Source organism: Plantactinospora sp. GCM10030261 (genome assembly GCF_042666615.1).
Lineage (GTDB): Bacteria > Actinomycetota > Actinomycetes > Mycobacteriales > Micromonosporaceae > KBS50.
Genome location: NZ_JBHTDD010000014.1, coordinates 113,081 through 170,342, shown reverse-complemented (window position 1 = coordinate 170,342; position 57,262 = coordinate 113,081). Strand labels below are relative to the sequence as shown.

Here is a 57,262-nt window from a genome sequence, read left to right as displayed (position 1 = left end):
CTCTGGGGCGCCGGCCTCGCGGTGCTGGCCGGCCTTGGTCTGGCCGCCCCGCTCCGGGACGGTGACGAACCGGCCCCCGCGAAGCTGGCCACCAAGCTGATCATCGGCCTGATGATCTTTGTGATGGTGTTCTTCTCCCGAAAGCGCGAGACGGTCAACCGTGGGCACTTCCTGGCGATCATCGGGTTGACGCTTGTCAACGTCGCGGTGGCGGTGTTCTGGCGCTGACCCGATCCCGACCGGCCCCGGTTTCTCGGTGACTCCCAAAACGGACGTTCAGGAGCGCAGGTCGCAGGCCACCGAACCGGAACGTGACATCCCCCACCCGGGGTGTCACATGAGGGTAACGGGCGTCCAACAGTCCTGCACGATTGTCGCCGGTCGGACGGCGCGCGCGTACGCTCCCGTCCGTAACGTGAGCGCCGGTCGCCGCCGTGGGCGGCCGGTCCAGGGCTGCCACCGCGCGGCGGTGTGCATTGGGAAGGAGACCGTCTTGCGCACTGCGCGTGGGATGCGGGTCGTATCGGTGATCGCGGTTGGCGCGCTGGCGTTGACCGCCGCCGCCTGTGGCGAGGCGCCGCAGGACGACCAGGCCGGCGGCGATGCCGCCGCCAAGGAGTACAACGCCTGCATGGTGACCGACGTCGGCGGCATCGACGACAAGTCGTTCAATGCCTCTGCCTGGGCGGGCCTCAAGGCCGCCGAGGAGGAGAACAAGAACATCAAGGCCAAGTACGTCGCGTCGAAGGCCGAGGCGGACTACGAGCCGAACCTCACCCAGTACGTCAACCAGAAGTGCGACTTCATCCTGTCGGTGGGTGGCCTGATGGGCCCGGCCACCTCCAAGATTGCTAAGGCGAACCCGGATCAGCAGTTCGGCATCGTCGACTCCACCGTGCCGGAGCAGAACGTCTTCCCGATGGAGTTCGACACCGCGCAGGCCGCGTTCCTGGCCGGCTACCTGGCCGCGGGCATGTCCAAGACCAAGCAGGTCGGCACGTACGGCGGCATGAAGATCCCGCCGGTGACCATCTTCATGGACGGTTTCGTCGACGGCGTCGCGCACTACAACCAGGCCAAGGGCACCAAGGTGCAGGCGCTGGGCTGGGACAAGGCCGCACAGAACGGCTCCTTCACCAACGACTTCGTGAAGCAGGACGAGGGCAAGAAGATCAGCGACTCGCTGGTCGCCCAGGGTGCCGACATCATCATGCCGGTCGCTGGTGGCGCTGGCCTCGGCACCACCGCCGCCGCCCAGGCGTCCAACGGCAAGTACAGCGCCATCTGGGTGGACGCCGACGGGTGCGAGAGCACGCCGAACTGCCCTGCCTTGATCACCACAGTGGTGAAGAACATCAAGGACGCTGTCAAGGAGGCCGTGATCAAGGCGGCCAACGACGGCAAGCTCGCCCAGAGCGACGGCCTGATCGGCACGCTGGAGAACAACGGCGTGTCCCTGGCGCCGTTCCACGAGTTCGACAGCAAGGTTCCGGCCGAGTTGAAGGCCGAGATCGAGGCCCTCAAGGCGGACATCGTGTCGGGGAAGGTCACCGTCACCTCCCCGGCCCAACCAAAGAAGTAAGCTCCAGGCGCTAGCCGGCCACCCGCGATGAGACCATCGCGGGTGGCCGGCGGTCCATCCGAGGACTGGCGCTGGCGGAGAACTCATCCGTGGCGTACGGCCGCCGGACCGTACCTCGCTAAGCCGCACCGTCGCCCGTGGCCGGCAGCCGGTGGCCCGTACCTCAGGAGGTTGCGCTGAGACTCGAACTGCGCGGCATCACCAAGCGCTTCGGTGACCTGGTCGCCAACGACCAGATCGACCTGACGGTGGAGCCGGGGGAGATCCACGCGCTGCTCGGCGAGAACGGCGCCGGCAAGTCGACCCTGATGAACGTCCTGTACGGGCTGCTGCAACCCGACGAGGGCGAGATCCTGGTGGACGGCCAACCGTTGCGGATCAAGGGACCGGGCGACGCGATCGCCGCCGGGATCGGGATGGTGCACCAGCACTTCATGCTCGTCCCGGTGTTCACCGTGACCGAGAACGTGATGCTCGGAGCGGAGAAGACCCGTACCCCGCTGCTCGGCGTCCTGGACAAGCGACGGGCCCGTCGGGAGGTGGCGGAGGTCTCGGCCCGCTACAACCTGCGGGTGGACCCGGACGCCGTGATCGAGGACCTGCCGGTCGGCGTGCAGCAGCGGGTCGAGATCGTCAAGGCGCTCACCCGCGACGTGGACCTGCTCATCCTGGACGAGCCGACCGCCGTGCTCACACCGCAGGAGACCCAGGAACTGCTCGCGGTCATGCGGTCGCTCAAGGCGGCCGGAAAGTCGATCGTCTTCATCACGCACAAGCTCAAGGAGGTCAAGGCGATCGCGGACCGGATCACCGTGATCCGGCGCGGTCGTACGGTGGCCACCGCCCAACCGACCGACAGCGAGGACGAACTGGCGGCGCTGATGGTGGGCCGGTCGGTTCTCCTGCGGGTGGACAAGGAGCCGGCCACCCCCGGCGAGCCGGTGCTGACCGTCGAGGGTCTGGTGGCCGACGACGACCGCGGCCACCGGGCGGTCGACGGTGTCGACCTGACCGTCCGGGCCGGTGAGGTGCTGGGCATCGCGGGCGTGCAGGGCAACGGGCAGACCGAACTGGTCGAGGCCATCATGGGCTTGCGCCCCATGCTCGCCGGCACGGTCACCCTCGCCGGGGAGCGGATCGACGGCTGGCCGACCAAGCGGGTGCTGCGCGCCGGGGTCGGCTACGTCCCCGAGGACCGCAGCGTCGACGGCGTGGTGAAGGAGTTCAGCGTCGCCGAGAACCTGGTCCTCGACATGTACGACCAGCCGCCGTTCGGCGTCGGCCTGGCGCTGCGTCCGGCGGAGATCAACCGGTCGGCCCGGGAGCGGATCGAGCAGTTCGACATCCGCACCCGGTCGGCCGAGGCGCCGGTGAGCACCCTGTCCGGCGGCAACCAGCAAAAGGTGATCGTGGCGCGGGAACTGTCCCGGCCGCTCAAACTGTTCGTCGCCGCGCAGCCCACGCGGGGCGTGGACGTCGGGTCGATCGAGTTCATCCACCGCCGGATCATCCACGAGCGGGAGGTGGGGACGGCCGTCCTGGTGGTCTCCAGCGAACTGGACGAGGTGATCGGCCTGGCCGACCGGCTGGCGGTGATGTATCGCGGCCGGATCCTGGCGATCGTCGATCCGGACACGCCGCGGGAGGAGATCGGGCTGCTGATGGCCGGCGTCGTCCCCGAGTCGCTCGCCGACCGGACCACGGCGGGCGTGGTCGGTGCCACCGGAACCGACGCTTCCACCGCTGAGTCCACCCCGGCCCCCGGCGAACCGGCTGCCGACGCGCCCGACGATTCGGCTGCGGTCGTCCCCACCGACGAGTCCGCCGCCGCCCCCGACGAGTCCGCTGCCGACGCCGCCGGCCGCACCGATCGGCCGGCCGCCGACACGTCAGTAACCGAGGAAGAGTCATGACCGAGCCCAGCTCTTCGTCCCCGGACAAGGAGCCAGCGACCGAACCGGAGACCGCGAAGGCCGCCGCGCACGCCACATCGGCCGCCGACGCGGATACGGCGGGAGAGCCGTCCTTCACCCACCGGTTCCTGCAGCACCTGTGGGCGGCAAACACGGTGATGGTGACCGTGTTCGCCCTGGTACTGGCGACGCTGATCGGCGCCGTGCTGATCGTCATCTCGGACCCCGAGGTGCTGGCCACGTACGGGTACCTGACGGCTCGCCCGTCGGACGCCGCGAACGCGACCTGGTCGGTCGTCAGCGACGCCTACGCCAACCTGTTCAAGGGCGCGATCTTCGACCCGGCGTCGGTGTCCGGCTGGCTGGCCGGCGAGACCGGCTGGCGAACGGTCTTCCAGCCGATCTCGGAGACGCTCACCTACGCCACTCCGTTGATCCTCACCGGCCTCGCCGTGGCGCTCGCCTTCCGCGGCGGTCTGTTCAACATCGGCGCGCAGGGTCAGGCCATCATCGGCGTGGTGCTCGCCGGGCTGGTGGGTTTCCTGCTGCCGCTGCCGCCGGTGCTGCACCTCCTCGTGGCCGTGCTGGCCGGTGCGCTCGGCGGTGCCGCCTGGGGCTTCCTGCCCGGCTTCCTCAAGGCCCGCACGGGGGCCCACGAGGTGATCAACACGATCATGCTGAACTACGTCGCGACCTACTTCCTCGCCTGGATCATCGTGCAGGGTGGCGTCCAGGACCCCAACCGCAGCGACGCGATCAGCAAGCCGGTCCTGGAGACCGCCCAACTCCCGAGGCTGCTCGGCGGTGACCTGCGGGTGCACGTCGGCATCCTGCTCGCGGTGCTGGCCACCTGGGGGGTGGCCTGGCTGCTCGACCGCTCCACCTTCGGCTTCGAGCTGCGTGCCGTGGGCGCCAATCCGGACGCGGCCCGGACCGCCGGCATCAGCGTCACCCGCACGTACGTGCTGCTGATGGTGATTTCGGGTGGGCTGGCCGGGCTGGGCGGCGCCAACATGGTGGTCGGCACCACGGCGAGCGCGCTGACCCCGCTGGTGATCGCGCAGATCGGCTTCGACGGGATCCTGGTGGCCCTGCTCGGGCGGGTCAAGCCCTGGGGGGTCGCCCTGGCCGGGCTGCTGTTCGGGGCGCTGCAGGCGGGTGGCAACCGGATGCAGTCGTACGCCGGTATCTCGCTGGAGCTGGTCACGGTGCTGCAGGCGGTGATCGTCATCTTCATCGCGGCCCCGGCGCTGGTGAAGGCGGTCTTCCGGCTGCGTGCGGCCCGGGCTGCGCGGTTGCAGACCAGTCTCGCGAAGGGCTGGTGAGTCGGATGACGCGAAGCGGTCAGCTCCGGCAGGCGTCCCGCGCGGTCTCGAATGGAGAGTGCTAAATGTCCACGGTGGCTGTGGAGGACGTCGCGGTAGCGCCGGTCGACCAGGGTTACTGGACGCGGTGCCGCAAGGCGGGCGCCGGTCTCACCGCGGCCGGTGTGCTGGCGGCGGCGGTCTTCGGCCCGTTGGCGACCGACGAACGGGCCCGGTTCACGCTCAGCGAGGATGCCGGTGGCGCCGCCCTGTCGATCAACGGCACGCTCGGCGCGGTGCTGTTCGGCGTGCTCGCGGTCGCGGCGGGCGTCGCGTTGTTCCTGGTCGGCACCCGGCGCTGGCTCGTCCCACTGCTCGTCCTCGGCATCGGCATGGTGGTGCTGTCCTTCCTGTGCTGGCAGGTGTCGGCCGCGCCGGCCGGGCAGAACTTCATGCCGATGGTGAACATCGTGCGCGGTACCTTCATCCTGGCCCTGCCGTTGATCTTCGGGGCGCTGGCCGGATTGCTCTGCGAGCGGTCCGGCGTGGTGAACGTGGCCATCGAGGGCCAACTGCTGATGGGCGCCTTCTCCGCGGCGCTGTTCGGCAGCATCAGCCAGAACATGTGGGTGGGCCTGCTGGCCGGTGCCGTCGGCGGCTCCCTCATCTCGGTGCTGCTCGCCGTCTTCGCCATCCGTTACCTGGTCGACCAGGTGGTGATCGGCGTGGTTCTCAACCTGCTGGCGCTCGGCCTCACCGGCTTCCTGTACGAGCGGCTGATGCAGACCGAGGCGCAGCGGTACAACAGCGCCCCGCACTTCCCGGCCTGGGAGATCCCGCTGCTGTCCGACATCCCGGTGATCGGGCCCGCGCTGTTCCGCGGCAATATCTTCCTCTACGTCGGGCTGCTGCTGGTCCTGGTGATCCACCTGGCGTTGTTCCGCACCCGGTGGGGGTTGCGCACCCGGTCGGTCGGCGAGCATCCGACGGCAGCGGACACCCTCGGCGTGAAGGTGCTGGCGTTGCGCTACCGCAATGTCACCCTCGCCGGGATGGTGGCCGGGATCGGCGGGGCGTCGTACACCCTGGCGGCCTTCACGTTCAGCAAGAACATGATCGGCGGCAAGGGCTTCATCGCGCTGGCCGCCCTGATCTTCGGCCGGTGGAGCCCGACCGGCGCGCTGCTGGCGGCGCTGTTCTTCGGCTTCGCCGATCAGCTCAGCACCTACCTGAGCCTGATCAACAGCGTGATACCGAGCCAGTTCCTGGCCATGCTGCCGTACCTCGCGACGATCCTGGCGGTGGCCGGACTGGTCGGCAGGGTGCGCGCGCCGGCTGCCGACGGCAAGCCCTACATCAAGGGCTGACCAGCGGCGATGCAGGATGGAACAGTGAACGACCACGACATCGACTGGGACCGGCTGCGGGCGGCGGCCACCGAGGCCATGCGGCACGCGTACGTCCCGTACTCGAAATTCCCGGTGGGCGCCGCCGGCCTGGTCGACGACGGCCGGGTGGTGGTCGGCTGCAACGTGGAGAATGCGGCGTACGGCGTGGTGCTCTGCGCCGAATGCGGCGTGGTGTCCTCGCTGCACGTCACCGGCGGTGGTCGGCTGCGCGCGCTGTCCTGCGTCGACGCCACCGGCGAGCCGCTGATGCCGTGCGGCCGGTGCCGGCAGTTGCTGTGGGAGAACGGCGGCCCGGACTGCCTGGTGGAGGGCAAGACGGGCCCGCTGACCATGCGGGAGTTGTTGCCGCACGCGTTCGACAACGAGGACCTCACCGCGATCACGGGAGAGACCGAGGTCCCGGAGGTGCCGCGGCGGCTGGCGGCCTGGCGCGGGCGTGGCACGGTCTTCGTGCATCCGGACGTCGCGTCCGGCCGACAGGTGTGGACCGGCTACTGGGACAAGTCCGCCGGCACCGGTGCCGACGCGGAGACCGGGGTGCTGGAGGAGGGGCCCACCTGGGACGGCGCGGAGGTGGCGGTGGACTGGGGTCTGGCGCGTACCCCCCGGGTGGTCGTGGTGGACGCCGGAGGAGCCATGTTCTGGGCCGGTGAGGGCGACCCGCCGGCCGAGATCCCGAACCGCTGGGAGAGTGAGGATCAGTGACCGGGTTCGCCGCGGTGGACGTCATTCGCGCCAAGCGGGACGGCGGGGTGCTCAGCGACGCCCAGATCGACTGGGTGGTCTCGGCGTACACCCGGGGCGACGTGGCCGACGAGCAGATGGCGGCGCTGGCCATGGCGATCCTGCTGCGCGGCATGACCGGGCCGGAGATCGCCCGGTGGACCGCCGCCATGATCGCTAGTGGGGAGCGCCTCGACCTGTCCGCGGTGCCCCGCCCGACCGTCGACAAGCACTCCACCGGCGGGGTGGGGGACAAGATCACCTTGCCGTTGACCCCCCTGGTCGCGGCCTGCGGCGCGGCCGTACCGCAGCTCTCCGGGCGCGGCCTCGGGCACACCGGCGGCACGCTGGACAAGCTGGAGGCCATTCCGGGCTGGCGGGCGACGCTCAGCAACCGGGAGTTCCTCACCCAGTTGGCTGAGGTCGGCGCGGTGGTCTGCGCCGCGGGCGCCGAACTGGCCCCGGCCGACCGCAAGTTGTACGCGCTGCGGGACGTCACGGGGACGGTCGAGGCGATCCCGTTGATCGCCAGCTCGATCATGAGCAAGAAGATCGCGGAGGGTACCGGGGCACTGGTGCTGGACGTCAAGGTCGGTTCGGGCGCCTTCATGAAGTCCGCCGACGATGCCCGGGAACTGGCCCGCACCATGGTGGAGTTGGGCGGCGCGCACGGCGTCCGGACCGTCGCCCTGCTCACCGACATGTCCACCCCGCTCGGACTTGCGGTGGGCAACGCCGTCGAGGTGGCCGAGTCGGTCGAGGTGCTGGCCGGCGGGGGCCCGGCGGACGTGGTGGAGCTGACGCTGGCGCTCGCCCGGGAGATGCTCGGCGCGGTCGGGCTGGGCGACGTCGACCCGGCCGAGGCGCTCAAGGACGGCCGGGCCATGGACAGCTGGCGGGCCATGGTACGGGCGCAGGGCGGCGATCCCGAGGCGTCCCTGCCGGCCGCCGCCGAGACCGAGGTGGTGCGGGCCGAATCGGACGGCTACGTGACAGGCGTCGACGCGTACGGCGTCGGCCTCGCCGCCTGGCGGCTCGGCGCCGGCCGGGCACGCAAGGAGGACCCGGTCAGCGCAGCCGCCGGGGTGGTGCTGCACCGCAGGCCGGGTGACCCGGTCCGGGCCGGAGATGTGCTGTACGAGCTGCGCGCCGACGACGCGGCCCGGATTCCGGCCGCCGCGGCGGACGCGGCCGGTGCGGTGACGGTCGCGGCGACGCCGCCGGCGGCCACACCGCTGGTCCTTGAGCGCATCGGCTGACGGCCGGCGGAAGTGTTAAGAAGGTGCCCTTCCTCTACGGTATGGGATATCAAGGGCCCCTTCCTCCGAGGAGAATCCGGTGGCCGTACGCACGCCCGACCCGCAGGCCGTCCGAGACGCCAGCCTCGACGAGATGAGCCGGCTCGGGCTGCCCCTGCCGCCGCCGTCGTACCCGCTGGTGTGGGAACCGGGTGACGAGGTGGAGTTGCGGCCCCTCGTCGAGATCGAGGCGCGGGCCGCTATCCTCCAGCTCATCCTGGCCCGGTGCTTCGGCATGCCGCCGCAGGCCGGGATGAGCTGGCTGCTCAGCTCCCACCTGGTCGACTCGCTCACCCCGCCCGAGTGGCACTTCGTCACCGGCGGCGAGGGGGACCACCGATCGTTCGTCCTGCACCACGACGCCCTCTTCGCGCTCTGCTGGCTGCTCGGGCTCACCAAACACCTGGACCCGACCGAGCCGGTGGACGAGCGGTTGATCGAGGCGCTGCCGAACATCGCGGCCGGCGAGACGTTCGACCGGTGGCGGTCCCGCACGCTTGTGGCGCCGCAGGACGCGGTCGACGCCGCCATGCTGCTGGACTTCTACTACTGCCTGGACTGGAGCTACCTGGAGGCCGAGAAGCTGGGCCGCCCGCTGCCCGGGGTGGTGGACGCCAACGCGATCGGCCAGCGACGCTGGGCCCTGGAGTGGGCGGTGGTCTTCTCCGGCCCGTACCACGATCCGCCCGGCGGCTGGGAGGAAGTGGATCTGTCCACCTAGGATCTAGGTGGCGCGCGGCCGGAACTCGGACAGCGTCACCGAGACGGTGGCCGGCACCGGTTCCGGCAGCCGGTCGACGTCGACGGCGAGCCGGTCCGGGTCGGTGTGCCAGGCGCTCGGGCCCATTCCGACGACGGTCCGCACCGCCCGCCGGTCCAATCGCAGCGGGTAGCGCAGCGGGGTCTGCCGCACCAGGTCGAAATCGCCGGCCAGGCTGGCGATGACCCGGTCCGTCTTGGCCGGGTCCACCCGGAGCAGCCGCAGCCGTTCGACCAGCTCCGCCAGGTGGTCGTCGGCCGGGGCGAGCACCAGCAGCGCGCCGTCCGGGCGCAGGATCCGGCGGAACTCGGGGCCGTTGCGGGGCGCGAAGACGTTCAGCACCAGGGCGACCGCGGCGTCCGCCACCGGCAGCGGCCGCCAGGTGTCGGCCAGCGCCGCGGCGGCGCGGGGATGCACCCGGGCCGCGCGGCGCAGCGCCGGCTTGGCGACGTCCAGCGCCAGACCCACCGTCCCGGGCAGCGCGTCGAGCACCGCGGCGAGGTACCTGCCGGTGCCGGCCCCGGCGTCCACCACCAGATCGGGGTACGCCCCAGGCGCGCCGTCGCCGGCGGCCGGCACCGTCGTCGCTTCGCCGCCGCCGGTTCGCGTCTCCCGTGCCGACAGCGTCTCCCGTGCCGACAGCGTCTCCCGTGCCGACAGCGCCTCCCGCGCCGCCCCGGCGAGCAGGTCGGCAACCGGTGCGTAGTGGCCGGCGGCGAGAAACTCCTCCCGCGCGGCGACCATGTCGGCGGTGTCGCCGACGTGCGACGCCCGGCCGGCGAGCAGGTTGACGTAGCCCTGCCGGGCCCGGTCGAAGCTGTGCCGGCCCGGGCAGCGCAGCGGGTCCGTGGGGCCGGGGCCGACGGGCGCCAGGGCCCGGCCACAGACCGGGCAGCGCAGCCGGCGGACGACGTCGGGATGCATCGGCGCATTCTCCCGTACCGCCTGCCACAGCCACTAGGTCACCGCTTCCGGCTGACCTCCGGCCGGCCGAATGCGTCCATCGCACCCCACCGGCCCGGGATGTCCAGCAACTCCACCCGGCCGATCTCGTCGGGCAGCGCCGGATCGATGAACAGCCGGTCCCCGACGGGTTCCAGCCCCAACACGGCGCGGAGCAGGAGCATCGGGGTGGCGGCGGACCACGCCTGCGGGCTGCACGCCGTCGGGTACTGGACCGGGTGTACGGTCACGCTGCGGTCGTACCCGGCGAACGCCTCGGGGAGCCGGTGCTCGAAGAACGGTGCGGCGGCGATGATGCTGGACGCGATAAGTCCGGCTTCCCGCCGGAAGCCGTAGCGCCACATCCCCCAGGCGATGAGTGAGTTGTCGAACGGCCAGACCGTGCCGACGTGGTATCCGACCGGGTTGTACCGGCCCTGGTCGGACGCCAACGTACGCACCCCCCAGCCGGAGTACAGTCGCGGACCGACCAGGTGTTCCACGACCCGGGCGGCCCGATCCGGTGCGACGATGCCGGACCACAGCAGGTGTCCCATGTTCGACGAGAGCGCGTCGACCTGCCCGCCGTCGCGATCCAGCGCCAACGCGTAGTACTCCCCGCGCTCCACCCAGTAGTCCCGGTTGAACCGCTCCTTCAGGGCGGCCGCCTCGGCCTCCAACCGCTGGGCGAACGCTGGATCGTTCCAGCAGGTCCGGGCCAGCCGGGCGGTACGGATCTTCGCGTCGTACGCGTAGCCCTGGATCTCGCAGGTCGCCCGGGGCAAGCCGGGTATCCGCCCGTCCCGGTAGGAGATGGCGTCGGGGGAGTCCTTCCAGCACTGGTTGACAAGCCCGGTCTCGGTGTTGCGCGGCTGGTACCAGACGTACCCGTCGCCGAGCAGGTTGCCGTACCCGTCGATCCAGGCCAGCGCCCGCCGGGCATCGTGCTCCAGTTCGCGTACCAGGTCAGCGTCTCCCGACCACCGCTCGTACTCGTCGAGCAGGATGAGGAACAGCGGGGTGCTGTCCGCGGCCCCGAAGTAGGCGGTGTGGGGCTGTTCCTCGAACGCCGCGGTCTCGCCGTACCTGACCTCGTGAATGATCTTGCCGGGCTCCTCATCGCGGAAGTCGTCGAGCTTGCCGCCCTGGGCGAGAGCGAGCGCGCGCAGGGTGGTGGCCGCCATGCCGGGAAGGAACGGCAGAGACTGTAGGCAGGTGATGATGCTGTCCCGCCCGAACATGGTCATGAACCACGGAAGCCCGGCGGCCGGCAGGCTCTGGCCGGCGGTGATGAGCGGGATGTACTGCAGCGCCGCGAGGTCGACAAGCCCGCGTTCGTACGCCCCGCGCAGCGACGCGTTCTCACAGACCAGCCGTGGTGCCGCGGCGAGCCAGTCCTGCAGTTCCTGCTGTTTCCGGGCCCGGGTCTGCCGCGCGTGCCGTTGGATGGAGACCTCGGTCGGATACCCTGGAGCCGCTTGCACCACTGTCTCCACCCGCAGGTCGGTCACCCACTGGTCCCGCGGGTCGAGGCGGAACTTCCAGGCCAGCCCTGACTCGTCGATCTCGGTCGGCGGAACGCTTGTGGATATTACCGCCATCCGGCGGAAGCGGTCCCGCTGGTAGATCATGCGAAGTTCGTTGTCGGCTATCTCGGTGGTAATCCTGCCCCGCTTGTCCAACTCGCTGTTCTTGATCTCGAATAGGTCGGCGAAGTCGCCGGCGATGTCCAGCCGGACCAGGATGTCCATGGCCCGGCCGTCGTGGTTGAACACGGTCAGCCGCTCGTCGAAGCTGCCGCCGATCGAGCGATGACGGATGACCGAGAGCTTCGCGTCGACGTAATGCGTCGGTTCGCCGGGGACCAGGAAGAACCGGGCCTCGTAATACTGGACGTCGTCGGTTGACAGGGGATTCAGCCGTTCCCCGTTGACGCTCAGGATCCAGGCCGAGATGAACCGGGTGTCGAACGAGAACACCCCGGTGGGAAAGCGGACGGACGGGACGATGTCCCCGTTGCGGTCGCTGACCACGAACGAGTTGCCGTCCAGGATGCTGACCAGGTCGCTCATCCCGGTCCTCGGACCAGTTCCCGCGGATCCCGGGCATCGGGCGGCCCCGGCAGCACCTGCCGGAGCAACGCGAAGACGCGCATGTCCCCGGACACGGACAGATCATTCCGGAACAGCGCGGCGAGGAGGCTGCCGCCCCGCCGCAGGCCGTCGAAGACGGCGGCGTCACCCTGGATCACACAGTCCGCAGGCTGGACAGATCGGGAGACCCGCACCTCACCCCGCCGCATCCGCACGTACCAGTGGTCGGTCTGGCCCTCGTGCATGCTGACGTCGAACCGGATCGTCGCACTCACATTCTCCGGCAGCACGTCGTGCCGACGCGGTAACCGCTCGAAGAACGCCGCCACCATCTCTGTCATCATCCAGATGACATCCCGGATCGGGGTGAGGCCACCTCGTCTCCATCGGGTGAGTCGCAGTCGGCTGGACATACACGACTACCGCCGGCCTGCCGGCACCGGTGCCCGCTGGCTGACTAATGTCTTGGCATGGTCGCGATCTCATTCGAAGACATCGTCCGGGCTCCGAAGGCTCTGCTGCATGATCACCTTGATGGTGGCCTGCGGCCCGGTACGGTCATCGACCTGGCCGCCGAGATCGGGCACGGACTGCCCACCACCGACCCGGAGGAACTCGGCCGATGGTTCGTCGCGGCCGCCGGCTCCGGTTCGCTGGAGCGTTACCTGGAGACATTCGAACACACGGTCGCCGTGATGCAGACACCGGAGGCACTGCATCGGGTGGCCGCCGAATGCGCCATGGACCTCGCGGCCGACGGTGTGGTGTACGCGGAGGTGCGGTTCGCGCCGGAACAACACCTGGAACGGGATCTGAGCCTCGACGAGGTGGTCGAGGCGGTGCTCGCCGGCTTCGCCGCCGGCACCGAGACCGCCGCCCGGGAGGGTCGGCAGATCCGGATCGGCACGCTACTCACCGCCATGCGGCACGCGGCCCGCTCCCAGGAGATCGCCGAGTTGGCGGTGCGGCACCGGGACAGCGGGGTGGTGGGATTCGACATCGCCGGCGCCGAGGCGGGCTTCCCACCCACCCGGCACCTGGACGCCTTCGAATATCTCCAGCGGGAGAACGCCCACTTCACCATCCACGCCGGGGAGGCGTTCGGGCTGCCGTCGATCTGGCAGGCGATCCAGTGGTGCGGCGCCGACCGGCTCGGTCACGGGGTGCGGATCGTGGACGACATCACACCGGTGGCGGCAGGCGGGAAGCCGGTGCTCGGCCGGTTGGCCGCATACGTTCGGGACAAGCGGATCCCCCTTGAGCTGTGCCCCTCGTCGAACGTGCAGACCGGCGCCGCTCCGTCGATCGCGCAGCATCCCATCGGACTCCTGCGTGACCTGCGGTTCCGGGTGACGGTGAACACCGACAACCGGCTGATGAGCGGCACCAGCATGTCGCGGGAGATGGCCCTGCTGGTGGAGGAGTTCGGCTATGGGTGGGCGGAACTCCGGTGGTTCACCATCAACGCGATGAAGAGCGCCTTCATCCCGTTCGACGAGCGCCTGGCCATCATCGACGAGGTCATCAAACCGGCGTACGGGAGGCTGCTGGGTTGACCTGGGTGGTGCCCGGCGACGGGGTGACGTCCGATGCCGGTTCCGCCGGTACCGGCCGTTGGCGTCGTTGCCCCGGCGTCGGACGGTCCTGGAACTGGGCCACCCGGCGCAACACCGAACGCCCGCTCGCCGGCCGGCAGCCGAGACCGGCCTGCCGCGCCAACACGGTCGGTTCTGCCCGCAGCAACGCCACGCCGCGCCGCACCAGCAGGCCGGGTGCCTTGCGGCGTTCGGTCAGGTCACGCAGGAGGCGCCGGACGAAGGTCAGCCAGCGGGACCGGCGGAGCGCGTACGCTTCCGCGAGCAGACCGAGGGACCGGCAGGCGGGCGCGATCTCTGCGGCGAATATCCCTTCGGCAACAAAAATTGGCGATCCGGTCAGGTCAAGAAGCCGCGTATCGACTCGCCGGTCCGCGCCGATCGCGTAAACCGGCACTTCGGCCTTGCCCTCCCGGACAAGTCGGGCGATGGTCTGTACCGCCGCCTCAGCGTCCCATGCCTGGGGTGACTCCCAGTTGACCCGACCGTCAAGCCGAGGCAGGCTTGGATCGTCGCCATTCTTGTAGAAGTCGTCCAAGCAGAGAACGGGAAGTCCGGTGCGACCCGCTATGTACGACTTTCCTGACCCCGAGGGGCCGGCCAGCAGGATGACGCCGACAGGACGCGTAATCACTGTTAGTGACTCCAGGAAAACGGTTTGCAATCAAATTCCATTAATATCCCACCACACTTCCACCGAGTGACAACCTGGGCTTTCCTCTTGCCGAGCGGCGTGATGGAATCTCGGGGGTCCGACCCGGCCGGGTCGGTCGCTGAGCGGTGCCCGCCTCTCCCTCGGGGGCGCCGAAGTGGGAGGGCGGTGACGTGAGCGAGCGGCCAAAGGCGGCGACCTCTGTCCAGTCGCGGACCCGTCGGCCCTTCGTCGGCCGGCTTCGTGACATGCCGATCTGGTCAAAACTCGGCCTCATCATGATCATGCCGACAATTGCCACGATCGTGGTCGGCACCACGGGTCTCATCGACAGCCTGCAGACACTCAGCAACGCGAACCGGGCACACAGCCTGGCGCAGGTCTCCGAGGCGTCCGCAGCGATGATCGACCAGTTGCAGGCCGAGCGCACCCTGGCAGTCCGCATGCTCAGCGAACGGAACGCGGAAGCCCGGGCGAGCTTCCGCGAGCCGTACCTCCAGGCCAACGGCAAGTCGGACGAGGCGCGTGAGCCGTACTCCGAACGGCGTCAGGACCTGTCCGGCCTGCCGCAGAGCAGCCAGCAGTTGCTCACCGAGATCGACCGGGACCTCGCCAATCTGCCCGGGCTGCGCAGTCAGGTGGCCAACGGCAAGATCCGAGCGACCGACGCGGCCCTCGACTACGACCAGTTGATCGCCGAACTGCTCGACATGCGCGACGCGGCGGCCCAGCTTGCCGCCGACCCGGGCCTCAGTGAACGACTGCGGGCCGCGGCCACCATCGCCAGGGCCAAGGAGTTCCTGTCCCAGCAGCGGCTGCTCGTCCACCAGGCACTCGTCCAGGGTGGAATGACGCCGTCACTGTTCACCGACTACATCGGTGCCCGCGAGGGTCAGGCGCAGGCACTGCAAAGCTTCAAGTCGGTCGCCTCCACCAACGAGAGCGGGCTGCTGGATCAGACGGTGGCCGGTCCGGACCAGCGCGTGGTCCTGACCTACACCGGCTCGATCGTCGAGAAGGCCGGCCAGAACGTCGGGCAGGGCCTGTTCAGCGCCGACCAGTGGGACAGCGCGCTGCGGGACAGCAACGACCAGTTCCGCACGGTGGAGTCGGAACTCGACCGGCGCGCGGTCAGCCGGGCCGACGGGCTGCGTTCCGACACGCAGCGCGAGGTGTTCCTGCAGACCGGTCTGCTCCTCGGCATTCTGCTGCTGTCCATCCTGTTCGCCTGGATGGTCGCGCGGTCGATGGCGCGATCGCTGCGCGAACTGCGGCACGGCGCCCTCACCATCGCCCAGTACGGACTGCCCCAGGCGGTGTCGCGGTTGCGTGACCCGCAGGTGACGGGGCAGGCCAGCCCCGCCCAGGTGGCCAAGCAGGTCGCCGAACCACTGCCGGTGCGCAGCAAGGACGAATTCGGGCAGGTGACCGAGGCGTTCAACGCGGTCCACCTGGAAGCGGTCCGCACCGCGGCCGAACAGGCCGCCCTCCGGGCGTCCGTCGCCACCATGTTCGTCAACCTCGCCCGACGCTCGCAGATCCTGGTGGACCGGTTGATCGGTCATCTGGACCGGTTGGAGCGTGGCGAGGAGGACCCGGACCGGTTGGCCGAGCTGTTCCAGCTCGATCACCTGGCCACCCGCATGCGCCGCAACGACGAGAACCTGCTGGTGCTCGCCGGCGCCGACTCCACCCGCGTGCAGCGTGAGCCGGCAGCCCTGATCGACGTGCTGCGCGCCGCGCAGTCCGAGGTCGAGCACTACACCCGGATCGAATTCGGGATCATCGACCGGGACATCGAGGTGGCGGCGCATGCCGTCAACGACCTCGTCCACCTCGTCGCCGAGCTGTTCGACAACGCCACCTCCTTCTCGCCGCCCGACTCCCAGGTGATGGTCGAGGCCCGGCGGATCGGAGACCGTGCCGCCCTCCACGTCGAGGACCGGGGGATCGGCATCACCCAGGACCAGATCCGGGACCTCAACGAACGGCTCGCCACGCCGCCACAGGTCGACGTGGCAGTCTCCCGGATGATGGGCCTGGTCGTGGTCGCCCGGCTGGCGGCCCGGCACGGCGTCACTGTCGAGCTGCGGCCCGGCACCGATCGGGGGACCGTAGCCGAGGTCACCCTGCCCAGCCCTGTGCTGGTGCCACGAGCCCTCGCCGGTCGGGGACAACAGCCCGCCGCACTCACCGGCGCGCCGGCCAGCCCCTACGGCGCCCCGCTGGCACTAGAAGGCGGTCCGGCTCAGCGGACGGCCAACGGCCAGCCCGCCGTTCCGGTCAACGGATCCGGCAGGTACGACGGACCGGGCACCAACGGTGGTTCGCCGCGCACCAACCAAAGCCACGGCATGCCGGCCTGGTCTGATCTCACGGGAGCTTCGGCCGCCAACGGAGCGGGCGGATTCGCCCGTCCCGGGGGCGACGTGGATCCGCTTCCGCAGCGCCGCTCCGACCAGTGGACGGTCGAGGCCGAGGGCGGCAATGGGTCCGCTCAGCAGGCTGCCCCGCAGATGCCGGCCATTCCCGAGCAGCGGTCGGCCGGTCAGGACCGCACTGGCCGCGGGGCGCCGTCCCAGGTGCCGCCGGTTGCCTCGGCTCCGCCGGCCGCGTCCGCCCCACCGGCCTCCTCGTCGGGCTGGGTGGTCGCCATGCCGGACGAGGCCGCCGCATCGCCGAGCACCGGCCCCATCCCCGTCAGCGCACAGCCGATGCAGCAGCCGGCCTCGCCCTACCAGCCGGCCACCCAGCCGGTGAGTGGCCAGCCGGCGGCTCCGTACCAGCCGGTGAGTGGCCAGCCGGCGAGTGGCCAGCCGGCGGCTCCGTACCAGCCGGTGAGTGCTCAGCCCGTGAGTGCCCAGCCCGTGAGTGCCCAGCCGGTCAGCGCCCAGCCGGTCAGCGGCCAGCGTCCGGCGGAGTCGGGCGCGCCGGACCGGAGCCAGCCGACGGGTGCGCCGCCGGTGTGGCCGCCGATACCACAGCCCGAGCGGGACGCCGGCGCGCCGCCGGTGCCCGAACGCCTCTCCGCGGCACTGGACATGACCGCTGAGATGCCGCGGGTGATGCGCCGGGAGGACCGGCCCGCGCCCGCTCCGCAGCCCACGTCCGAATCGACGGTCGCGCCGGCCTCGGCCCCACCGTCGCCGTACGCCCCGGCCCGGCCGCAGCCGGTGCCGGCGCAGTCCGCCGCTGGCGCGACGGAGTCCCGGCAGCGGTTCGCGGACGAAACGATGGAACTCCCGATTTTCCGGGAGTTGGAGTCGGCCTGGTTCCGCACCCGACGCCCGGCCGGCGAGGAGGGCTCTGCCTCGACCGCCAAGCCGGCGCCTCGGACACCGACCGCGCCGCCCACGGCGCCGGTGGCCCCGATCACGCCGGCCGCGCAGACCGCACCCGCCGCACCGACCGCACCCGCCGCACCGGCCGCGCCCGCCGCATCGGCCGCGCAGGGGGCACTGGCGGCGCAGCGCGCTTCGGCCACGCAGAACGCGTCGACGCAGCAGTTCGCCGCCGTACGTGACGAAGCGGGGCCGGACCAGCCCACTGGCACGGCAGGTGACATGAGCATGGCCAACGCGTCCCGATCCTCGGGCCCGGTCCCGCCGGTTCGCCTGGAGACCCGGCGCGGTGGGGGCGCTGCCGGCTTCGGGGCCGGGGCGGCCGCTCGCCGCAGCGAGACACCGTCCGAGAGTTGGCGTACCGCGGCGGATGATGGATGGCGCGCGGCCACCGCCGCGAGTGAGGTGCCCGTCAACGAGACCACCTCAACAGGCCTTCCGAAGCGGAGGCCGATGGCGCAGCTCGTACCCGGTGGGGTGGAGAAGCCGAGCACCTCGGTGCAGCGCCGCACCCCGGAGGCCGTGCGTGGGCTGCTCTCCGCGTACCACCGCGGCGTTCAGCGCGGTCGTTCGAACCCGACGGACGACAACACGACCCAGCCGGAGACGTCTTCGGTGGGGCGGCAATCCTCGCAAGCTGGCTTGGGCCCGATGGCCGGAAGCGGGCAGAAGGAGCATGAAGGATGACAACGACGCAGGATCTCGGTTGGCTTCTCGCCAACTTCGCCGATCGCGTACCGGGAGTCGCCCACGCCGTCGCGGTCTCCGCGGACGGTCTGCTCCTCGCGGGATCGAGGGACCTCCCGCGAGATCGAGCAGACCAACTGGCGGCCATCGCGTCCGGGCTGGTCAGCCTCACACAGGGGGCGGCGCGTTGTTTCGAGGGCGGAGCTGTCCTCCAGACGGTGGTAGAAATGGACAACGGCTTCCTGTTCTTGATGTCCATTTCGGACGGGTCGTCGTTCGCCGTGCTCGCGGCTCGTAGTTGTGATGTTGGACAGGTCGGGTATGAAATGGCGCTGCTCGTGGATCGGGTCGGCGAAGCGCTGACACCGTCCCCGCGGGCCGCGGCGGGGATGTTGGGCTGACCGGGTCATGGCCGGCAACCAGTCGGCCTGATCCATGATGGACGTAGGTACGGTTCCACAGGTGGAGCCGGCGGTGCGGGGAGAAGGGGGTGAGCGGCGATGATGCCAGAGCGCGACGAGCCGACCGGCTCGCTGGTGAGGCCATACGCCGTCACCCGCGGGCGAACCCGGCCCCGGCTCGACATCGCTCTCGAAGCGCTCGTCGAAACGACGGTACGTGGTCGGACCGCCGGAAACGGCAAGGGCGGCCACGGTCGGGAGCATCAATACATCGCCGCGCTCTGCGACGGTCGATTGCAGTCGCTCGCGGAGATCGCGGCGCGGATGCAGTTGCCATTGGGAGTGGCTAGGGTGCTCATCGCTGACATGGCTGCCGACGGCATGGTGGCCGTGCACGAACCCACTTCCCTTGACGATTCGAACGACGCGGTGGGCACTGAACTGCTGGAGAGGGTGCTGAGTGGACTTCGCAGGCTCTGACATGTCGCACCGCCAGATGGCGGGGCGCGTGACATCGGCGAAGATTGTCATCGCCGGTGGGTTCGGCGTTGGCAAGACGACGCTGGTCGGCTCGGTCTCGGAGATCACGCCGCTGACCACCGAAGCCATCATGACATCGGCGGGCGTGGGCGTTGACGACACGCGACAGGTGCCGGGTAAGACGACGACTACGGTCGCCATGGACTTCGGTCGGATCTCGATCGATCGAGATCTGATCCTCTACCTCTTCGGTACCCCGGGCCAGACGCGTTTCTGGTTCATGTGGGACGAACTGGTGCGTGGGGCGATCGGAGCCGTGGTCCTGGTCGACACCCGTCGGCTCGCGGACTGCTTCGCCGCGATCGACTTCTTCGAACATCGACGGCTTCCGTACCTGGTGGCCATCAACTGCTTCGACGGGATGCAGTACCACGACCCGCAGGACGTCCGCGAGGCGTTGGCGATTTCCAACGAGGTGCCGGTCGTCGCGTGTGACGCCCGGAACCGGGAGTCGACCAAGCACGTGTTGATCTCGCTGGTCGAGTACGTCCTGACGATGCGGCGTTCGAGGGCGGTCGCACCGGCCTGATCGGCTGGACATTGTGGACCGGACGATGCCGTCCGGTCCACAATGGGCGCGTCTGCGGCTCGTGTGCTCCTGCGCCGCGGTGTTTCGCGCGGCGTTGCTGACGTGTGCCCTCCGGCGCCACCATGTGGCAAACGTGGGCGCCGGGACTCCCTCTCCGACCCGCTCCCGCAACAACCAGGCCGGGACACCCAACTACTTGGGTGTCCCGGCCTGGTTGTTGCGATCTGGTCAGGACCGGTAGCCGGCCGACCGGAACTCGTAGTCGCGCTGGGAGTCGTCCTGCTCGCGGCTGAAGTCCCAGCCGCCGGCGGACTCCCGACCCGGCCGTCCACCGACCGCGTAACCACCGATCTCCTGGCCGCGCCGCCAGCCCCGGAAGTAGCCGGTGGTGTTCTCGGCCAAGCTGGCCGCGTTCCGCACGATCCGGAGCGGACGTTCGTCCCGCAGGGGTGAACCCGGCACAAGGTTGGCCTGCGGCACCCGCTTCGGCAGACCGGCGCCGGTTTCCGTGCCGATGGACGGCCGGGCCGCCTGTTCGGCCGCGTGCCACCCGGTGTCTGCCGTCGAGGACCAGTCCAGTTCGGATGGCTCGTCGGTATGCCCGGTGAACCACGCCGACCGGGTGGCCGCGAAGATGAGGAGATCACCGTCGCCCTCGTCGGAGACGGGAAGGTCCGCCGGACCGTTGCGGTGGCCGTTCGACGAATCGAGCGCCGCGGCCGGTTCCGGCGAAGCACCCCGGGAGCCGTTGGTCCGTTCCCGCCGGGCCGGCAGCTCGGCTCCGCCGAATCGGGCGCCGTTCGTCAGGTCGCCACGGGTCGGCAGGTCCGATTCGGTCCCTACGAGACGCAGCGGCGGCGTATCGTCGGCTGGCTCGGCGCGCCGGCCGAAGTCGTCCCGCAACGCGCGATCGGCCAACGGCGGCGGCTCGACGAGCCGGAGCACAGGTGGCTCCGGGGGCAGATCGTCGGCCAGCCACGGCGGCGTCACCCGCTGCTCGCCGGTGGTGGATGGCGTGTTCGCGGGACGGCCCCCATGGGGTTGCGCGTCGGCGTGCTCGTCGGATCCGTTCACCAGGGGCCAGTTGGCGCGTGAACCCGGTGGCGCCGGCGGTTCCGGGCGCGGTGCCGGGACAGGCAGGCTGAGATCGGTGGCGCTGAACCCGTTGCTCGGCGGGGCGGGTCGCTCCGGACGGGCGCTGGGCGGAAGGGATGTCGCGCGCTGCCGTTCGGCGCGGGCACTGTTGATGGCCGCAGTGGTCAGGGTGGGCCGGAACGGCTCCCCGGCCTCGGCGGGCGGCCGGGGTCCGCGCTGTCCCGGATTGATCGGTGTGATGCCCGGTGGCGGTGGCGGTGGCGCCGAGACCGGTCGGCTGGCCGGCGCCTCCCGCCGGTACGCGGCGGGTGCCGACTCGGCCACCTCGCGGGAAGCTGATCGCGGGTCGGAGGCGGTACGAGCGGCCGGGGCCACCGGGCGTGGCGGCGCCGCCGGGCGACCCACCGGAGCGGGGGCGATCGGCGGCGGTGCCACCGGCTCGGGCTGGTGCGGCGCGGCCGTTCCGGCAGGCTCCGGTTGCCGGCGGCGACCGATCACGGGCATCGGCTCTTCCTCGGCGGCCCGGCGCCGGGTCCGTCCGGAGTCGGACTGGGCCGGTTCCGCGCCGGCACGACGTGGTGCGGCGGACTCCGGGGCGGCGCGCCGGGGGGCCGGTGACTCTGCGGGCCGACGGGCTCCGGCGGCCTCCGCCGCCCGGCGGGCACCGCGGTTGGGCAGGGCCGGCGGTGCCATCCGGGCGGACAGCGCCGTGACCAGTGCCTCGCAACCGGCGTCGCAGGCCCGGACCGCCGCCACGGCCTGACGTACCGTCTCCGCTGCCGCGGCGGTCACGGCGGTGTTCGCGCTCGCCCGGCGTCCCGTCTCGGCGATGGCGACCCGGAGCGCCGTCACGGCCTCGTCGATTGCGGCCGGCGCGGCGATTCCGTGGGCCGCCAGCCCGACGATGATCTGTTCGGTCGCCGTCGACGCGGCCCTGGCTCGCGGGCCGCCCCCCAACATGCCCGGCTCGGGCAGCGCGTCGAGGACGGCCAGCGACACCGGCTCCGCGGGATCCGGGTACGCCCGGAGGGCGGCCGGGTAGAGCTCGCGGAGCACTTCGCGCAGCGCGGCGGCGGCCGAGTGGCGACCGGTGGCGAGGGCCGCGTGTGCGGCCAGCATGGGCTTGTAGTCGGTCAACTCCCGGGGAGCGGGGAGGGTGGCCGCCCACAGTGCTCCGGCCTGGAGCGCCCGAGCCAGGCCGACCGCCCGCCGCACGGCTGGCGGGGCCTGCATCTCTTCCACGGAGTCGTCGTCGGCGAACCGCTCCGCGTAGTCGTCGACCGAGTCGTCGTCGGCGATGGCGAGTGGCCGGCCGGCCGCACTGAGCAGCGAAACGACCAGGTGATCGTCGCTGTCGGCGGCGACTGCCGCGTCACCGGGGCCGCTGGACCGTTCCGCGAGCAACGCGCTGAGCCGCGCATAGCCCGCCGCGTCGTCACCGACATCGCAAACATGCAGCAGCCGGCCCGCGTCGTCGACCACAGCGGAGGTCAGCGCCGGTCCGGCCGAGGCCGGTCGAGCAGTCTGATCCGCCAAGGCCAGACCGCAATACACCCGCACGAGCGCCACGTGGTCGTCCTCCTCCCCTGACACGACGTGTGCCAAGAACTGATGCTCCCTGCTCAGGGTCAGTCGCGCCAGTCCACGACGGCAGAGATCTTGCCGATAATCGTGCGCCAACCGAGACTTGCCGTTTGCGCACCGATTTTCCTGACCCGCCGCCGTCCCCGGAACCCGCCGAGGCCACCCTTCACCGTCGACCGTAGCGCCTCGTCCAGGTCGTCCAGGCTGGAGCCGGTGGACAGCATGTCCAGAACGGACGGCAGGCGTAGCGCGTACGACAGGTCGCGCGCCGCCTCACCTGCCTTGATGAGCAGGTTGGCGTCCCAGGTGTCATGTCCGCCACGCAGGTTCTCCACGACGAGGTCCAGCTCGTAGGAGTCCTCGTCCGAGGGAACGATGTCGGCCGGCTCGACCCGGTCGACGAGCTGATCCCAGGTGTCGACCTGCGTCATGTCGTTGGGCGCGCCGGAACGGATGAAGGAGACAAGCGACTCCGGGCTCTTGAAGAGCAGCAGGCGGCCCCGGTGGGAGAGGAAGACCGGCACCTCCTCAGGCTCCGGTTCCGGCACCTGCTCGGCGTCGACATCGGTTTCGGGCTCGTCCTCGAAATCGGCGGGGTCGGGCTCGTCGCGGTCGACGTCGAGGTCGGCGGCGTCGCGGTCGCCCCGCGCCCCACGCCGCTCGTCGGCCTCCACCTCGGCCTCGGCCAACTCCTCCGTGAACTGGTCGTCCAGTTGCTCCGTCTCGGCGTCCGCGAGGGCCGCCCGGCGTCGTGCCGCGAAGGGATCGTCGGTTTCGCGCTCTTCGATGTCGGTGGCGGTAACCTGGTCCGACATCCGGTAGGCCCGCAAGGTGAAGCCGGCTCCGCTCGGGAGGGCGATCTCCACGGGGGTGATCCGGAGTTCCTCCCACAATGACCGGTCGGCGACGGAATCCGCCGCGGCCTCGGTCTCCAGGTGGCCACTCTCGTCGGCGTTCGGGTCCTGGTCGGGCGCGTTGTTCGGACGTTCCGCGTCGAGTTCGCTGTCCGGCTCGTCGGCGTCGGGCCGGTTGGACGGCTGGCGGGCCACGCTGACCTCCGTGTGTATTCAGTGGGCGCTCGACCTACGAGCTGTCCGGGCGGGTGACTCTGCGCACATACCCTAATGGGCCTACCCGGCGAAGCGGCGCCCGCACCCCGGTGGAGTTCGGGCCGATTAACTAGTAGGCTTTCTACTTATGAAGGCGCAGGCACTGCACGGCCATCTCGACGCCCTCCTCCTCGCCGTCCTGGAGAGCGGGGCAATGCACGGCTACGCCATCATCGAGGCGCTCAAGGCACGCAGCGGCGGCAGCCTCGACCTGCCCACCGGCACCGTCTATCCGGCCCTCCGTCGCCTGGAGCGCGCCGGCTGGGTGTCCAGCGACTGGAGCGTCGTGAACGGCCGGCAGCGTCGCACCTACCAGCTCACCGCGGGCGGGCGGCGGACGCTCGCCGGTGAACGGGCCAGTTGGCAGGAGTTCAGCGCCACCGTGCAGGCGTTCCTGGGGGATGCCCGGCCACCGGCCGCACCAGCGTGATCAGCGGTGTCGCCCACTGGCCGGATCAACGCACGCCGACCAGGTAGTTCCGCACGCCAGAACCCAACCAGCCGTACGCGACGACGAGCGCGACCAGGCCGATCAGCATGGGGGGCCAGAGCAGCGCGCCGTCCCACAGGCGCACCGACCAGACCCACAGGACAGCGGTGTTCACAAGCGTGGCCGCCAGCGCCACGGTCAGGCCGGTGCCCGCCAGCCGGACCGGCCATGCCGACTCGTCCGGACCGCGCCGCGCCAGCCACGCCAGGATACCGATGCTGGTCACGGCGCTCACCAGGGCGGCCACCCAGAGCCAGTTGACCGCCGCGCTAACGAGTTGATAGCCGGCCGGCGGCGGCGTCGCCGACCAGGGCGAGCCGCGCCAGGTCAGATCACCAGTGCTGATCAGGACGGCGGCCACCGCGAGCGTCCGTACGGCCAGGGTGCGTACCGACCGGGCGGTGATCTCGGTCTGGTACTCCCCGGCCAGCCGGCCGGCCGCCCCGAACTCGGCCAGCGCGTGCCGTTGCGCCTCGTCGGTGGACAGCCCGTCAGCCTGGTACCCCTCGGCGGCGTCGGTCAGCCCGTCGCGTACCTCGGTGAGCAGGTCGATCTTGAGGCGCGCCGGCCCGCGCAGATGGCCGTCGAGGTCGCGCACGTACTCGTCGATGAGCGTCGCACCGGGTTCCAGCATCCGTCCAGCATGCCACCGGGACCCGCGGACCGCGTCCGGCGATTTCCCGGAACGTCCCCGAGCCAAGGTCAGGGACGTGCCCGGACGGGTCACGGAGCCAGGCTCAGGTAACCGCGCTCGGCCGCCTCCTGGAGCAACCACTGGTCGCGGTACCAGCCGGGACGATCCCGCAACGCCGCGGGCGCCCCCCGCTGGATGATCCGGCCACCGTCGAGGACCAGGATCTCGTCGTACGCGTCGAGCCCGCTCAGGCGGTGGGTGACGAGCACGAGGGAATGCCCAGCCGGCATGGCGGCCACGGCTGAGGCCAGCACCCGGTCGGCGGCGGTCGGGTCGAGCCCTTCGGTCGGTTCGTCGAGCACGAGGACGGCCGGCGCGGCGAGCAGGGCGCGGGCCAGGGCGAGCCGCTGCCGTTGTCCACCCGAAAGCTGTCCGCCATCCTCACCGACGATCGTGTCCCAGCCGTCCGGCTGAGCGTCGATCCAGTCCAGCAGCCCGGCGGCGGCCGCCGCCGCGGCGAGGTCAGGGTCGTCGGCCCCGGGGCGGCCGAGCGCGACGTTGTCCCGAACGGTGGCGTGGAAGACATGGGCGTCGGCGGTCAACCCGCCGATCAGGCGGGGCAGCCGCTCCTCGCCGTACCGGGAGATGTCGATGTCGTCGAGTGTGGCCCGACCCGCCTCCGGCACCAGTGCGCCGGTGAGCACGCCGAGCAGGCTGCTCTTGCCGGCGCCGCTTGGGCCGACCACGGCGACCCGCCGACCTGGTGGCAGGTCCAGGTCGATGTCGTCGAGCGCGGGACCCGGGGACCCCGGGTAGCGGACTCGAACGCGGGTCAGCCGCAGCCGGTGCCCGACCGAGGGCTCGGCGGTGTCAGTGGTCGTCCCGCGGGCGCGGCTGACCGCGTCGTCCGGCGCGGCGGACCGCTGCGCCGCGTCCAGCTCCGCGCCGGGCCGGTCGGCGGGGGAGCGCGCGACGGACCGTTCCGCCTCGTCGTCGGGAGTGGGCAGCAGTGCCGCGACGCGGCGCAGGCCGGTTCGTAGCTGCGCCCACTGCCGTGCCGCCGCAACCAGTGCCAACGCCGACTCCAGGGCGGCCAGGGCGCCGACCGCGAGGACGCCGACCAGCACCCCGCTCACGTCTGCCCGCAACGCGACCAGGACGACCGCGGCGCTTGTGGCTCCGGCGAGCAGCACGCCCACGGCGTCCACGGCGAAGCCGGCGGCGGCGAGCCGGCGTTCCAGCCGCGCAAGCCGCCGGGCTCGACCGGCCGCGACGTCCAGGGCGGCCTGGGTGGCGCCGAAGGCGGCCAGGTCGGCGGCACCGTGTGTCAGGTCGACGGCGTCCGCGGCCAACGCCCCGCGCAGCGGCGCCACCTGGTCGGCCGCGCGCCGGGTCAGCATCACCGCGACGGTCGGCAGGCCGACGGCGGCGAGCAGCAGACCGGCCAGTAGCGCGACGGCACTCGCCGGCGCGATGACCACGGCGCCGGCGACCGCGACCACCGCGACCACGGCGGCCGCCGCGCCGGGCACCAGCACCCGCAGCAACAGATCCTGCACCGCCTCGACGTCCGAGACCAGCCGGCTGAGCGCGTCACCGCTGCGCCGATCGCGTTCGTCGCCCCGTCGACGGGCGAGGCTGGCGAACACGCCGGCCCGCACGTCGGTGACCACCCGCAGGGTCGCGTCGTGTCCCACCAGCCGTTCCGTGTAGCGCAGCACGCCACGGCCGACGGCCAGCGCGCGGACCGCGACGATCGCCACGGTGAGGGCGTCCAGCGGTGGTCGGCCGGCGGCGCGGATGAGCAGCCAGGTGGCGGTGGCCATCAACACCAGCCCGGCCAGCTCCGTGCCGGCGGCCAGCAGGCCAGCCCCGAACAGCCGGCTCAGGTAGGGGCGGGCCAGCCGGAGCACGGCACGTTCCGGCCCGAGTCGGCGGCGGGGCCCGGCCACCGGCTCGGACCCGCGCTCCGGGGCGAGCCCGCGCTCCGGGGCGAGCCCGCGCTCCGGGGCGAGCCCGGTCATCCGACCGTCTCCGGCGTCCGGGCCAGTTCGGTGAGCCGGCCGTCAACAACTCGGAGCACCCGATCGGCGTTGCGCAGCAGGGCAGGCCGGTGGGCCACCAGGACGGCCGTCCGGCCGGCCGCGAGCCGGTTGGTCGCGTCCAGGACGGCCGCCTCGGAGGCGCCGTCGAGCCGCGCGGTGGGCTCGTCGAGCAGCACCAGCGGGGCGTCCCGCAGGAAAGCCCGGGCCAGCGCCACCCGCTGCCGTTGCCCGCTGGACAGCCCGTACCCGCGCTCGCCCAGCGGCGTGGCCAGCCCATCCGGCAGCGCCGCCAGCACGTCGGTGAGGGCGGCCGCCCGGACCGCCGTGTCGACGGCGTCGGTGGCCGCCGTCGGGTCGCCCAGCCGGATGTTGTCGGCCAGCGAGGTGGCGAACAGGTGGGCCCGCTGCGGCACCCAGGCCACCCGACGGCGCCAGTCCTCCAGGTCCATCTCGGTCAGGTCGACGCCGGCCACCGTGATCCGGCCGGCGGTGGGTCGGACGAACCCGAGCAGCAGGCCGAGGAGGGTGCTCTTGCCGGCGCCGCTCGGCCCCACCACGGCGATCCGGTCACCCGGCCGGATGGCAAGCGTGACGTCCCGCAGCGCGGTGGTTCGTGGGTACGCGACGGTGACTCCCTCGAAGCGGATCTCGCCGACCGGTGCCGGGGAAGTCTCGGGCACCCCGGACCGGTCCGCGGGTCCGGTGGCCCGGTGGGTGACCGCCGCCGGGCTGGTGACTTTGGTCGCGGAGGTCGCCCCGCCCGGTTCCTCGTCGTCGGAGAGGGTGAGTGCCTCGTCGAGCGCCGTCAGGCCCTCCATGCTGGCGTGGAACCGGCTGCCGGCGGCTCGCAACGGCAGGTATGCCTCGGGCGTCAGCAGCAGGACGAGCAGCGCGGTCGGCAGTGCGATGCCGCCACCGAGCAACCGCAGCCCGATCGGGACCGCCACCAGGGCAACCGAGAGCGTGGCCACCAGTTCCAGCACCAGCCCGGAGAGGAACGCGACGCGCAGCGTCTTCATGGTGGCGATCCGGTGCCCGTCGGCCATCCGGCGGACGGTCCCGACCTGGGCCCTCGCCCGACCGAAGGCGCGCAGCGTCGGCAGGCCGGCCACCATGTCGAGGAAATGGCCGCCGAGCAGCGAGAGCCGTCGCCATTGGCGCTCCGTGGCGGCCTGTGCCTGCCAACCGAGCAGCGCTCCGAAGATCGGTATCAGCGGCAGCGTCATCGCGATGATTAAGGCGGAACTCCAGTCGGCGGCGCCGACCCGGAGCAGGACGGCGACCGGCACGGTGACGCTGAGCACGAGTTGCGGCAGATATCCGGTGAAGTAGGCGTCGAGGGCGTCCAGCCCGCGCCCGGTGAGGGTCGCGAGCTGCCCCGCGCGCTGCCCGGTCAACCACAGTGGACCGCGCCGGCCGACCGCGGCCAGCAGTTCGGTGCGCAACGCGGCCTTGACCGTGGCCGCCATCCGGGCGGCCACCACCCCGGAGGCCCAGTGCAGCGTTCCCCGGGCGGCCACGCTGGCGACGAAGCCGGCCAGGGCCACCCGGTCCAGCCGGCCACCGGCGCCCGCCGCGAGGGTGGCCGCGAGCGCGGTCGCCTGCCCGATCACCGCGAGCGCCGTGCCGACGCCGAGCAGCACGAGCAGCACGAGCTGGCGCCGGGTCGCGGGGACCCGGCGCGGCAGCCGCGGATCGAACGGGCGACGGCTCACCAGTACACCGGCGCGCGGCCGTCGACCCGTCCGCGAAACACCCACCAGCACATCACCTGGAAGCCTATAAGGGTCGGCAACAGCGGCACCGCCACCCAGCTCAGCAGCCGCAGGGTGGGCGCACTCGCGGCGGCGTCCGCCACGGTGAGGCTGGCCGCCGGGTCAACGCTGGAGATCAACGCGTACGGCCAGGTGATCGCCGCCACCGCGAAGACCGGAAGCGCCAGCGCCACGGCCGAGCCCGCGAACGCGACACCGGGACGGTTCCGGCGCAACGCGCCTCCGATCACCAGCAGTACGGCGGCGAGCAGCACCGGCACGACGATGGCGGTCACCGGTTGCTGGACGGTCTGCCGTACCCGGTCGGTGAGCAGGCCCACGACGGTGACGGTGGCCACGGCGGCGAGCGCGGCGGGCACCAGCCGGCGGCCGTACCGGGCGGCTGCCGTGGCGGCGGCCTCCGGCAGCCGCAGGGCCAGGAACGTGGCGCCGTGCAGGGCCACCAGCGACAGCAGGGTGAGCGCCCCGGCCGCCACGAACGGGGTGAACACGTGACCGACGCTGTGCACGCGCCCGTCGGCGGCCAACGGGACGCCCTGGAGCAGTCCGGCGAGCACCGCCCCCCAGCCGAGCGCGGCGAGCGCGCTGCCGATCACCACCAGCCGGTCCCAGCGGGCGCGGGCCCGGTCGCTTGCCGGCCGGCTGCGCAACTGGACGGCGACGGTCACCACGATCACCCCGACGAGCGCGAGGACCACGACGGGATACAGCCCGGAGAGCAGCTCACCCTCCAACATCGGGAACGCGCCGAACAGCACCCCGACCGCGGCGACCAGCCACACCTCGTTGCCGAGGAAGAACGGGCCGACGGCGGTGAGGGCGAGCCGGCGGTCGGCCGGCGCCGCCCGACGGGCGAGCCAGAGACCGACGCCGTAGTCGTAGCCCCCGAGGACCAGGTAGGTGGCGAGGAAGGCGCCGAGGATGACGTACCAGATGATGTCCATGAGTTCCCCTCAGCGGGCCAGGACGGGTTCGGCCGGGACCGGCGGGAGGTCGTCGGCCGCCGTCGGTGGTCGGCCGAGCGCGGGGTCCGTGGCGCCGCGCGCGGCGTACTTGGCGATCAGGGTCCAGTTGGCGACGGCGAGGGCGCCGAGTAGCAGCGCGAAGCCGATGAAGGAGGCGAGCATCACCCCGCCGCTGATCGGGGTCACCGCGTCGTCGACCCGGAGCAGGCCGTACGCGGCCCAGGGCTGGCGGCCCACCTCCCGGGTGAGCCAGCCGAGGATGGCCGCCACGAAGGGCAGTGGGATGGCCAGCAGCAGGATGTAGAGCGGGAAGCGCAGCCGGATCAGCCAGTCCCGATAGAGCAGTGGGACCAGCACGGTGCCGAAGAACAACCCCATCCCAATGAGGATCATGAAGCCGAGTCCGACGCTGGCCAGCACCGGAGGTTCGTAGTCGTACGCTCCGAACCGCTCGGTGAACTCGGCGATCTTGGCGGCCTTGTCGACCTCGCTGCCGAACTTGGTGGGCTGCGCCTCGGCCACCGGCCCGAACTGGGCGAAGCCGAAGCCGATCAGGAAGATCGTGGCGACGCCGGCAGTGCTGAGACCGATCCGCAGCGAGGTGCGGAACGCCAGGTAGTCGGGGTTGCGGCGGATCAGGTGCCAGGCGCTGATCCCGGCCATCAGCACGCCGCCGGTGACCACCGCCGCGGCGATCACGTGCCCGAAGGCGAAGCCGAAGGTGGGGTTGGTCAGCAGCGCCGAGAAGTCCGTCAGGTGCGCCACGCCGTCGCGGATCTCGTAGCCGACCGGGTTCTGCAACCAGGCGTTGGCCACCATGATCCAGAAGGCCGAGGCGTACGCGGTGAGCGCCACCCCCCAGAGCAGCGCGAGGTGGACCCCCCGGCGCAGCCGGTGCCAACCGAAGATCCACATGCCGAGTAGCGTGGACTCCAGGAAGAACGCGACGAGGGTCTCCATGGCCAGCGGGGCGCCGAAGACGTTGCCGACGTAGCGGGACAGTCCACTCCAGTTCAGGCCGAACTGAAACTCCATCACGATGCCGGTGGCGATTCCCAGCACGTAGTTGATCAGGTAAAGCGTGCCCCAGAACCGGGTGAGCCGCTCGTAGATCGGCTTGTTGGTGATCACCCAGGCCGTTTGCAGGTACACCAGCAGGGTGACCAGGCCGAGCGTCACCAGGACGAACAGGAAGTGGATCGTCGTCGTGGTGGCGAACTGCAGGCGGGCGAGGAGCAGCGGATCCATGGACCGGCCTCCGGAGGGCGGTTGCTGTGCAGTGGTGGCCTACATGTAGCAGGTCTACCTATCGTCGCGCTGAACGATACGACGCGGAGGATGCGGCCGGCATCGGGGAAATCAACTAAGGAACAGGCAGATCGGCGCGGCAACCAGAGCGCCCGTGGTGGCCATCGCGACCGTACGCCGGACCAGCGGCGGCCGGCCGGCGTGCAGTAGCCGGCGCACCCGGACGTCCAGGTCCCGGTTACCGAGACCCAGCGCGCCGGCCGGGGCGGTGCGCGGCCCCGCCGTGGCGAACCGCAGCAGTGCCGCCGCCAGCGATCCGTCGGTGTGCTGGCGGCGGGCCCTGTCGTCGGCCCGCATCTCGACCAGCAGCGCCACCGTGGCGTGTGCGCGGCGCAGCCAACCCGCCCGCGGGAGCGCCCGGCACAGCGCGGTGAACGGCAGCAGCACCAGGTCGTGCCGCTCCGCCGCGTGCGCCCGTTCATGGCTGAGCACCGCGGCCAACTCGGCCCGGTCGAGCAGGCTCAGGGTGCCCGCACTCACCACGACGCGGGGCCGGACCCCCGGCAGGCAGTAGGCCGCGGCGCTCGGGTGGTCGAGCACCAGCGCGCCCGGGGCCGCCGGATCGTCCCGGGCGACCAGGTTCAGCAGTTCCCGGTGCCGGCGCTGGGCGCGGGACGCCGCGAGCAGGCTGCGGGCCGTGGAGCCGAGCAGCACGCTGCCCACCCCGAGACCGATCCCCACCATGGCCAGGTGCGCCGGTCCGAGGTCGGCTGGCAACCGGCCCCCGGCCAGGTCACCGACCAGGGCCAGCAGCGCCCGGCCGGTGCCCCGGTCGTACGGGGCCAGCCCGAGCGCGACCGGCAGGCCGATCACCGACAGGCCGAGCGACAGTCCCATCGCCTGCCAGCACAGGATCGCCACCCGGGGGCTGTGCCACGGCCACCGGGCCCGGGTCAGCACCTGGGCGGTCAGATAGCAGGCCAGTGCCGTACCGGCGAAGTGGGCGGCGGCGACCACGGTCAGTCCCGCCGGTCCGCGACCCGGTCGGTGGCAGTCGCCCCCGGGCCGGTGGCCGTCCCCGCCCGGCCGGTGACCGCGTCGGCCTGATCGGTGACCGCGTCGGCCTGGCCGGTGAGCCCGGCGGCCTCGTCGGTGAGTGCGGCGCGGAGGATCTCGGCCTCCCGGCCGGTCACCGAGCGGGCGAACCGGATCAGGGCCGCGCCCCGGCCCAGCCGATCGCCGTCCCCGGCAGGTTCGGCCGGGGAGTCGCCAGCGAGATCCAGAGCGTCGAGCATCAGCCGGGCGATGTGCGCGTCGCGGCTGGCCGCCGGCCGGTAGCTCCAGGCCCGGCCCTGCCGCTCCCGCTGCACCATCCCCTTGCCGGCGAGTCGGTCCAGCACTGTCATCACCGTGGTGTACGCGAGATCGCGGTCGGTAAGCGCGTCGGCGACCTCCCGGACAGTGACCCCGTCGGCGGTGCCGGGGCTGCGGTCCCACAGCACGTCCATCACCGCGCGTTCCAGATCACCCAGTCTCGTCACGCCTCGATCCTACACGGCGTAGTAGAAGCCTCGCGGTGACGTGGGTCCCTGTCAGTCGTCAGCGGGAGAGCTGAGGTGGGTCTCAGCGGCGGGTCGGTCGATGCTGACCTCGCCGCTGCGGCGGGGCATGAGAAGCGCGTACGGTCCACGGCCGGGTGTCGAGGACGGCAAGCACTTGGCACCGCGACGCGATCCAGGCACCGGTGTCAGAACATGTCCAACCGGCCAGATTCAGCGCCTTGGTGTGCAACTCCTTGAGCGGCCTGTTGTAGATCGGCTCATGATGACCAATCCTGTTTCGCAACTCGTGCAGGTCGGCCATGGGCCCATGGACATCCCGGCGCAGACGCTTGCTGGGCCAGGCGCCGCGCAGGTACGGCCACAGGGACCGGTCGTAGGCGCGGGTGAGCAGGAAGGGCCAGAACCCGAAGGTGAGTTCGGCGACGACGCGTCCTGGGGTCTCCTGCCGGCCGTCGCGGGTGGCCTGCTCGCGCGCCTTGGCTACCTGCTGATGGCGACGCTCGTCCAGGACACGGCCGGGGTCGAGGTACCAGCGGGGCTCCTGGTAGAGACGGGTGGACCAGTCGGTCAACTGTCGATGCATGGCGTTGCGGATTAACACCTCGACATGGCCCAGGGTGATCCAGAAGGCCCCGCTCATCGTGGCATTCCACTCGTACAGCGCCACCGTCGCGTCGAGGTCACCGCCCACCGAAGCCTGGTAGGTGCCCAGGCGTTCGGCGGAGAAACGCTGCTGTAACAGCTGTGCTGTCGCCTCGGCCACCTATTCCACTCCACCGACGGGGCAGTGCTCACGGGTTCGCGCGCTGGCACAGCGTAGGGCTTTGGCTACCGTCGGCGCGACAGGACGTGCGGGAACGGGGATCGAAAAGTGAATGGCGCCCGCCCAGATGGGGAGCGCCATTCAGCAAGTTTGGAGCCAGAACTCTGGTGGTCCGAAGACGCCCAGAGCGTTCGCGGACGATTCTACTACGACCCTGCGGGCCCGGACTACCGGATCGGTAGTCGCGCCATCACCTCGCGGTGACGCGGTCGCTGTCGGTCGTGGATCTCCCGACGGTGGCCCGTCTCATGCACGGTCACGTCGTCCGAGTGGACCAATTCCGGCCTCGCGCAGCACCTCGGCGTGTTCCACGTACTCGGCCGTGGAAGCGCGCTCGCGAACCCGGGCGACGAGCTGAGCATCTCGTGCCGCGACGGACTGCCGATGATCGAGGGCAGCCTGCTCCACTCGTCGGTGGTGGTCCAGCCACCATGACTCGTCTGCGGGCGGCAGGTTGTCGTTCCTGGGCAGCAGCCCGGCCGCGCCGTCGATGAGTTCGCGCACGATGTCGGCGTGGCCGGCGTGCCGTTGTGTTTCCGCGGTGACGTGGACCAGGACGTGGTGCAACGTGACCGCCGCATCGCCCCACCACGGCACGTGGCCGACCTCATCCAGGGCAAGGGCCTCGATGGTGGTGTCGGCGTGAGTGATCGCGCGACGATGCAGTGCGACGATCTCCTCGCGGGTCTCGTCCGCGGTCGCCCACATGTCGGCATTGGTCTCCGCCCCGTCGCCGACGTACGGAAGATCCTCCGGAAACGGTCGGCCGAACACCACGCCGAAGTAGAGGATCTCCATGGCCGCCGAGTGCTTCACCAGACCGAGCAAATTGGTGGCGGTCCGGGTCAACGGACGCCGAATATCGTATTCGCTGAGCCCGTCGAGCTTCCACAGCAGCGCGTCACGGCCGCCCTTCAAATAACTGTGCAGGTCTGCCTTCATCGTGGCCCTACACGCCCTTCGGGTGCCAGACGGTCTTGGTCTCCAGCAGCGTCGTCATCCGGGCCAGCCCCGGCTCGACGAACCAGTCGTGATCGGCGGGCACCGGACGCAGCACCCGCTTCAGGTTCTCGGCGGCACCGCGTTCCAGCTCGGCGGCCAACTCCGGATCGGTCACCCCGGTCAGGTCCAGCGCGTTGACGTCCATGTGCGCGGCCAGCCACGGCGCCGTCTCGGCCGGCCGGCCGGTGAGCAGGTTCACCACCCCACCCGGCAGGTCCGAGGTGGCGAGCACCTCGGCCAGCGTCACCGCCGGCAGCGCGCCGGGCTCGCCGACCAGCACCACCGTCGTGTTGCCGGTGACGATCGCCGGGGCGAGCACGCTCACCAGACCGAGCAACGCCGGTTCGGCGGGGGCGACCACCCCGACCACACCCGTCGGCTCCGGCGCCGACAGGTTGAGGTACGGGCCGGCGACCGGGTTCGCGCCGCCGTACACCTGGGCGATCTTGTCGGCCCAGCCCGCGTACCAGACCCAGCGGTCGATCGCCGTGTCGACCTCGTCGACGGGCACCCCCAGCCCGACGAACTGGTCCCGCCGGCCCTCCAGCATCTCGGCCACCCGGTAGAGGATCTGACCCCGGTTGTACGCGGTGGCGCCTGACCACCCCTTGACCGCGGCGCGGGCGGCGAGCACCGCGTCCCGGACGTCCTTGCGCGAGGCCAGCGCCACGTTCGTGTCACCCACGAGATACGACCGTCCCGACTCGCTGCGCGGGAACTTCCCGCCGATGAAGAGCTTGTACGTCTTGCGAACCGCCACCCGGCCCGGAGAGTCAGACATTGAGGTACGCCTCCAGCCCGTGCCGGCCGCCCTCGCGGCCGTAGCCCGACTCCTTGTAGCCGCCGAACGGCGAGGTCGGGTCGAACCTGTTGAACGTGTTGGCCCACACCACCCCGGCGCGCAACCGGTCGGCCAGCCACAGGATGCGGGAGCCCTTGTCCGTCCAGATCCCGGCCGACAACCCGTACGGCGTGTTGTTGGCCTTCTCCACGGCCTCGGCCGGGGTGCGGAACGTCAGCACGGACAGCACCGGCCCGAAGATCTCCTCCCGGGCGATCCGGTGCGCCTGCGTCACTCCCGTGAAGACCGTGGGCGCGAACCAGAAGCCCCGGTCCGGCAGCTCGCACGGTGCCGACCAGCGCTCCGCCCCCTCCGCGGTGCCCACGTCGGACAGCTCCCGGATCCGGGTCAGTTGAGCGGCGCTGTTGATGGCGCCGACATCGGTGTTCTTGTCCAGCGGATCACCGACCCGCAACTGCGCCATCCGCCGCTTCAGCGAGCCCATCACCTCGTCGTACACCGATTCCTGGATGAGCAGCCGGGAGCCGGCGCAGCAGACGTGGCCCTGGTTGAAGAAGATGCCGTTGACGATGCCCTCGACGGCCTGGTCGATCGGCGCGTCGTCGAAGACGATGTTGGCGGCCTTGCCGCCCAGCTCCAGGGTGAGCTTCTTGCGGGTGCCGGCGACGGACCGGGCGATCTGCCGGCCCACCTCCGTCGAGCCGGTGAACGCGACCTTGTCGACGTCCGCGTGCTCCACAAGCGCGCGGCCCGTGTCGCCGGCGCCGGTGACGATGTTCACCACGCCCGGCGGCAGGTCGGCCTGCTGGCAGATCTCGGCGAACAGCAGCGCGGTCAGCGGGGTCGTCTCGGCCGGCTTGAGCACCACCGTGTTGCCCGCCGCCAGCGCCGGCGCGATCTTCCAGGCCAGCATGAGCAGCGGGAAGTTCCAGGGAATGACCTGACCGGCGACGCCGAGCGGCTTCGGCTCGGCTCCGAACCCGGCGTACGGCAACTTGTCCGCCCAGCCGGCGTAGTAGAAGAAATGCGCGGCCACCAGCGGCAGGTCCACGTCCCGGGACTCGCGGATCGGCTTGCCGTTGTCCAGCGACTCCAGCACCGCCAGCTCCCGCGAGCGCTCCTGGATGAGCCGGGCGATCCGGTACAGGTACTTGGCCCGGTCGCGGCCCGGCATCGGACCCCAGACCCGGTCGTACGCGCGCCGGGCGGCGGCCACCGCCCGGTCCACGTCCCCCGGCCCGGCCTCGGCGACCTCGGCCAGCACCTCCTCGGAGGCGGGATTTATCGATTTGAGGGTGCCGCCATCGGTCGGGTCCACGAACTCGCCGTCGACGAACAGGCCGTACGACGGCCGGAGGTCGACGATCGCCCGGGACTCGGGGGCGGGAGCGTACTCGAACATGCCTGTCAGTCCAGGGTGAAGTAGTCGGGGCCGGCGTAGACGCCGGTGGTCAGTTTGGTGCGCTGCATCAGCAGGTCGTTGAGCAGGGACGAGGCGCCGAACCGGAACCAGTCCGGGTCCAGCCAGTCCGGGCCGGCGGTCTCGTTGACCATGACCAGGTATTTGATCGCGTCCTTGGTGGTGCGGATGCCGCCGGCCGGCTTCACCCCGACCTGCCGGCCGGTCGCCGCCCGGAAGTCGCGTACCGCCTCCAGCATCACCAGGGTCACCGGCAGCGTCGCGGCGACGGGCACCTTGCCGGTCGAGGTCTTGATGAAGTCGCCGCCGGCCAGCATGCCGAGCCAGGAGGCGCGCCGGACGTTGTCGTAGGTGGCCAGCTCGCCGGTCTCCAGGATGACCTTGAGGTGGGCGTCGCCACAGGCGGCCTTGACGGCGACGATCTCCTCGTACACCTCGGTGTAGCGGCCGGCGAGGAACGCGCCCCGGTTGATCACCATGTCGATCTCGTCGGCGCCGACGGCCACCGCGGCCTCGGTGTCGGCGATCTTCACGGCCAGCGGCGCCTGGCCGCTCGGGAACGCGGTCGCCACGCTGGCCAGGTGGACGCCGCTGCCGCTGTGCCGTTCGGCGGCGGAGCCGCGGAGAACCTCGGCGGCATACGGAACCATCGTCGGATAGACACAGACGGCGCCGACGTGCGGGCAGGACGGGTCCGCCGGGTCCGGACGCAGCGCCTTGGCGGACAGCGCGCGGACCTTGCCGGGCGTGTCCGCGCCCTCCAGCGTGGTCAGGTCCACCATCCGGATCGCCAGGTCGATCGCCCACGCCTTGGCCGTGGTCTTGATCGAGCGGGTGCCGAGCATCGCGGCCCGCTGTTCCGCCCCGACCTGGTCCACCCCCGGGAGGCCGTGCAGGAACGTCCGCAGGGTCGCCTCGGATCGTCCCAGGTCATCCAGGTCCGATCGACGCGGACTCGTCGTCGCCGTCATGGCGAAGAGTCTACGCATCGGCGCGTTTTGTGATCTTGACCACGGTGGACCGCCCGGTTGCTCCCACACCCCGCCGTGGAACAGGGCGGCGGGGGCACGCTCCCGCAGGTCGCGTAGGTTGACCGGTCGTGGACGTAATCGTTGTTGACCACCCGCTGGCCCAGTCGCGCCTGACCGCGATGCGGGACGCCCGCACCGACTCGGCGTCGTTCCGGGCGGCGCTGCACGAACTCACCACGATGCTGGTGTACGAGGCGGCGCGGTCGTTCCCGGTCGAGACGTACCCGGTGCAGACCCCGGTGGCCCCGGCGGACGGCACCCGGCTGGCCAACCCGCCGCTGCTGGTGCCGGTGCTGCGCGCCGGGTTGGGCATGGCCGACGCCGCGCTCGGCCTGCTGCCCGAGTCGTCGATGGGCTTCGTCGGGCTGGCCCGCGACGAGGAGACCTTCGAGCCGCGGGCGTACATGGAGTCGCTGCCGACCGACCTCGCCGGCATTCCGGTGCTCGTGCTGGACCCGATGGTGGCCACCGGCGGGTCGCTGGAGCACTGCTGCCGGCTGCTCGCCGAGCGGGGCTGCGCCGACATCACGGTGCTCTGCGTCCTGGCCGCGCCGGCCGGCATCGAGCGACTGGAGCGGTCCGGGCTGCCGCTGCGGGTCGTGACCGCGTCCCTGGACGAGGGTCTGAACGACCGGATGTTCATCGTTCCCGGGCTCGGCGACGCCGGAGACCGGCAGTTCGGCGGCATGCCCCGGTTCTGACCACCGGCGATTGGTCGGGTTCGGCGGGCTCGTTCGGCGGCGAGGGCCGGCCGTCAGCCGGCGAGGCTGTAGTGCCAGCCAACGGCCTCACCGGCGGAGAACGGCATCACCCCGTGGAAGACCGCCGGCTCGGCGGCGAAGACCAGGGGCAGGAAGTGCCGGTCACTCGGCCACATCGGCACCCGGCCGGCCAGCACGTCGGCCACCTCGGTCCAGACCAGCGTTCCCTCCGGGCACTCGCGGTACGCCTCACCGGACCAGACCGGCACGCGGAAGAGGAAGCCGAACCAGTTCTCGCCGCCGCGACCGAAGCCGGGCCAGGAGATGGTCCCGGCGAGCTGGATCGGGCCGCACTCCAGCCCGGACTCCTCGCGAATTTCCCGACGCATCCCCTCGACCACGTCCTCACCGGGTTCGAGTTTGCCGCCAAGCCCGTTGTGATATCCGAAATGCAGATCGTCGGGGCGTTTGTCCCGGCGTACCAGCAACACCCGGCGACGGTCGGCGGACAGTACGTAACCCAGGGTCGCGACGATGGCCTGCACCGGCCCACCCTAGATCCCGCACCGCCGGGACACCGCCGAAGGAGGACCGGCGGGATGCATGCGGGAGGTGCGCGGACCGGCTAGCGTTCCGGGCCATGACCTCTGTTGCGCTCGCCGAAGAGCTGCTGCTGCTGGCGTACGACGACAAGTCCGGCAAGGCGGTCGGATCCCGCATCGGACTGGACCTGGGCATGGCGGCGGCGGTTCTGGTCGACCTGGCCCTGGCCAACCGGATCACCTTCGCCGACGGGTCGCTCGTGGTGACCGACCCGACACCCACCGGGGAGCCGATCGCCGACGGCGTGCTGGCCCGGCTCGCCGCCGACACGCCCCACACACCGGCCTCGTGGGTGCAGCGGCTCCGGCACGGCCTCCGCGACCAGGTCCTGGGCGACCTGTGCGCCCGGGGCGTGATGCAGGACGTGGACGAGACGGCCATGAACGGGTTCGTGCATGTGCACCGCTACCCCTCCATCGACCCCTCGGTGGAGGCGGAGATCCGCCGCCGGCTGGCCGACGTGCTCACCGGGGCACGGGTCGCCGACGAGCGGACCGCGGCCCTGGCCACCCTGGTGGCGGCGATCCGGATGGAACCGCGGCTCGGGCTGGACGGGCAGGCCGCGGTCGACGTGCGCCGCCGGCTGGAGGAGATCGCGGCCGGCGCCGGCTTCGGCGGCACCCCGGCCCTGGACGACTCCCGGGTACGCCCGTCGATCGCCCTGGTGATCGCGGCGCTCACCCGGGCCATCGACGCGGCCCTGGGCACCCGCGCCTGACGGCGCCGTGCTGGACCGGCCCGCGCCGCGGCGGGGTCAGCGCCAGTGGAAAGGGGCCATCGCTCACCGCCTGAGGGCGGTGGCGATCTCGGTGCGCAGGGCGGCCACCGCGGTCGCCGCGCGGCTGCGGGCCCCGCCGACGTCGCCGTCCGCGACCGGCTCGACAACCTCCAGGTACGCCTTGAGCTTGGGCTCGGTGCCGGACGGTCGGATCACCACCCGCGTGGTGGCGGAGCGCAGGATCAGCACGTCGGATTCCGGCATCCGGTCCTCCACCGCGGTCACCGGGTGACCGAGCAGAGTCCCCGGGGTGGCGGTCCGGAGCCGGGCCATCGTCGCCGCGATCTCCCGTAGGTCGGTGACCCGGATCGAGACCTGGTCGGTCTGGTGCACGCCGAACTCGGCCGCCAACTCGTCCAGCCGGTCGGTGAGGGTCCGACCCGTCACCTTCAGCCCGGCCGCCAGCTCGGCCACCAGCAGCGCCGCCGTGATCCCGTCCTTGTCCCGGACGTGGTCGGGAGCGACGCAGTAGCCGAGCGCCTCCTCATAGCCGTACCCGAGCGGATGCTCCGTCCCCGCCCCGGCCCGCACGATCCACTTGAACCCGGTAAGCGTCTCCGCGTACGGCAGGTCGCGGGCCGCGCACATGGCCCGCAGCAGGGACGAGGAGACGATGGTGGTGGCGTAGAGCGCACGCGTTCCCCGGCGCATCAGGTGGTCGGCGAGTAGCGCCCCGACCTCGTCGCCGCTCAGCATCCGCCAGCCGCCCTCCACCGGCACGGCCACCGCGCAGCGATCGGCGTCCGGATCGTTCGCGATGGCGATGTCCGCACCGGTCGATTGAGCCAGGGTCAGCAGCAGGTCGGTGGCGCCCGGCTCCTCGGGATTGGGGAACGCCACGGTGGGGAACAGCGGATCCGGCTCGGCCTGCTCGGCCACCATCGCCGGGGCCGTGAACCCGGCGCGGACGAAAGCGTCCACCAGCACCGGCCCGCCGACCCCGTGCAGCGGCGTGTACGCCACCGTGAGGTCCCGTTGCCCGTCCGGGGCCAGCGCGGCAACGGCCCGGTCGAGGTATCCGGTCACGATCTCCTCGCCGAGCACCTCACCCGGTTCCCCGAGCGGCACCTCGGCGAGCACGACGACCTCCCGGATCGCCGCCTCGATCTCCACGTCGGCCGGCGGCACGATCTGCGCCCCGGCGCCTCGGTCACCACCCAGTTCGGCGCCCAGGTACACCTTGTAACCGTTGTCCTGCGGCGGGTTGTGACTCGCCGTCACCATGACTCCGGCGACCGCGTCCAGCGCCCGGACCGCGTACGCCAGCACCGGGGTGGGTAGCGGCCGGGGAAGCAGCAGCGCCGGTCGGCCGGCGCCGGTGGCCACCCGGGCGGTGCGCTCGGCGAACTCCCGGGAACCGTGCCGGGCGTCGTACCCGACGACAAGCGGACCGGAACCACCGCGCTGGGCGAGCCAGCCGACCAGCCCGGCGGCGGCCCGGGTCACCACGGCGAGGTTCATGCCGTTGGGGCCGGCCCGCAGCGGGCCGCGCAACCCGGCGGTGCCGAAGGTGAGCGGGCCGGCGAACCGGTCGGCCAGCTCGGCGCGGCTGGCCGGCAGGTCGGCGAGCAGCCGCCGCAACTCCAGCCGGGCCGCCGGGTCGGGGTCGTCGGCCAGCCAGGCCCGGGCCAGCGCGGTCAGCTCGTCGCTCTCGTGGGTCTCCGCCGTCATGCGGTCGTTGATAGCACGCCACCGGCCGGCGCCGGGCCGGCGGGCGGGTGCGGTTGCCCTCTGGACGTCCAGTCGGCCTCTGAGCCCGCCCCCCGGCCGGCCAGAGAACGTCGTGACGGTCAGGACTCCGCGATCTCGAACGAGCGGACCATCTCCTCGAAGATCGGCCGGCTGTCCGCGAACGTCGCGTCGGTCGTGGTGAGGTAGAACGAGTACGCCTTGCCGTCCCGGACGACCCCCCGCCACACCCCGTGCCGTCCGGTGCCGCTGTCGCCGCAGGTGTACTCGAACTGGGCGGCCGGTTGACCGACCAGCTCCACGTCGGTCATCTCCACCCGGTTGTACGGCTTCGCGCAGGACTTGGTGTTCTTCTTGAGGAAGCCTTCAGCGCCTTCCGCCCATCGCCGGGAGGAGTCACCGCCGTACGGCTCGACCAGGACCCGGACCTTGCGGGCCTTGTCCTGCGGATCGGTGTAGTCCACCCAGTTGCCGGCCGCGGACCGGGTCCAGCCCTTCGGCACGTTGACCGCGACGCCCTTCTCCCGGGCCTCCTGGGTGTCCAGCGCCGGCGCGCTCGGGGAGGCGGGATTGTTGGCCAGCGGCGGCGCGACCGGCTTCGGATCGTCCCCGCCGAAGAGCGAGATCATGCCGATCAGGAGCACCGCCACCACCCCGGCGGCGGCACCGATCTGGATCTTCCGCGGCCAGCCGCGGACCGTTCCCACCAGGTTGCTGCCGGTGGCGCGCAGCCCCGAGCCGGCGCGGACCAGGGTGCCACCGCTGCCGGCGGATCCGCCGAACCGGTTGGACCCGCCGGGGCGCTCGGGCCCACCGAACCGGTTCGGACCGGCTGCCGGCAGGCCATGGTCGGCCGGGTTGGCGGACCACGAGGGGCCGGCCGGCGACCACCCACCACCGCTCGTCGGAGCCGGGCCACCACTTGTCGGGTCGGCCGACCAGGCGCCAGCGGGCCTACCGTGCCGCCCCGGCGCCGATCCACCCTGCCGGTCCCAGGCGCCCATCGTCCCGGTCGGCGCGGCCAGGGCGCCCGGGCTCGGGAAGGCGCCGGTGGCGTCCCCAGCGGTGGCTCCGCCCTGGCGGGGGGCGCCCGGACCGGCGTGTGTCGCGGCGCCCGCACCCGGCACCGCGCCGTTCGCCGCGCCCGCCGAGCCGCCCTCGCGGCGCGGGTCAGTCAACCGGTCGTTGAGCGACTCGCCGGGCGCCAACATGGCCCGGCCACCGATCTGACCGGACGGCGTTGCCGGCGGGATCGGCGCCGGTGGCCGGGGGGAGGGCACGACAGCGTACGGGTCGGTCATCGTGTGCCCGGTCGCCTTGCTGGCCAGTGGACCGGCGAGCAGTTCCCGGAGCATGCCGCGGGAGGTGGCCACGTCGAGCCGGCGGGCCGGATCCTTCTCCAGCAGGCCGAGCAGCACCCGGGTGAGCGGGCCCGAGCGGGTCGGTGGCGCGGGCGGATCCTCCACCACGGCGTGCATGGTCTCGATCGGGTCACCCCGGTCGAACGGGGGTCGGCCCTCCACCGCGGTGTAGAGCGTCACGCCGAGTGAGAACAGGTCGCTGGGCGGCCCGAAGTCCTGGCCCATGGCCCGTTCCGGGGAGATGAAGTGCGGCGAGCCGAGCACCATGCCGGGCGTGGTGAGCTGGACATCGGTGGGCATCCGGGCTACCCCGAAGTCGGTGAGCACGCACCGGCCGTCCGAGCAGATGAGCACGTTCGCCGGCTTCACGTCGCGGTGCAGCACCCCGATGGCGTGGGCCACCTCCAGCGCGCCGAGCAACGCGACGCCGATCTTGGCGACCGCGCGGGGGGCGAGCGGCCCGTCCTCGATCACCATGTCGGCCAGGCTGCGCGCGTCCAACAGCTCCATCACGATCCACGGCCGGCCGGACTCGTGCACCACGTCGTACACCTGAACCACCGCCGGGTGCTGGAGCGCCGCGGCGGCCCGCGCCTCGCGGAGGGTGCGCTCGTACATCGCGTCCCGGTCGCTCGGAGCCAGGCCCGGCGGGAGGACGACCTCCTTGACCGCGACGTCCCGCCGCAGCAGGGTGTCGGCGGCCTGCCAGACCGTCCCCATGCCACCGTGACCGACCGCGGCGCGCAGCGCGTACCGGCCGCCGATGGTGGTGCCGGGAGCGGTACGTCCAGTCGCGGGATTGACCGTTCCGCTGTTCCACGTCGGGATCTGAGTCACAGGAGAGCCGCCGGAAAATCGGAGGGGCTGGGACACAACCCCCCTATCTTGCGCGGTACGCGACCGTTAGCGAAAGTCGCCCCCGCGGGGATTCGGGAAAAGCCACCGTGACCTGCGGTGCCGTCGTCGGGCCCGGAGAAGCGCCCGGTGACCGGCCGGACACGGCCCGGTACGTGACCCGAACGGCTGTGGGAAATCCCGCACCGCTACCGGCGGGCGGGAGGACCTACCATCCGGTCATGAGCGAACGGCGGAGCGAGTCCGGTTTCCCCCTGCAGGCGGTCTACGGCCCGGCCGACGTCGCCGACGACCTCGCCGAACGGGTCGGCAACCCGGGCGAGTTCCCCTACACCCGGGGTGTGTATCGGACGATGTACACCTCCCGACCCTGGACGATGCGGCAGTACGCCGGCTTCGGCACCGCCACCGAGTCCAACGCGCGTTACCACCAGTTGTTGCGGGCCGGCACCATGGGCCTGTCGGTGGCCTTCGACCTGCCCACCCAGATGGGGTACGACTCGGACGACCCGATGGCCCACGGTGAGGTCGGCAAGGTGGGCGTGGCGATCGACTCGATCGACGACATGCGGACGCTGTTCGACGGCATCCCGCTGGACCAGGTGTCCACCTCGATGACCATCAACGCGCCCGGATCCGTGTTGCTGCTGCTCTACCAGCTCGTGGCCGAGGAGTCCGGGGTTCCGGGCACCGCGCTCAAGGGCACCATCCAGAACGACATCCTCAAGGAGTACATCGCGCGGGGCACCTACATCTACCCGCCGAAGCCGTCGCTGCGGCTGGTCGCCGACACGTTCGCGTACTGCCGTGCGGAGGTGCCGAAATGGAACACGATCTCCATTTCCGGCTACCACATGGCGGAGGCCGGTGCCACGCCGGTGCAGGAGATCGCGTTCACGCTGGCCAACGGGGTCGAGTACGTCCGAGCGGCGATCGACGCCGGGCTCGCCGTCGACGACTTCGCCCCGCGGCTGTCGTTCTTCTTCGTCGCCCGGACCACGCTGCTCGAGGAGGTGGCGAAGTTCCGGGCCGCCCGTCGGGTGTGGGCGCGGCTGATGCGGGACGAGTTCGGCGCCACCGACCCCAAGTCGTGGATGCTGCGCTTCCACACCCAGACCGCGGGCGTCCAGTTGACCGCCCAGCAGCCCGAGGTCAATCTCGTCCGGGTCGCCGTGCAGGGGCTCGGCGCGGTCCTCGGCGGCACCCAGTCGTTGCACACCAACAGCTTCGACGAGGCGATCGCGCTGCCCACCGAGAAGGCGGCCCGGTTGGCGCTGCGCACCCAGCAGGTGCTCGCGTACGAGACGGACCTGACCGCCACCGTCGATCCGTTCGCCGGCTCGTACGTGGTGGAGGCGATGACCGACGAGATCGAGGCGGGCGTGCGCGAGTTGATGACCCGGGTGGCGGACCACGGCTCCGCGGTGGAGGCCATCGAGGCAGGCTTCCAGAAGCGTGAGATCGAGACGTCCGCGTACCGGGTGGCGCAGGAGATCGACGCCGGGGATCGGGTGGTGGTCGGGCTCAACCGGTTCGCCATCGACGAGGAGGAGCCGTACGAGCCGCTGCGGGTTGACCCGGCCATCGAGGCTGCGCAGGCCGACCGGCTGGCCCGGCTGCGTGCCGAGCGGGACGACGAGGTGGTGCGGGTGGCCCTGGGCAAGCTGCGGGCCGCCGCCGAGGGAACCGACAACGTGCTCCATCCGATGAAGGAGGCGTTGCGGGCCCGGGCCACGGTCGGCGAGGTGTGCGGCGCGCTGCGCGAGGTGTGGGGCACCTATCAGCCCAGCGACCGGTTCTGACCGCCGGCGGTCGGCTGACCGGGTGGTCGCTTCCCGCGCGTCCCGCTCTCGTCGCGTGACGTGTGTCGGCCGCGGGTTTGGGGTACCAGGACTCGATGTCGTCAGTTGCCCGATGTGATCCATTCGGGCAACGCTGCGCGATCGGCCCGCTACCGTCGGGAGACGGAGCGGACAGTATGTGTGACTTCCCCGGTCCGTGACATGTGACCTTGGTGCGGCGATCGCGGCGTGCTCGTCACGCTCGCCCCGGTGGGGCGGAGTGCCCGGAATCCGACCGTCCGTCCGAAGGTCCGGGTTCCAACACCGGGGCGGCGTGACTGGTGAGATCGTTACCCGTTGTAGGAGGTGGGGGGCGAGATGTCAGCGTTGGAAGACCGGTCGGGCCCGGCTCCACGCGTGACCGAACGCTCCCACCAGGGTATACGTGACGCTCTGCGGTCCGACCGCTACGGGAACGACGTTGCGCAGCGTCACCGTCGGAGGTCTAGGCTGTCTGCTGTTGTTCCGAATGATCCATCCGTCTCTAGTGAACGAGATTCCGACGTGACGAGTGCGTTGACCCTGCCCATGAGTAGCCCGCTGGCGTCGTCCTGGCCCGAGCCCCCGCCCGGTGCCCAGCCGCTGCCGCTCGATCTTGACCAGCTGCTCGCCCTTCGGGTACCGGATCTCATCGCCACCCGTCGGTTCATCCACGCCCATCCGGAACTCTCCGGTCAGGAGTACGAGACCGCCGCGCTGATCGCCCGCGAGCTTGCCCAGGCGGGGCTGTCGCCTCGGTTGTTGCCCAAGGGCAACGGCGTGCTCTGTGACATCGACGGGCGCCCCGACGGACCGGTGGTCGCACTGCGTGCCGACATCGACGCGCTGCCGCTCTCCGACGCCAAGGACGTGCCGTACCGGTCGACCGTGGACGGGGTGTGTCACGCCTGCGGCCATGACGTCCACACCACCGTGCTGCTCGGGGTGGGCATGCTGCTGGCCAGGCTCGCCGACCGGGGCGAGTTGCCGGGCCGGGTCCGGCTGATCTTCCAGCCGGCCGAGGAGATCCTGCCCTGTGGCTCGCTCGAGGTGATCGAAGCGGGTGGGCTGCAGGACGTCACTCAGATCTTCGCGGTGCACTGCGACCCGAACCTGCCGGTCGGACAGGTCGGCCTCCGGGTCGGGCCGATCACCGCGGCCGCTGACAACGTCACGGTCAAGCTGACGGGGCCGGGCGGTCACACCGCTCGGCCGCACCTGACGGTGGATCTGGTGGACGCCCTCGGGCGGCTGGTTACCGAGGTGCCCGCGCTGGTCAGCCGCCGGGTGCCGGCCAACAGCGGATTGCTGCTCGTCTTCGGCCAGGCGTCCGCGGGGACCCGATACAACGTGATCCCGACCGAAGCGGTGGCCTCCGGCACGCTGCGCGTGCTCGACCGGGACACCTGGGACAAGGCGCCAAAGATCGTCGCTCAGGTGGTGCAGGACGTCATCGCCCCGACCGGGGCGACCGTCGACATCGAGTACCTGCGCGGCCGGCCGCCAGTGATCAACGACGCGCGGGCGATCCGGGTGCTGAACGCGGCGACCGCCGCGGCGTTGGGGCCCACCGGCATCGCGGAAACGCCGCAGAGCATGGGCGGCGAGGACTTCTCCTGGTACCTGGAGTACGTCCCCGGCGCCCTCGCCCGGTTGGGGGTGGGTCGCAGCACGGCGAACGCGGACCTGCATCGGGCCACCTTCGACGTGGACGAGCAGGCCATCCCGGCCGGCATCCGCCTGCTGGTGAACGCCGCCCTCAAGGCCCTGACCCTCCCCACCTGACCTGCCCCCTCCTCTCGGGTTGATCAAGAGGTTCGCGTCACGGAAGCGCGCTTCCGTGACGCGAACCTCTTGATCAACCCGGGTGGGGGTGGGGAGCGGGACGCCGGGTTAGTCGCTGTGGGGGGTGCGGGCGGCGGGGACAGCCGGGCCGGCCGGCGCGGGTGCGGCGGGGACAGCCGGGGTGGGGGACGATCGGCGCCGGAGGCGACGGATCAACCAGAGCACCGCGAGCGCCGGCAACCCCAGCACGACGGCGAACGGCAGCACCGCGCCGAGCACCAGGAGCAGCACCTGGACGACGGTGACAAGCGCGGACCAGCCGCCACCCAACCCGGCCAGGAAGCTCGGGTCCTGCTTCTCCGGCGCGGCGGCCGGCGCGCCCCGCTCCAGCAACTCGACGGTTACCGTGGACAGCGCGACCAGGTCGGCGAGCCGGCGCTTCTTCGCTTCCAGCGAGGCCAGGTCGGCCTCCCGCTTGGCCAGCTCGCTCTCCAGCGACACCAGCTCGGCCAGGGTCTTGGCCTCGGCGAGCAGCCGCCGCCCGCTGTTCACCCTCGCCTGCTGGGTGGCGATCCGGGCATCCAGGTCGACGATCTCCTCGGTGACGTCCTGGCTGTTCAGGTCGCGCCGTTCGGGCTCGCCGAGACCGGCCAACTGGTCCACCACCTGGTGGAACCTGTCGGCCGGCACCCGCAGTTCCAGCGTGGCCCGCTCCTCGGACCCGTCGTCGGAGCGCCGGTCCGCGCCCACGAAACCACCGACGCCGGTGACGATCGCGGTGGCCCGCGACGCGGCGGCGGGTACGTCGTCGACGCGTACCGCCATGGAGCCGGTGTAGACGATGCTCAGGTTCGGCGCCCGTACGTCGGCCGCCTTGCCCTGCTCCGTCGCCTTGCCCTGCTCCGCCGGGCCGCCCTGCTCCGCCGGGCCGCCCTGCTCCGGCCGTCCGGCGCCCGCGTCGGCCTGCCCGGCGGGCGGCTGGGCCGGCGCTACCGCCGCCGAGTCGTCCGAACTGTTGTCTCCGCCCGCGCTGCAGCCCCCCACCACCAGGGCCATCGCCAGTCCCACGACGCCCAGCGCCGCGGTCGTTCTCCCCCGCATGCCGTCCTCCTCGGTTCGGGTACGTGTCGTTGCCTCAGACGTCTCGCAAGGGGTTCGCCGTTCCGGCAGACTCGCGGGAGGACATCACGATTCAGCGTTGGAGGAGTCACGATGAGATTGACCAAGCACTCCCATGCCTGCCTGCGATTCGAGCACGACGGCGGGGTGCTGGTCATCGACCCGGGCCTGTTCACCGAGCCCGCCGTGCTGGATGGGGCGGACGCGGTGCTGGTCACCCACGAGCATCCGGACCACCTGGACGTCGAGGCGATCGCCACGGCCGCCGGGCGCCGGCCCGGCCTCACCGTGTACGGCCATCCGGACGTCCTAGCCAAGGTGGACGGTACGGACGCGGTGCGGCAGCCGGTGTCCGCCGGCGAGTCGTTCACCGCGGCGGGTGTGCCGGTACGCGCGTACGGCGGGCAGCACGCGGTGATCCATCCGGACATCCCTCGGCTGGTCAACCTGGGTTACCTGATCGACGACCGGGTCTACCACCCGGGCGACTCGTTCGCGGCGCCCGAGGACGCCCCGGTGGACACGTTGTTCGTGCCGATCCACGCGCCCTGGCTCAAGATCTCCGAGGCGGTCGACTTCGTCCGCGCGGTGCGCCCCCGGCGGGCGTTCGCGCTGCATGACGGCCTGCTGAACGAGGCCGGTCTGGGCTTCACCAACGCCAACCTGGCCCGCCTGGCGCAGTGCGAGTACGCCCGGATCGAGCCGGGCTCCGTCGTACCCGACTGATGGCGAAGGTCTCCGCGGACCTGGTGGAGCGGTTGTACGCCGCGCATCCGGAGGGGTTCATCGCGGCGCGGGGTGAGGCGGCGGCTGCGGCGCGGGCCGCCGGCGACACCGCTGGTGCCAAAGAGATCGGCCGGCTCAAGAAGCCGACCGTGGCGGCCTGGCTGGTCAATCTGCTGGCCATCCGGCGTCCGGAGCTGATGGCCGAACTGGCCGAACTGGCCGCCGCGCTCCGTTCCGCACAGCGCGACCTGCGCGGGTCGCAACTGCGTGAGCTGTCCAGCCAGCGGCGAGGAGCGGTGACCGCCCTGGTCGACGAGGCACGGTCGCTCGCTGTCGAGGAGGACCCGGGCCTGTCCGGGAGCAAGCTGCCGCTGGGCGAGGTGGAGGCGACGCTGAACGCGGCACTGTCCGACGCCGAGGTCGCCGAGCAGGTCCGGTCCGGCCGGCTGATCCGGGCCACCAGCTACGCGGGATTCGGGGAGGTGCCCCGACCGCAGCTACGGCTGGTGACCGGTGGACCCGAGACCGACGTGCCGGCCGAGGAGCGGCGCCGCTCCGGGGGCCGCGATGCCGACGGCGACGGCGGCGCGGCGGACGCCGACCGCAAGCGCCGCGCGGCCGAGCGGGCCCGGCAGCGCCGGGAGCTGAGCCGTGAGTTGACGGCGGCCCGGCGGGAGCTGAGCCGGGCCGAGTCGGCGTTGGACCGCGCCGGGGACAGCGAACGGGACGGCGCCGCCAAGCTGGCCGACATCGAGGCCGAGCTGGCCGAACTGGAGCGACGACGGGCCGCCGCCGAGGCCGAGCTGAGCCGGCGCAAGCTGGCCCGCAAGGGCGCCGAGCGCGAGGTCACCGCGGCCCGTCGCCGGGCGGGCGAGGTGGAGGCGGCCGTCGAGGCGCTGGACGCCGACGCCGAGGACGACCGGTAGCCGGACCGGCCACGACAACCGCCGCTTCCCGTGACGGCGGCTTCCCGTGACGGCCACTTCGCGTGACGGCCGTCTGCCGTCACTCGTCGCGCCCGCGCCGATCGCCGATTGCCGGTCGGAAATTGGGCGGCGCACCGGCCCGTGAGGGAGTTGAATGCCGACGTGGAGTTTCCCGACGGCTGGCAGGTGCGCCGGCCCACCCTCGACGACGTGCCGGAGATCCTGGCCATGGCGCAGGCGGCCTGCCTGGCCGCCACCGGGCAGCCCGAGTTCACCGACCAGGAGGTGCGCGAGGCGCTCACCGCCGGGCAGGCCGATCCGGCCCGGGACTCCTGGCTGGCCATCGACCCGGCGGGGGCGGTCGCCGGCTGGGCCTACCTCGACGGGCCGGACGACGACGCCGAGGAGTTCGTCGAGGTGTTCGTCCGGCCAGACGGCGGCGCGCCGGCGCTCGCCCCCCTGCTGCAGCGCCAGTTGCTCCGGGTGGCCGAGCGGGCGGTCGACCTGGGTCACCCGCGGATGACGGTACGGGCCGGAGCGGTACCCACCGAACGGGACTGGATCTCGGTGCTGCGCGCCGCCGGGTTCGCCTTCGTGAAACGGAGCGCCCGGATGCGTCGTGCCCTGGACGACGTGTCGGCCGAGCCGCCGCCACCGCCACCGGGCATGCTTATCCGGCCGGTGAACCCGGACGACGAGGCCGAGCTGCGGCTGGTGCACGACATCCTGGAGACGGCGTTCCGGGACGCGCCGGACCACTCGCCGACGCCGTACGACCGGTGGCGGGCGGACCTCGCTGCGCTGCCTAACGTGGCCTGGGACGAGTGGTTCCTGGCCCACGTCGACGGCGTGCCGGCGGGCGCTCTCCAGTCCTCCGACCAGCAGGTCGACAATGGCGAGGGCTGGGTCAAGCGGCTCGCCGTGCTTCGGGCGTACCGGCGGCGTGGGGTGGGTGGGGCGTTGTTGCGCCGGGCGTTCGCCGCGTACGCGGGGAAGGGTCGGACCCACGCGGGACTCGGTGTGGACCTGAGCAACCCGACCGAGGCCGTCCGGTTGTACCGCGCGGTGGGGATGACGGCCGAGTACGAGGCGGACATCTTCGAAAGATCGGTGGAGCCGGGCGTGGCGGCGTAGTCGGGCGTGGCGGCGGAGCCGGGCCGGGCGTGGCGGTGTCGCCGGGTCAGGCGGGCGAACCGGCGCAACCGGGTGCGGGTCAGGCGGACGCGGTGCCGGTGGGTCGGTCGCGCAGCTCGGCCACGTAGTCGTCGGGCGCGCCGGCCTTCTCCGCGGCGTTCGCGATCTCCGACAGGTACCACGAGGTGGGCAGGCCTCCCTCGTACCCGTCGAAGACGTAGATCCATGCCGTGACCTCGCCGTCCAGCGTGACCACACGCACATGGAGCTTCCGGTAAGTTCCCGCGGTGACGCCTTCGATATCGTCGAGCTGGCTGGCGTCACCCGGGTGGACGTCGTAGAGGGCGACGAACACCCGGTCGCCGGGGGACTCGACCACCGTGGTCACCGCGCCCTCCCAGCCGAGTTCCCCGTCCCCGGCGAAGGTGAGCCGCCAGCCCTCCAGCCAGCCGGTGCCCACCATCGGCGAGTGCGGGCAGTAGGCCCGCATGCGGGCGGGGTCGAGGTTTGAGCCGTACGCGGCGTACAGACGCACGGCGACGACGATAGCCCGCGGGGCGGGTGGGGGAGAATACGACGGTGCGTGTCGACGAGAAAGTTCCAGCGAGCAGTGACGGAGGGTGGACGCGGTGAGCCAGATCGTGATCATCGGCGGTGGCCCCGCCGGTTACGAGGCGGCCCTGGTGGCCGCCCAACTGGACGCCGAGGTCACCGTGGTGGAGGCCGAGGGGGCCGGTGGGGCGTGCGTTCTCTCCGACTGCGTTCCGTCGAAGACCTTCATCGCCAGCTCGGAGGTGGTCACCGGCTATCGGGACACCGAGGAGTTCGGGATCGACTCGGACGGGCTGGAGGCGGTCACCGTCGACGCGGCGGCGGTGCACGCGCGGGTCAAGCGGCTCGCCCTGGCACAGTCCGCGGACATCCACGCCAAGCTGCTCAAGGCCGGGGTCACCGTGGTCACCGGCCAAGCCCGGCTCGGCGAGGACACGCTGGGTCACACCCACCGCGTGGTGGTCACTCCAGCCGACGGCGGTGATCCGTACCCGGTCGACGCGGCAACCGTGCTCATCGCGACCGGCGCGACTCCCCGGGTGCTGCCCACCGCGGTGCCGGACGGGGAACGGATCCTCACCTGGCGCCAGGTGTACGACCTGCCCGAGCTGCCCGAGCACCTGGTGGTCATCGGGTCCGGCGTGACCGGTGCCGAGTTCGCCAGCGCCTATCTGGCCATGGGGGTCGAGGTGACGCTGGTGTCCAGCCGGGACCGGGTGATGCCGCACGAGGACGCCGACGCCGCGATGGCCATCGAGCAGGTGTTCCGGGCGCGCGGCATGAGCATCCTGAACAACTCCCGGGCCAACGCCGTGCGCCGGGTGGACGGCGGTGTCGAGGTCGAACTCTCCGACGGTCGCACCGTGTCCGGCTCGCACGCGCTGATGGCGGTCGGTTCCATCCCCAACACCGCGGACCTCGGCCTGGCCGAGTACGGCGTCGAGGTGGCCCAGGGCGGGTACGTCACGGTGGACCGGGTGTCCCGCACCAACGTGCCGGGCGTCTACGCCGCTGGTGACTGCACCGGCGTGCTGCCCCTGGCCAGCGTCGCGGCGATGCAGGGCCGGATCGCCATGTGGCACGCGCTGGGGGAGGCGGTCTCGCCACTGCGGCTGCGGACCGTGTCGGCAAACGTCTTCACCGATCCGGAACTGGCCACGGTCGGCGTGTCGCAGGACGAGGTGGACTCCGGCAAGACGCCGGCCCGGCAGATCATGCTGCCGCTGGCGGGCAATGCCCGGGCCAAGATGGCCGACCTGCGGGACGGCTTCGTCAAGTTGTTCTGCCGGCCGGCCAGCGGTCAGGTGATCGGTGGCGTGGTGGTGGCGCCCAAGGCCAGCGAGCTGATCCTGCCGATCACGATGGCGGTGGAGAACCATCTGACGGTCAACCAGCTCGCCTACACGATCACGATCTATCCGTCGTTGTCCGGATCGCTGACCGAGGCGGCCCGTCAGTTGATGTTGCACGAGCCGGAGTAGCGGGACCGGGTCCGCCGCCGTCGGGCCCGGCATCGACGTCGCCGGTGGCCGGCGCGGGTCCGTGGGTGTCGTCGTCCGAGGTGCCCGTACGCCGGCCGGCGAGCACCGTGAGCGCCCAGCCGAGGGTGGCGAAGGTGCCGGCCGCCGCGGTGGCCACCAGCGCCAGCCGCCAGCCCGATCCGGCGACGGCGGTGCCGCCCAGGTTGCCCACCAGGCCGCCGTAGCCGGCCCAGCCGAGCGCCGCCAGCGCCTCGAAGCCCAGGAACGATCGGACCGGATACCGGGTCCGACCGGCGTGGAAGCAGGCGGTCATCCGGCCGCCCGGCACGAACCGGCACACCAGCAGCGTCAGTGGCCCGGGGCGGCGTAGCACCCCGGCGAGTCGGGTGGCCCGGCCGCGCCGGACGTGCCGGGGCCGGTAGCCGCCGGGTTCGCCGTGCGGTCGGGCCCGGCCGAGCAGGTAGCAGCAGAGGTCGCCGGCGATCACGCCGACCGCGGCGACGGCGATCGTCGAGGGCAGGCTCAGCTGGCCGTACGCGGTGAGCGCGCCCGCGGTGATCATCAGCGCCTGGGTGGGCACCAGCGGGACGAAGGCGTCCAGCACCAGCAGGCCGAGCAGCAGCAGGTACGCGTACATCGGCATGCTGGCAGTGCTCAGCAGTTCTGGCACGGTGGCCGCCTTCGGCGGGTACGGATGGCGTGTCTCGATGGTGGACCGTCGTCCTTCGCCCGATCGACCGGCCCACCTGGAGGTGACGCCGGACACGCGTCCCCATGCCACCCAAGCGCGGCGTCGAAACCGCCGTCGCGGGTAGGCGGCGCGTCCCTCGACCGGCGTACCGTGGGGGCAGGTGCGCGCGGGCGACGGCGGGTCCCCCGTTTCGGACGTCGCTGACGCGCCCCGGGCCGTCGGCGGGTCCCGCGCCGGCGGCCCGCGCCACGGCCGTTCCGCGCCCGCCGTCTGTTCCGCGCCCGCGGTCTGTCCACGCTGCGACTCGACTCGACTCGACTCGACTCGGCCCGACCCGACCCGGCCCGGCCCGGCCCGACCCGACCCGGCCCGGCCCGGCCCGACCCGACCCGGCCCGGCCCGGCCCGGCCGTGCCAGCGTCGGCGGTCTCGGCTCAGTCCGCGCCCGAGCGGACGACGCGGAACCCCACGTCGTCGGTGTGGAAGGTCGGATGGCTGCGCCGCCGCACGGAGGCGCGGCAACTCCAGTGTTCGTCGAACCATCCGCCGCCGCGCAGCACCCGGTAGCTCCCGTACACCTCGGCGTCGTAGATGTCCCAGCACCAGTTCCACACGTTGCCCAGCATGTCGTACAGGCCCCACGGGTTGGGTCGCTTGCCGCCCACGTCGTGGATCCGCTCGCCGGAGTTGCCGCGGTACCAGGCGATCTCGTCAAGCGGGCCGTAGCGAGGTCCGGTGGTGCCGGCGCGGCAGGCGTACTCCCATTCGGCCTCGGTGGGCAGCCGGTAGCCGTCGGCGGAGGTGTCCCAGTCGACCCCTTCCCCGTCGGCGTGTGCGTGGTACACGGGGGTCAACCCCTCCCGGACCGACCGGGCGTTGCAGAACTGGATCGCGTCCCACCAGGACACGCTTTCGACGGGCAGCGCATCACCCCGGAACGCACTCGGGCGTTCCCCGGTAACCAGCTCGTACTCGGTCTGGGTGACCGGATGGACCGCGATCCGGTACGGCCGCAGCTCGACCGTCCAGCTGCGCTGGGTCCGCCGGTCCGACAGCGTCACCCGCCCCGCCGGGATGCTGATCATCGCTCACCAATCCAACCTGTGCGGATCATGGACACGTACCGTCGTATCCGAACGGAAAGTGTCCATGATCTGTGCGCGGCGGGCCGCCACGGGTCTCGGCCTATCCGCGGTAAATGCCTTGCGACGGGATACCCGGCCGCCTAGCGTCCGGGACATGGTTAACGCGGCAATGGTCACGACGACGCCGGGAATCCCCGGCGTGCCGCGCTGACGCATCCGTCACACAGGCCCCGGGACGATCCGTTCCGGGGCTTCGTCGTTCTCTCGACCGGGGCGCGGATCCGGAGCGGGGCCGGCAGCGCGCGGGACGCGCGGGTCGGCTGCTCCGGGCGTACCCGAAGGAGAACATGATGATCGACCACCGCAAGCTCGGCCGCGAGCTGGGCCTGTTCCACAGCGATCCGCTGAGCGGCGCCGGCCTGCCGATCTGGCTGCCGGCCGGCGCGGCGGCCCGGCACGCCGTCGAGGAGTACGTCCGGGAACTGGAACGCCGGGCCGGCTACCAGCACGTCTACTCGCCACCGCTGGGTAGGCGGGAACTCTTCGAACTCTCCGGACATCTGGGCTACTTCACCGACGACATGTTCCCCGGCATGCGGCTGTCGGAGGACGACGAACTGCTGCTGCGGCCGGCGCTCTGTCCACACCACGCGTTGGTGTACCGGGCGCGCGGCCGGTCCTATCGCGAGTTGCCGCTGCGGATCGCCGAGATCGGCGGCCAGTACCGCTCGGAGCGCTCCGGCGTGCTCGGCGGCCTGAGCCGGGTCCGGGCGATGAACCTGAACGACTCGCACAACTTCTGCGCCCTCGACCAGGTCGGGGCGGAGGTGGCCGAGGTGCTCGACCTGATCCGGCAGGCCCACGCCGCGCTCGGGGTGCGGCCCGCCGGGTTCCGGCTGTCGCTGCGCGGGCCGGGGGAGAAGTACGTGGGCGACGACGACCAGTGGCGCCGGGCGGAGGACCTGCTGCGGGCCGCGTTGGCCGGCTCCGACTACGAGGAGGGGCCCGGGGAGGCGGCGTTCTACGGTCCGAAGATCGACATACAGGTCGTGGACGCGGCGGGTCGGGAGCAGACCCTGTCCACCGTGCAACTCGACTTCGACAAGCCGGAACGGTTCGACCTGTCCTACGTCGACTCCGCCGGCGGCCGGCAGCGTCCGGTGATGGTGCACCGCAGTCTCGTGGGGAGCATGGAACGGCTGTTCGCGTACCTGATCGAGGAGCATGCCGGCGCGTTCCCGGCGTGGTACGCCCCGGTGCAGGTGGTGGCGTTGCCGGTGGGGCCGGAGCAGGTCGACGCCGCCGCCGGATTCGTGCGGGAGTGCGTCGCCGCCGGGCTGCGTGCCGAACTCGCGGTCGACGGCTCGCTCGGTGCCCGGATCCGGCGGGCGGCAAAGGTGCCACACCTCGCGGTGCTGGGTGCCCGGGAGGTGGACGCGGGGGAGGTGGCGCTGCGGTTGCGGGACGGCCGGAACCTGCCGCCGATGCCGGTCGCCGAGGCCCGCCGTTTCATCACCGCCGCCACCACTCCCGCCTAACCCCGCCCCACCCCCTGACCCTCCCCGCGATCTTGAAGTTTGGGCTGGCTATTCGCGTCTTTCGCCGCTTATTCCGGAGCCGCAACTACAAGATCTGCGGGGAGCGAGGCCCTAGGGGCCGATCGGGGCCTTGGGGCGTACCTCCGTGGTTTCCGTGTCGCTCTCACCCGAGCCGCCTTCGGCCGAGCCGCCCGCGCGGCGTGGGCCGCCCGGCGTGACGCCGGGCACCGCCCCGGCCGGCACCGCCCCGGCCGGCACCGCCCCGGCCGGTCCCCCTCCGGTCGGCAGTTCGGCGTCGAGATCGACCGCGGCCTGGGTGAACTGGGCCTGGTACAACCGGTGGTAGGCGCCCCGCGCGGCGAGCAGTTCGTCGTGCGTCCCCTGCTCCACGATCCGGCCCTGCTCCATCACCAGGATCAGGTCGGCGTCGCGGATGGTGGAGAGCCGGTGCGCGATCACGAAGCTGGTCCGGTCGGTTCGCAGGGCCGCCATCGCGTGCTGGAGCAACACCTCCGTGCGGGTGTCCACCGAACTGGTCGCCTCGTCGAGGATGAGCAGCGCGGGGTCGGCGAGGAAGGCCCGGGCGATCGTGATCAGTTGCCGCTCGCCGACGCTGACGTTGTTGCCCTCCTCGTCGATCACGGTGTCATAGCCCTCTGGGAGGCTGCGTACGAACCGGTCCACGAACGTCGCCCGGGCGGCCGCGAGGATCTGCTCCTCGCTCGCCTCGGGATTGCCGTACGCGATGTTCTCCCGGATCGTCCCACCGAACAGCCAGGCGTCCTGCAGCACCATGCCGATCGTCCCGCGCAACTCGTCCCGGCGCATGGCGGTGATGTCGACACCGTCCAGCGTGATCCGGCCGGCGTCCAGTTCGTAGAACCGCATGATCAGGTTGACCAGGGTGGTCTTGCCCGCGCCGGTCGGACCGACGATCGCCACCGTGTGGCCCGGCTCGGCGACCAGCGAAAGGTCCTCGATCAACGGCTTGTCCGGCTCGTACCGGAACGAGACGCGCTCGAACTCCACCCGGCCGTGCGGGTCGCTCACCCGGGCCGCGACGCT

General features: G+C 71.7%; 48 protein-coding genes and 1 pseudogene (2 of these 49 cut by a window edge). 23 read left to right on the top strand and 26 right to left on the bottom strand.

Features of this window, described 5'->3' with window-relative positions:
• The 8 genes from ACFQUZ_RS18455 to ACFQUZ_RS18420 all read left to right on the top strand — a co-directional run.
• A protein-coding gene (locus ACFQUZ_RS18455) for a hypothetical protein (RefSeq protein WP_377443716.1) crosses the window boundary here: on the top strand, nucleotides 1-228 show its 3' portion. The gene continues 114 nt to the left of window position 1, outside the view; the window shows 228 of its 342 coding nt (coding positions 115-342); the start codon falls outside the window, past its left edge; its stop codon occupies nucleotides 226-228.
• A gap of 283 nt (nucleotides 229-511) precedes the next feature.
• The gene (locus ACFQUZ_RS18450) at nucleotides 512-1,582 is read left to right on the top strand and encodes a BMP family protein (protein ID WP_377443761.1); all 1,071 of its coding nucleotides are present in this window, start codon (nucleotides 512-514) and stop codon (nucleotides 1,580-1,582) included.
• Nucleotides 1,583-1,719: 137 nt separating this feature from the next.
• Nucleotides 1,720-3,495 (top strand): ABC transporter ATP-binding protein, encoded by a 1,776-nt coding sequence (locus tag ACFQUZ_RS18445; protein WP_377443714.1) that lies wholly within the window; start codon nucleotides 1,720-1,722, stop codon nucleotides 3,493-3,495.
• On the top strand, nucleotides 3,492-4,820 hold the full coding sequence (locus ACFQUZ_RS18440; protein WP_377443712.1) for an ABC transporter permease: 1,329 nt from the start codon (nucleotides 3,492-3,494) through the stop codon (nucleotides 4,818-4,820). The genes ACFQUZ_RS18445 and ACFQUZ_RS18440 overlap by 4 nt, the downstream gene beginning before the upstream one ends.
• A gap of 65 nt (nucleotides 4,821-4,885) precedes the next feature.
• Nucleotides 4,886-6,166, top strand: a complete 1,281-nt coding sequence (locus ACFQUZ_RS18435) for an ABC transporter permease (protein WP_377443711.1) — start codon at nucleotides 4,886-4,888, stop codon at nucleotides 6,164-6,166.
• Nucleotides 6,167-6,190: 24 nt separating this feature from the next.
• A complete protein-coding gene (locus tag ACFQUZ_RS18430; RefSeq protein WP_377443709.1) occupies nucleotides 6,191-6,913 on the top strand; it encodes a cytidine deaminase in 723 nt (240 codons plus the stop codon).
• Complete coding sequence (locus ACFQUZ_RS18425; RefSeq protein WP_377443707.1) at nucleotides 6,910-8,190, top strand: thymidine phosphorylase; 1,281 nt, start codon at nucleotides 6,910-6,912, stop codon at nucleotides 8,188-8,190. Before ACFQUZ_RS18430 ends, ACFQUZ_RS18425 begins: the two co-directional genes overlap by 4 nt.
• 133 nt (nucleotides 8,191-8,323) lie before the next feature.
• Nucleotides 8,324-8,950, top strand: a complete 627-nt coding sequence (locus ACFQUZ_RS18420) for a DUF4272 domain-containing protein (RefSeq protein WP_377443759.1) — start codon at nucleotides 8,324-8,326, stop codon at nucleotides 8,948-8,950.
• A 3-nt stretch (nucleotides 8,951-8,953) separates the two neighbouring features.
• Here ACFQUZ_RS18420 and ACFQUZ_RS18415 read toward each other — a convergent pair whose 3' ends face one another.
• From ACFQUZ_RS18415 to ACFQUZ_RS18405, 3 genes are read right to left on the bottom strand one after another with little or no spacing between them, the layout of a single operon-like run.
• Nucleotides 8,954-9,913, bottom strand: a complete 960-nt coding sequence (locus ACFQUZ_RS18415) for a putative RNA methyltransferase (protein WP_377443705.1) — start codon at nucleotides 9,911-9,913, stop codon at nucleotides 8,954-8,956.
• Nucleotides 9,914-9,951: 38 nt separating this feature from the next.
• Complete coding sequence (locus ACFQUZ_RS18410; RefSeq protein WP_377443703.1) at nucleotides 9,952-12,003, bottom strand: glycogen debranching N-terminal domain-containing protein; 2,052 nt, start codon at nucleotides 12,001-12,003, stop codon at nucleotides 9,952-9,954.
• Nucleotides 12,000-12,365 (bottom strand): SCP2 sterol-binding domain-containing protein, encoded by a 366-nt coding sequence (locus ACFQUZ_RS18405; protein WP_377443701.1) that lies wholly within the window; start codon nucleotides 12,363-12,365, stop codon nucleotides 12,000-12,002. The genes ACFQUZ_RS18410 and ACFQUZ_RS18405 overlap by 4 nt, the downstream gene beginning before the upstream one ends.
• Before the next feature lie 129 nt (nucleotides 12,366-12,494).
• Here ACFQUZ_RS18405 and ACFQUZ_RS18400 point away from each other — a divergent pair, with 129 nt between their 5' ends.
• On the top strand, nucleotides 12,495-13,580 hold the full coding sequence (locus tag ACFQUZ_RS18400) for an adenosine deaminase (protein ID WP_377443699.1): 1,086 nt from the start codon (nucleotides 12,495-12,497) through the stop codon (nucleotides 13,578-13,580).
• On the opposite strand, the gene ACFQUZ_RS18395 is transcribed toward ACFQUZ_RS18400, so the two are convergent.
• Nucleotides 13,549-14,157, bottom strand: a complete 609-nt coding sequence (locus ACFQUZ_RS18395) for an ATP-binding protein (protein ID WP_377443697.1) — start codon at nucleotides 14,155-14,157, stop codon at nucleotides 13,549-13,551. The two genes, ACFQUZ_RS18400 and ACFQUZ_RS18395, sit on opposite strands and share 32 nt — an antisense overlap.
• A 287-nt stretch (nucleotides 14,158-14,444) precedes the next feature.
• Here ACFQUZ_RS18395 and ACFQUZ_RS18390 point away from each other — a divergent pair, with 287 nt between their 5' ends.
• The 4 genes from ACFQUZ_RS18390 (at nucleotide 14,445) to ACFQUZ_RS18375 (ending at nucleotide 19,769) form a co-directional block, all read left to right on the top strand.
• Nucleotides 14,445-18,299, top strand: coding sequence for a nitrate- and nitrite sensing domain-containing protein (locus tag ACFQUZ_RS18390; protein ID WP_377443695.1), 3,855 nt, complete (start codon nucleotides 14,445-14,447; stop codon nucleotides 18,297-18,299).
• The gene (locus ACFQUZ_RS18385) at nucleotides 18,296-18,700 is read left to right on the top strand and encodes a roadblock/LC7 domain-containing protein (RefSeq protein WP_377443693.1); all 405 of its coding nucleotides are present in this window, start codon (nucleotides 18,296-18,298) and stop codon (nucleotides 18,698-18,700) included. Before ACFQUZ_RS18390 ends, ACFQUZ_RS18385 begins: the two co-directional genes overlap by 4 nt.
• A gap of 102 nt (nucleotides 18,701-18,802) precedes the next feature.
• Nucleotides 18,803-19,180, top strand: a complete 378-nt coding sequence (locus ACFQUZ_RS18380; RefSeq protein WP_377443757.1) for a DUF742 domain-containing protein — start codon at nucleotides 18,803-18,805, stop codon at nucleotides 19,178-19,180.
• 1 nt (nucleotide 19,181) lies between these two features.
• Complete coding sequence (locus ACFQUZ_RS18375) at nucleotides 19,182-19,769, top strand: ATP/GTP-binding protein (RefSeq protein WP_377443691.1); 588 nt, start codon at nucleotides 19,182-19,184, stop codon at nucleotides 19,767-19,769.
• Nucleotides 19,770-19,997: 228 nt separating this feature from the next.
• Here the strand turns inward: ACFQUZ_RS18375 and ACFQUZ_RS18370 are convergent, their stop codons facing one another.
• On the bottom strand, nucleotides 19,998-22,457 hold the full coding sequence (locus ACFQUZ_RS18370; protein WP_377443755.1) for a transposase: 2,460 nt from the start codon (nucleotides 22,455-22,457) through the stop codon (nucleotides 19,998-20,000).
• 35 nt (nucleotides 22,458-22,492) lie between these two features.
• A complete protein-coding gene (locus ACFQUZ_RS18365) occupies nucleotides 22,493-23,497 on the bottom strand; it encodes a DNA primase (protein ID WP_377443689.1) in 1,005 nt (334 codons plus the stop codon).
• A 148-nt stretch (nucleotides 23,498-23,645) separates the two neighbouring features.
• On the opposite strand from ACFQUZ_RS18365, the gene ACFQUZ_RS18360 reads away from it, so the two are divergent.
• Nucleotides 23,646-23,987, top strand: a complete 342-nt coding sequence (locus tag ACFQUZ_RS18360; protein ID WP_377443687.1) for a PadR family transcriptional regulator — start codon at nucleotides 23,646-23,648, stop codon at nucleotides 23,985-23,987.
• 25 nt (nucleotides 23,988-24,012) lie between these two features.
• Here ACFQUZ_RS18360 and ACFQUZ_RS18355 read toward each other — a convergent pair whose 3' ends face one another.
• From ACFQUZ_RS18355 to deoC, 12 genes are all read right to left on the bottom strand, one after another.
• The gene (locus ACFQUZ_RS18355; protein ID WP_377443685.1) at nucleotides 24,013-24,681 is read right to left on the bottom strand and encodes a permease prefix domain 1-containing protein; all 669 of its coding nucleotides are present in this window, start codon (nucleotides 24,679-24,681) and stop codon (nucleotides 24,013-24,015) included.
• Between the two features lie 89 nt (nucleotides 24,682-24,770).
• Nucleotides 24,771-26,705, bottom strand: a complete 1,935-nt coding sequence (gene cydC / locus ACFQUZ_RS18350; protein ID WP_377443683.1) for a thiol reductant ABC exporter subunit CydC — start codon at nucleotides 26,703-26,705, stop codon at nucleotides 24,771-24,773.
• The gene (gene cydD, locus ACFQUZ_RS18345; RefSeq protein WP_377443681.1) at nucleotides 26,702-28,441 is read right to left on the bottom strand and encodes a thiol reductant ABC exporter subunit CydD; all 1,740 of its coding nucleotides are present in this window, start codon (nucleotides 28,439-28,441) and stop codon (nucleotides 26,702-26,704) included. The genes cydC and cydD overlap by 4 nt, the downstream gene beginning before the upstream one ends.
• Nucleotides 28,438-29,445: a cytochrome d ubiquinol oxidase subunit II gene (locus ACFQUZ_RS18340; protein ID WP_377443679.1), complete on the bottom strand. Its 1,008-nt coding sequence runs from the start codon at nucleotides 29,443-29,445 to the stop codon at nucleotides 28,438-28,440. The genes cydD and ACFQUZ_RS18340 overlap by 4 nt, the downstream gene beginning before the upstream one ends.
• A 9-nt stretch (nucleotides 29,446-29,454) precedes the next feature.
• Complete coding sequence (locus ACFQUZ_RS18335; protein WP_377443677.1) at nucleotides 29,455-30,714, bottom strand: cytochrome ubiquinol oxidase subunit I; 1,260 nt, start codon at nucleotides 30,712-30,714, stop codon at nucleotides 29,455-29,457.
• A 111-nt stretch (nucleotides 30,715-30,825) separates the two neighbouring features.
• On the bottom strand, nucleotides 30,826-31,731 hold the full coding sequence (locus tag ACFQUZ_RS18330; protein WP_377443675.1) for a M56 family metallopeptidase: 906 nt from the start codon (nucleotides 31,729-31,731) through the stop codon (nucleotides 30,826-30,828).
• A gap of 2 nt (nucleotides 31,732-31,733) precedes the next feature.
• Nucleotides 31,734-32,255, bottom strand: a complete 522-nt coding sequence (locus ACFQUZ_RS18325; RefSeq protein ID WP_377443673.1) for a BlaI/MecI/CopY family transcriptional regulator — start codon at nucleotides 32,253-32,255, stop codon at nucleotides 31,734-31,736.
• Nucleotides 32,256-32,337: 82 nt separating this feature from the next.
• Complete coding sequence (locus tag ACFQUZ_RS18320) at nucleotides 32,338-33,039, bottom strand: hypothetical protein (protein WP_377443672.1); 702 nt, start codon at nucleotides 33,037-33,039, stop codon at nucleotides 32,338-32,340.
• A 306-nt stretch (nucleotides 33,040-33,345) separates the two neighbouring features.
• Nucleotides 33,346-34,041, bottom strand: a complete 696-nt coding sequence (locus tag ACFQUZ_RS18315; protein ID WP_377443670.1) for a DinB family protein — start codon at nucleotides 34,039-34,041, stop codon at nucleotides 33,346-33,348.
• 7 nt (nucleotides 34,042-34,048) lie between these two features.
• On the bottom strand, nucleotides 34,049-34,882 hold the full coding sequence (locus ACFQUZ_RS18310) for an aldehyde dehydrogenase family protein (RefSeq protein WP_377443668.1): 834 nt from the start codon (nucleotides 34,880-34,882) through the stop codon (nucleotides 34,049-34,051).
• Entirely contained in the window at nucleotides 34,875-36,305 is a 1,431-nt protein-coding gene (locus ACFQUZ_RS18305) for an aldehyde dehydrogenase family protein (protein WP_377443666.1), read from the bottom strand. Before ACFQUZ_RS18305 ends, ACFQUZ_RS18310 begins: the two co-directional genes overlap by 8 nt.
• Before the next feature lie 5 nt (nucleotides 36,306-36,310).
• Entirely contained in the window at nucleotides 36,311-37,294 is a 984-nt protein-coding gene (gene deoC / locus ACFQUZ_RS18300; protein WP_377443664.1) for a deoxyribose-phosphate aldolase, read from the bottom strand.
• Between the two features lie 128 nt (nucleotides 37,295-37,422).
• Between deoC and upp the strand changes: the two genes are divergently transcribed.
• Entirely contained in the window at nucleotides 37,423-38,055 is a 633-nt protein-coding gene (gene upp, locus ACFQUZ_RS18295) for a uracil phosphoribosyltransferase (RefSeq protein WP_377443662.1), read from the top strand.
• A gap of 53 nt (nucleotides 38,056-38,108) precedes the next feature.
• Here upp and ACFQUZ_RS18290 read toward each other — a convergent pair whose 3' ends face one another.
• Complete coding sequence (locus tag ACFQUZ_RS18290) at nucleotides 38,109-38,600, bottom strand: NUDIX domain-containing protein (protein ID WP_377443661.1); 492 nt, start codon at nucleotides 38,598-38,600, stop codon at nucleotides 38,109-38,111.
• A gap of 95 nt (nucleotides 38,601-38,695) precedes the next feature.
• Between ACFQUZ_RS18290 and ACFQUZ_RS18285 the strand changes: the two genes are divergently transcribed.
• On the top strand, nucleotides 38,696-39,376 hold the full coding sequence (locus ACFQUZ_RS18285; RefSeq protein ID WP_377443659.1) for a GPP34 family phosphoprotein: 681 nt from the start codon (nucleotides 38,696-38,698) through the stop codon (nucleotides 39,374-39,376).
• 63 nt (nucleotides 39,377-39,439) lie between these two features.
• Here ACFQUZ_RS18285 and ACFQUZ_RS18280 read toward each other — a convergent pair whose 3' ends face one another.
• Nucleotides 39,440-41,107: a phospho-sugar mutase gene (locus ACFQUZ_RS18280; protein WP_377443657.1), complete on the bottom strand. Its 1,668-nt coding sequence runs from the start codon at nucleotides 41,105-41,107 to the stop codon at nucleotides 39,440-39,442.
• A gap of 119 nt (nucleotides 41,108-41,226) precedes the next feature.
• Nucleotides 41,227-43,323 carry a protein kinase gene (locus ACFQUZ_RS18275; RefSeq protein ID WP_377443655.1) on the bottom strand — a complete coding sequence of 699 codons (2,097 nt, stop codon included), beginning with the start codon at nucleotides 43,321-43,323 and terminating at the stop codon, nucleotides 41,227-41,229.
• A gap of 239 nt (nucleotides 43,324-43,562) precedes the next feature.
• Here ACFQUZ_RS18275 and ACFQUZ_RS18270 point away from each other — a divergent pair, with 239 nt between their 5' ends.
• A complete protein-coding gene (locus ACFQUZ_RS18270) occupies nucleotides 43,563-45,143 on the top strand; it encodes a methylmalonyl-CoA mutase (RefSeq protein WP_377443653.1) in 1,581 nt (526 codons plus the stop codon).
• 543 nt (nucleotides 45,144-45,686) lie between these two features.
• The gene (locus ACFQUZ_RS18265) at nucleotides 45,687-46,946 is read left to right on the top strand and encodes an amidohydrolase (RefSeq protein WP_377443651.1); all 1,260 of its coding nucleotides are present in this window, start codon (nucleotides 45,687-45,689) and stop codon (nucleotides 46,944-46,946) included.
• 108 nt (nucleotides 46,947-47,054) lie between these two features.
• On the opposite strand, the gene ACFQUZ_RS18260 is transcribed toward ACFQUZ_RS18265, so the two are convergent.
• On the bottom strand, nucleotides 47,055-48,047 hold the full coding sequence (locus ACFQUZ_RS18260; RefSeq protein WP_377443649.1) for a DUF4349 domain-containing protein: 993 nt from the start codon (nucleotides 48,045-48,047) through the stop codon (nucleotides 47,055-47,057).
• 111 nt (nucleotides 48,048-48,158) lie between these two features.
• Here ACFQUZ_RS18260 and ACFQUZ_RS18255 point away from each other — a divergent pair, with 111 nt between their 5' ends.
• The 3 genes from ACFQUZ_RS18255 (at nucleotide 48,159) to ACFQUZ_RS18245 (ending at nucleotide 50,851) form a co-directional block, all read left to right on the top strand.
• Nucleotides 48,159-48,791: an MBL fold metallo-hydrolase gene (locus ACFQUZ_RS18255; RefSeq protein WP_377443648.1), complete on the top strand. Its 633-nt coding sequence runs from the start codon at nucleotides 48,159-48,161 to the stop codon at nucleotides 48,789-48,791.
• Nucleotides 48,791-49,717, top strand: a complete 927-nt coding sequence (locus tag ACFQUZ_RS18250; RefSeq protein ID WP_377443646.1) for a hypothetical protein — start codon at nucleotides 48,791-48,793, stop codon at nucleotides 49,715-49,717. The genes ACFQUZ_RS18255 and ACFQUZ_RS18250 overlap by 1 nt, the downstream gene beginning before the upstream one ends.
• 141 nt (nucleotides 49,718-49,858) lie before the next feature.
• Entirely contained in the window at nucleotides 49,859-50,851 is a 993-nt protein-coding gene (locus ACFQUZ_RS18245; protein WP_377443644.1) for a GNAT family N-acetyltransferase, read from the top strand.
• Nucleotides 50,852-50,930: 79 nt separating this feature from the next.
• Here ACFQUZ_RS18245 and ACFQUZ_RS18240 read toward each other — a convergent pair whose 3' ends face one another.
• Nucleotides 50,931-51,386 carry a gamma-glutamylcyclotransferase gene (locus tag ACFQUZ_RS18240; RefSeq protein WP_377443642.1) on the bottom strand — a complete coding sequence of 152 codons (456 nt, stop codon included), beginning with the start codon at nucleotides 51,384-51,386 and terminating at the stop codon, nucleotides 50,931-50,933.
• 94 nt (nucleotides 51,387-51,480) lie between these two features.
• On the opposite strand from ACFQUZ_RS18240, the gene ACFQUZ_RS18235 reads away from it, so the two are divergent.
• Entirely contained in the window at nucleotides 51,481-52,884 is a 1,404-nt protein-coding gene (locus tag ACFQUZ_RS18235) for an NAD(P)H-quinone dehydrogenase (protein WP_377443641.1), read from the top strand.
• Here ACFQUZ_RS18235 and ACFQUZ_RS18230 read toward each other — a convergent pair.
• A complete protein-coding gene (locus ACFQUZ_RS18230) occupies nucleotides 52,811-53,554 on the bottom strand; it encodes a DedA family protein (protein WP_377443639.1) in 744 nt (247 codons plus the stop codon). The genes ACFQUZ_RS18235 and ACFQUZ_RS18230 overlap by 74 nt on opposite strands.
• Before the next feature lie 454 nt (nucleotides 53,555-54,008).
• Complete coding sequence (locus ACFQUZ_RS18225; protein ID WP_377443637.1) at nucleotides 54,009-54,659, bottom strand: formylglycine-generating enzyme family protein; 651 nt, start codon at nucleotides 54,657-54,659, stop codon at nucleotides 54,009-54,011.
• Between the two features lie 350 nt (nucleotides 54,660-55,009).
• Between ACFQUZ_RS18225 and thrS the strand changes: the two genes are divergently transcribed.
• Nucleotides 55,010-56,197 (top strand): threonine--tRNA ligase, encoded by a 1,188-nt coding sequence (thrS, locus tag ACFQUZ_RS18220; RefSeq protein WP_377443635.1) that lies wholly within the window; start codon nucleotides 55,010-55,012, stop codon nucleotides 56,195-56,197.
• A 308-nt stretch (nucleotides 56,198-56,505) separates the two neighbouring features.
• On the opposite strand, the pseudogene ACFQUZ_RS18215 reads toward thrS, so the two are convergent.
• Nucleotides 56,506-57,262: pseudogene (locus ACFQUZ_RS18215) on the bottom strand (ABC transporter ATP-binding protein) (its annotated part continues 1,212 nt past the right edge of the window); the annotation flags it as partial.

What these genes read in the sequence shown, in the direction of transcription:
- ACFQUZ_RS18405 (WP_377443701.1), bottom strand. Translation starts at nt 12,365, where the DNA reads ATGACAGAGATGGTGGCGGCGTTCTTCGAGCGGTTACCGCGTCGGCAC.
- thrS (WP_377443635.1), top strand. Translation starts at nt 55,010, where the DNA reads ATGATCGACCACCGCAAGCTCGGCCGCGAGCTGGGCCTGTTCCACAGC.
- ACFQUZ_RS18285 (WP_377443659.1), top strand. Translation starts at nt 38,696, where the DNA reads ATGACCTCTGTTGCGCTCGCCGAAGAGCTGCTGCTGCTGGCGTACGAC.
- ACFQUZ_RS18315 (WP_377443670.1), bottom strand. Translation starts at nt 34,041, where the DNA reads ATGAAGGCAGACCTGCACAGTTATTTGAAGGGCGGCCGTGACGCGCTG.
- ACFQUZ_RS18355 (WP_377443685.1), bottom strand. Translation starts at nt 24,681, where the DNA reads ATGCTGGAACCCGGTGCGACGCTCATCGACGAGTACGTGCGCGACCTC.
- ACFQUZ_RS18335 (WP_377443677.1), bottom strand. Translation starts at nt 30,714, where the DNA reads ATGGATCCGCTGCTCCTCGCCCGCCTGCAGTTCGCCACCACGACGACG.
- ACFQUZ_RS18415 (WP_377443705.1), bottom strand. Translation starts at nt 9,913, where the DNA reads ATGCATCCCGACGTCGTCCGCCGGCTGCGCTGCCCGGTCTGTGGCCGG.
- ACFQUZ_RS18250 (WP_377443646.1), top strand. Translation starts at nt 48,791, where the DNA reads ATGGCGAAGGTCTCCGCGGACCTGGTGGAGCGGTTGTACGCCGCGCAT.
- ACFQUZ_RS18280 (WP_377443657.1), bottom strand. Translation starts at nt 41,107, where the DNA reads ATGACGGCGGAGACCCACGAGAGCGACGAGCTGACCGCGCTGGCCCGG.
- ACFQUZ_RS18435 (WP_377443711.1), top strand. Translation starts at nt 4,886, where the DNA reads ATGTCCACGGTGGCTGTGGAGGACGTCGCGGTAGCGCCGGTCGACCAG.
- deoC (WP_377443664.1), bottom strand. Translation starts at nt 37,294, where the DNA reads ATGACGGCGACGACGAGTCCGCGTCGATCGGACCTGGATGACCTGGGA.
- ACFQUZ_RS18410 (WP_377443703.1), bottom strand. Translation starts at nt 12,003, where the DNA reads ATGAGCGACCTGGTCAGCATCCTGGACGGCAACTCGTTCGTGGTCAGC.
- ACFQUZ_RS18450 (WP_377443761.1), top strand. Translation starts at nt 512, where the DNA reads ATGCGGGTCGTATCGGTGATCGCGGTTGGCGCGCTGGCGTTGACCGCC.
- ACFQUZ_RS18380 (WP_377443757.1), top strand. Translation starts at nt 18,803, where the DNA reads ATGCCAGAGCGCGACGAGCCGACCGGCTCGCTGGTGAGGCCATACGCC.
- ACFQUZ_RS18375 (WP_377443691.1), top strand. Translation starts at nt 19,182, where the DNA reads ATGTCGCACCGCCAGATGGCGGGGCGCGTGACATCGGCGAAGATTGTC.
- ACFQUZ_RS18305 (WP_377443666.1), bottom strand. Translation starts at nt 36,305, where the DNA reads ATGTTCGAGTACGCTCCCGCCCCCGAGTCCCGGGCGATCGTCGACCTC.
- ACFQUZ_RS18400 (WP_377443699.1), top strand. Translation starts at nt 12,495, where the DNA reads ATGGTCGCGATCTCATTCGAAGACATCGTCCGGGCTCCGAAGGCTCTG.
- cydC (WP_377443683.1), bottom strand. Translation starts at nt 26,705, where the DNA reads ATGACCGGGCTCGCCCCGGAGCGCGGGCTCGCCCCGGAGCGCGGGCTC.
- ACFQUZ_RS18360 (WP_377443687.1), top strand. Translation starts at nt 23,646, where the DNA reads ATGAAGGCGCAGGCACTGCACGGCCATCTCGACGCCCTCCTCCTCGCC.
- ACFQUZ_RS18225 (WP_377443637.1), bottom strand. Translation starts at nt 54,659, where the DNA reads ATGATCAGCATCCCGGCGGGGCGGGTGACGCTGTCGGACCGGCGGACC.
- ACFQUZ_RS18440 (WP_377443712.1), top strand. Translation starts at nt 3,492, where the DNA reads ATGACCGAGCCCAGCTCTTCGTCCCCGGACAAGGAGCCAGCGACCGAA.
- ACFQUZ_RS18420 (WP_377443759.1), top strand. Translation starts at nt 8,324, where the DNA reads ATGAGCCGGCTCGGGCTGCCCCTGCCGCCGCCGTCGTACCCGCTGGTG.
- ACFQUZ_RS18310 (WP_377443668.1), bottom strand. Translation starts at nt 34,882, where the DNA reads ATGTCTGACTCTCCGGGCCGGGTGGCGGTTCGCAAGACGTACAAGCTC.
- ACFQUZ_RS18385 (WP_377443693.1), top strand. Translation starts at nt 18,296, where the DNA reads ATGACAACGACGCAGGATCTCGGTTGGCTTCTCGCCAACTTCGCCGAT.
- ACFQUZ_RS18260 (WP_377443649.1), bottom strand. Translation starts at nt 48,047, where the DNA reads ATGCGGGGGAGAACGACCGCGGCGCTGGGCGTCGTGGGACTGGCGATG.
- ACFQUZ_RS18270 (WP_377443653.1), top strand. Translation starts at nt 43,563, where the DNA reads ATGAGCGAACGGCGGAGCGAGTCCGGTTTCCCCCTGCAGGCGGTCTAC.
- ACFQUZ_RS18255 (WP_377443648.1), top strand. Translation starts at nt 48,159, where the DNA reads ATGAGATTGACCAAGCACTCCCATGCCTGCCTGCGATTCGAGCACGAC.
- ACFQUZ_RS18340 (WP_377443679.1), bottom strand. Translation starts at nt 29,445, where the DNA reads ATGGACATCATCTGGTACGTCATCCTCGGCGCCTTCCTCGCCACCTAC.